Source organism: Brachybacterium nesterenkovii (assembly GCF_900163655.1).
Classification (GTDB): domain Bacteria; phylum Actinomycetota; class Actinomycetes; order Actinomycetales; family Dermabacteraceae; genus Brachybacterium; species Brachybacterium nesterenkovii.
The window spans coordinates 1-49,591 of record NZ_FWFG01000109.1 but is presented as its reverse complement, the minus strand read 5'-3'; the positions used below and the strand labels follow the sequence as shown (position 1 = coordinate 49,591).

The following is a 49,591-nucleotide window of genomic DNA, read 5'->3' as shown; positions in this document are numbered from 1 at the left end:
TGCCAAACAAAACATTTGGCATCAACAAACAGACACGCTATTGAGATCTCAAACAACATACGCACTCGGCTTCCGGATCCGTGTCGGATCTTTCCGTCCGGGGCAACCCTTATAACTTAGGGCCTTCGCTCCTCCATGTCAACTCGACTCGGTGTGACCCGTGTCGCGCCGTCCATCTTCGGAGCTGTTCGTGCTGGTCAGCCGTTGTTTCGAGCTTCGGAGCCTTGGCTCTTCGTTCGTCCCGTTCGGCCGGGCACGAGAAAGAACATTACGCGGATGCGCCGGGCGCGTCAACTCGAGAGGCCCTTTTTCGGGGTGTCCTGCGACACAGGGCGTTCAGGCGCCCTGGCACAGCCGCGAGCCGGCGCCCTCGTCCCGCCCCGTGCCAGCCCCGGAGGTCAGTCCTGCCCAGCGGGTCCTGCCTGACCAGCGGGTCCTGCGGGGACGACACCGCGGTGGAGCGCCACGATCCCGCCGTTCATGTTCCTGTACTGGCAGGTGCGCAGGCCCGTGGCCTCGAACCACGCGCGCAGCTCCGCCTGGTCCGGCCAGGACAGGATCGACTCGGCGAGGTAGTCGTAGGCCTCGGGCGAGGAGGACGCCTTCGAGGCGACAGCCGGGATCGCCCGGAGCAGGTAGCGCTGGTAGAGCGCGCGGAACGCCGCGTTCGTCGGCGTGGAGAACTCGCAGACGACGACCACTCCCCCGGGTCGCACCACGCGGGCCATCTCGGCGATGCCCCGCTTCGGGTCCTGCACATTGCGCAGGCCGAAGGAGACGACCGCCCCGTCGAAGGAGCCGTCCGAGAACGGCAGGTGCTGCGCATCGCCTCCGACGAAGGGGACATCGCGCTGGCGGCGGCGGCCCTCGGTCATCATCCCCAGGGAGAAGTCGCAGGCGACCGCGTCCAGCCCCGCCTCCAGGAGCGCGGCGGTGGAGGTGCCGGTCCCTGCCGCGAGGTCCAGCACGGTCGAGCCGGCCGGCAGATCGAGCGCCTCGACCATCGCACGGCGCCAGCGGCCCACCTGCCCCGGAGCCATCAGGGAATTCATGAGGTCGTACCGCCGGGCGACGGAGTCGAACATCCCCGCGACGTCGTACGGCTTCTTGTCCAGATCTGCTCGGCTCATGCTCCTGATCCTGCCAGATGCATCGGTGAGGTCCGGCCGGGCACCGCTCCGTCGTGCTCCAGCACCGCTCCGTCGTTCCCCGACACCGCTCCGGCCCGCGGACGGCCGCGCACGGCGCAGCACTCGGGGGCGAGGATGGAGCCATGAACGCCGCACAGCTCCCGGACATCACCATCCCTTCCGACCTCCTCCCCGCCGACGGCCGCTTCGGCTCGGGCCCCTCCCGCGTCCGCCCCGCCCAGATGGACGCGCTCCTCGCCGCCAATCCGGGCATCATCGGCACGTCACACCGCCAGGCCCCGGTCAAGGACGTCGTCGGGCGCGTGCGCCGCGGCCTCGCGGAGCTCTTCTCCCCCCCCGAGGGGTACGAGGTGGTGCTCGGCAACGGCGGCTCAACCGCCTTCTGGGACATCGCCGCCCTCGGCCTGGTCCGCCGTCGCTCCCAGCACCTGGTCCTCGGCGAGTTCTCCTCGAAGTTCGCCGTGGAGACCGCTGCGGCTCCGCACCTCGAGGACCCCGAGGTGATCTCGGCCCAGCCCGGCACCCTTCCCGCCCCTGTCGCCTCCGCGGATGTCGATGTCTACGCCTGGCCGCACAACGAGACCTCCACGGGCGTGATGGCCCCCGTCCAGCGCGTCGCCGGCGCCGGGGCGGACCAGCTCGTCCTCGTCGACGCCACCTCGGGCGCCGGCGGCATCGCCGTCGACATGGGCCAGGTCGACGGCTACTACTTCGCGCCGCAGAAGTCCTTCGCCTCGGACGGCGGGCTCTGGATCTCCCTCATGTCCCCCGCCGCGCTCGAGCGGGCCTCCGAGCTGGCGGCCGCGACCGACCGCTGGATCCCCGCGTTCCTGTCCCTGCAGACCGCGATCGACAACTCGCGCAAGGACCAGACCCTCAACACGCCCGCCGTCGCGACGCTGCTGCTGATGGCGGAGCAGATCGACTGGATGCTCGAGCAGGGCGGGCTCGCCTGGGCCGATGCCCGCACCCGCAGCACCAGCGGCATGCTCCACGCCTGGGCCGAGCGGCGCGAGGAGATCACCCCCTTCGTCGCCGATCCCGCGGCCCGCTCGCAGGTGGTCACGACGCTCGACGTCGACGAGCGCATCGACGCCACCGCCGTCACCGCCACGCTGCGCCGCCACGGCGTGGTCGACATCGAGCCCTACCGCAAGCTCGGCCGCAACCAGCTGCGGATCGCGACCTTCCCCGCGGTCCCCGAGAGCGACGTCGCCGCCCTCATCGCCTGCCTCGACCACGTGCTCGACGCCCTCGGCTGAGACCCCCGGACACAAGACGGGGCCCCGGGAGCATCTCATCGCTCCCGGGGCCCCTTCCTGTCTCCGCCGCGCAGCACAGGCAGCGGCGGCGCTCCTGCCTCAGACGATGAGGTGCTCGATCGCGCCGCGCAGGAAGTAGGCGACGAACAGCAGCGCGACCACGTACAGCAGCCAGTGCACCTCGCGGGCCCGGCCGCGCACGATGCGGATGAGCACGTAGGTCACGAAGCCGGCCCCGATGCCCACCGTGATCGAGTAGGCGAAGGGCATGAGGATGATCGTGAGGAAGGCCGGGATCGCCTTCTCGACGTCGGAGAAGTCGATGTCGACGATCTGGGTCATCATCAAGAAGCCCACCATGACCAGCGCCGGGGTCGCGGCCTCGTAGGGGACCATCGCGACCACGGGGGCCAGGAACATCGAGGCGAGGAACGCCATCCCGGTCACGACCGAGGCGAGGCCCGTGCGGGCGCCCTCGCCGACGCCGGTCGCGGATTCCGCGTAGGCGGTCGCGGAGCTCACGCCGCCGATGCCGCCGGCGACCGCCGCGAGGGAGTCGACCAGCAGGATGCGCTGGGTGCCGGGGATGTCTCCGTCCTCCTGCACGAGGTCGCCGGCCTGCGCGACCGCGACCATCGTGCCCATCGTGTCGAAGAAGTCCGCGAGCAGCAGCGAGAAGACGACGACGATGACGCCGATGACGCCGATCGCGGTGACGCCGCCGACGAGGTCGACCGTGAAGAGGGTCGACAGGTCCGGCAGGGCGATCGGCGAGCCGCTCAGGGCCGGCGGGTTCAGGCTCCAGCCGCCCGGGTTGCCGGCGTCCGCATCGGTCGCGGGGGCGAAGGCGCCCAGGTGCTCCACGGCCTCGATCACGACGGCGAGCAGGGTCGCGGCGACGATGGAGATGAGCATGGCCCCGGGGACGCGGCGGACCCACAGGACGATCGTCAGCAGCAGGCCGATGACGAACACGAGCGTGGGCCAGCCGGTCAGCGAGCCGTCATTGCCCAGCTGCACGGGGGTGGCCGCCGCGTGGGTGACGAAGCGCGCGTTGAAAAGGCCGACGAAGGCGATGAACAGACCCAGGCCCACGCCGATCGCCGTTTTCAGGAACGGCGGGACCGCCTCGAAGATGGCTCGGCGCAGACCGGTCATCACGAGCACGAGGATCACCAGGCCCTCGAGGACGACGAGGCCCATCGCCCCGGCCCAGGTCATCCCGGGCAGCGAGACCACCGAGTAGGCGACGTACGCGTTCAGGCCCAGCCCGGTGGCCAGGGCGAGGGGGAAGCGGGCCCACGTGCCCATGAGGATCGACATGATGCCAGCGATGAGGGCGGTGCCCGCCGCCACGGCCGGGAGGTTGGGCGCCGTCCCGCCGCCCAGGTAGTGCCCCGTGGAGTCCGGGACCGTGCCGATGATCAGGGGGTTCAGGACGACGATGTAGCACATCGCGAAGAAGGTGACGAGACCGCCGCGGATCTCGCGGCCGATGGTGGAGCCGCGGCGGCTGATCTCGAAGAAGCGGTCGAGGCCCGAGGCGCTGGGGGACGCCGGGCCGAGGTCGGAGGAGGATGCTGCGCTCATGGGCGCATGCTAGCGAGGCGAGGCCCCGTGCCCCGCGTCCGACCGGGGCGTCGTCCCGCGACCGCGACCAAAGACACACCCCGGCGGCCGAGGTCCGCCGCGAGGGGCCTCTCAGCGCTCCGCGCGCTGCCTCTGCTCCTGCACGAAGCGGTAGTAGTCGGCGAGCTCGAGCCGGGAGGCCGCCGCCTCGTCGACGACGATCGTCGCCGCCGGGTGCATCTGGAGCGCAGTCGCCGTCCAGCGTGCGCTGAGTGGCCCCTCGACCGTCTGCGCGATCGCCTCGGCCTTGGCCTCCCCCGTCGCGGTGAGGACGAGGCGCCGCGCCTCGAGGATCGTGCCCACGCCCTGGGTGAGCACGTGGACGGGGACGTCTGCCGGGCTGTCGAAGAAGCGGGCGTTGTCCGCGACGGTCTGGCGCGTGAGGGTCTTCAGACGGGTGCGCGAGGCCAGGGAGCTGGTCGGCTCATTGAAGGCAATGTGCCCGTCGGTGCCCACACCGAGGATCTGCAGGTCGACGCCTCCGGCCTCTCGGATCGAGGCGTCGTAACGAGCCGCCTCGGCGACCGGGTCGGGCGCGTCCCCGCGCGGGCCGAGCACGCGGTCGTCGGCGAGGTCCACGTGGTCGACGAGGTTCTCGCGGATGAAGCGGTGGTAGCTCTGAGGAAAGTCCGGGCCCAGACCCACGTACTCGTCGAGCATGAAGGCGCGGGAGGCCGCGAACGAGAGCCCCTCCTCGCGGTGACGGCGGATCAGCTCGCGGTAGGCGAGGACCGGGGACGATCCGGTGGCCAGGCCCAGCGTCGCACCGCGCTCGCCGGCTTCGCGCACCGTCTCCTCGACCATGTCCGCGACGATGCGGGCGCCCTCCTCCGGGCTGCCGACGATGACGACCTCCATGGCCCTCCCCCTCCTGGCCGGCACGACCGGCCTCCTATGGCAGTTCGTGACCGTTCACTCCGATAAACGATCAGCTTCTGCCATCAGTGTACGGCGGGAAAGGGCCCAGCGGGGACGACCACCGTGCTGCGCCCCCACACGCCCGACCCGGAGAGGAGCAGCGGACGGAGCCGGGCGGGCAGCCCGCACTCCGACGGGGCCGGGCAGCCCGCACTCCGACGGGGACTCGCGCCCTGGACCCGCAGCCAGGACGCAGGACGGCGCCAGGGGATCCGCAGATCCCCTGGCGCCGTCGACCCGACGTGCGGTGGAGGGGGCCGGGCGGGACAGCCCGTGCAGGCGCCCGCCGGTCAGCCCATGGTCGGCTCAGGCCGCGGTCGGCTCAGCTCGTCGTCGGCTCAGCCCTTCTTCGGCGTGGAGGCCGCGGTCAGCTCGAAGGCCTTGCGGGGCTCGGTCGACTCGGGGATGCCGAGGATGTCCCGTCCACCCACGAGGTTCGCGACCCAGTCGCTGATCACGCCGACCTTCTTCTCCGCGGTCGGCATCGCGTACACGTGGTAGGCGCGCGCCGCGGCCCAAGCCGGGAGGCCCTTGAGCTCGACCTTGCGGTCGCCGAAGAACAGCGTCCCGACGCCCTTGTACATGCCGAGCGTCGCCATGGTGCCGAGGTTCTTGTGGTAGTAGTCCACCAGCGGGCGCCCCTGGATGGTGCGCACGATGTTGTCCGCCAGGCGCTTGCCCTGCCGGGTCGCGTGCTGGGCGTTGGGGACGCAGACCTTGCCCTCGCCGGAGGCGAGGTCGGGGACGGTCGTGCAGTCGCCGGCGGCGAAGACGCCCTCGATCGGGCCGTTCTCGTCCTTGACCCGCAGGTCGGCCAGGCAGTCCAGGCGACCGGTCTGGTTCAGCGGGAGGTCGGACTGCGCGAGGACCGGGTTGGGCTTGATGCCGGCGGTCCAGACGATGAGCTCCGAGGCGAACTCGTCGCCGTCGGACGTCTTGACCACGCCGTTCTCGCACGAGTTCATGAAGGTCTCGAGCTTGACCTCGACGCCGCGCTCGCGCAGCTGGTCGAGCGCGTAGCGGCCCAGCTCCTCGCCCACCTCGGGGAGGATGCGGCCCATGGCCTCGATGAGCACGAAGCGGACGTCGGAGGCGTGCAGGTCCGGGTAGTAGCGCAGGGTGTCGGCCACCATGTCCTGGACCTCGGCGAGCGCCTCGGCGCCGGCGAAGCCGCCGCCGACGAACGTGAAGGTCAGCAGGCGCTTGCGGGTCTCGGCGTCCTTGGTCGACGCGGCCTCGGCGAGGGCGGACAGGACGCGGTCGCGGACCGTGACGGCCTCCTCGACCCACTTGAAGCCGATCGCGTTCTCGGCCAGGCCGGGGATCGGGAGCGTGCGCGGGACCGAGCCGAGCCCGACCACCAGGTGGTCGTAGGTGATCTCGAGGGGCGCGTCGCCCTCGGTCTCGACGACGACAGTGCGGTCCGCGTGGCGGATCTCCGAGACGGAGCCCGTGACGACCTTCGTGCCCGCGAGCACCTTGCGCAGCGGGGCCAGGACGTTGCGGGGGTCGATCGACCCCGCGCCCACCTCGGGGAGGAAGGGCTGGTACGTGAGGTACGGGCGGGAGTCGACGACCGTGATCGCGACGTCGGCGCCCATGGCCTTGCGGAGCTGCGAGGCGACGGTCATGCCGACCGAACCGCCGCCGAGGATCAGGACATGCGGAGTGCCGCCGGTTGTGTTGTTCATTGCCTCAGACTATGACCGCGGGCCCGGACGCTCCAAGCGCAGACCAGGGTCCGGAGGCTGTGAGAGGCGTCTCTGTTCAGGAATCGCGCAGCACGGACAGGGCGATGCCGTCGAGGATGTCGTGCTCGCTCGTGCGGCTCGTCACCACGCCCGCCCGCTCCTGGACGCGGTGCAGGATCCGCGCCCAGATCAGTGCGCCCGCGCCGATCACGTCGATCCGACCGGGATGGATGATCGAGGCGCGCGAGCGCTCCTCGCGGGAGGCGCGCAGCACCCGCTCGCAGGCCTCGAGGAAGCGCTCGGCGGGGATCTCGGCACCGTGCGTCACGTCGGCCCGGTACTCCGTCAGGCCCATCACCAGCGCGGTCATCGTCGTCACCGTGCCCGCGACGCCCACCAGCGTCGTGACGGCGTCGAGCGGGACGTGCTCCTCGGCGCGGTCCAGGTGCGCGTCGACGTCCGCGATCGCGGCGTCGATCTCGTCCTGCGTCGGGGGGTCCGAGAGCAGGTGGCGTTCCGTCATGCGCACGGATCCCATGTCGAGGGAGATGCGGTGCTCGGGGCGCTCGACGCCGAGTACGAGCTCGGTCGATCCGCCGCCGATGTCGACGACCAGCCGCGGCCCCGGTGCGAGGTCCTCGAGCGTGGTGACCGCGCCGGCGAAGGAGAGCTCGGCCTCGACGTCGCCCGAGACGACCTCCGGCTCGACGCCGAGGATGCCGCGGATGCCGTCGATGAAGTCGGCGCGATTGGAGGCGTCGCGCGTTGCGCTGGTCGCGACGAAGCGCAGGCGCTCGGCGCCGTGGCGCTCGATGAGCGTGCGATAGCGGCGGGCGGCGTCGAGGGTGCGCTCAACGGCTGCGGGATCGAAGCGGCCGGTGCGGTCGACGCCGTAGCCCAGGCGCACGATCTCCATGTGCCGCTCGAGGTCGATGAGGCGGCCGCTGCCGTCCTCCGCCTCGCGGGCGATGAGCAGGCGGATCGAGTTGGTGCCGCAGTCGATCGCGGCGACCGGCGCGCTCACGCCTCCTCCCCCGCGGCCGCTCCGGTCTCGCAGCGGCAGACGTCGATCGACGCCGTCTCGGCGAGCTCCGCCAGGACGGCGTCGCCGACCGGGTTCGCGCCCTGCCCCTCCGCGAGGGACTGCCCGATGATCGCGTGCAGGCACTTCACGCGGGTCGGCATCCCGCCCGCGCTGACGTCCGCGACCTCCTCGGCCCGGCCGATCTCGTCGCGACGTGCGATGTACAGCCGGTGCGCCGCGGCGTAGGCGGCGGCGAGCTCCTCGTCCTCGGCCAGGCGCGCCGTCCAGGCGGCGAGGTCTCCGCGGGCCTCGAGGCGGGAGGCGGCCGCGACCATCGACGGCAGCGTGAGGTACAGGCTGGTCGGGAACGGGGTGCCGTCCTCGAGGCGGGGCGCCGTGCGCACGACCGCGGGTGCACCGCAGGCGCAGCGGCGGGCGATGGAGACCACCCCGCGCATGTCGCGGCCGAGCTGGCCGCGCATCGCCTCGAGGTCCTGCGCCGTGGCCGGCGACTCGTACGGGAGGGGAGGCAGTGCGTTCACGCGGCGGGATCCTGATCGGTCGGTGCGGTCTCCCCGAGGGCGTCCGGGGAGGGGGACGGCGAGGCGGAGCCGTCGCCGCCGGGGGTCTGGGAGTCGGGGATGTCCTCGGGGCGCAGTCGGCTCGAGCCCTCGACGCTCGTCCACAGGGAGTCGTACCAGTCCTCCTCGACGGCGGGGGCCTGCTCCTGCTGCGCCTCCGTGGCGGGGACGTCCTTGCCGGAGGAGTCGGTGAGCCGGTACTGGGTCTCCCCGGGCATCGCGAACAGCAGGCGCTCGCGGGCCTGGGAGGCCACGAAGGTGGGATCGTCCCAGCGGGCCACCTCGGCCTCGAGATCCTTCACGTCCTGGCGCTGCTGGGCCACCTGCTGCTCGGCGGCGGCGAGCTGCTGGCGCTGGGTCACGTAGCGGTTGACCGTCGGGACCAGGGTCGCGAGAGCCACCACCACCAGAGCGATCAGCACGAGGGCCCGGCGGGTGATCCCCCAGACGGGGGCCTGCTCCTCCGGCGGCACGGCGGCGGCCGTGCGCCGCTGCCGCGCCGCGCCCGCGGGCCGGGAGGCCGCGGCCGTGCGCTCAGGGCGCGAGGTGCGCGCGGAGGGCTTGCGGGAGCCGCCGCTCGCATGCCCCGAGGACGACGAGACCGGGCGTCCCGCTCGTCGCGGGGCGCCCGGTCGTCGTGCTGTCATGCCTCAGAGGCTACAGGCCTCAGGCTGAGAAGCGGGGGAAGGCGGCGGCGCCCGCGTAGACGGCGGCGTCGCCCAGCTCCTCCTCGATGCGGATCAGCTGGTTGTACTTGTTGACGCGCTCGCCGCGGGCGGGGGCGCCGGACTTGATCTGGCCGCAGCCGACGGCGACGGCGAGATCGGCGATCGTCGTGTCCTCGGTCTCACCGGAGCGGTGGGACATCATGCAGCGGTAGCCGCTGCGGTGGGCCAGGTCGACGGCGTCGAAGGTCTCCGAGAGGGAGCCGATCTGGTTGACCTTGACCAGCAGCGCGTTGGCGGCGCCGGTCTCGATGCCCTTGGCGAGGCGGACGGGGTTGGTGACGAACAGGTCGTCGCCGACGACCTGGACCTTGTCGCCCAGGCGGTCGGTGAAGGCCTTCCAGCCCTCCCAGTCCTCCTCGTCCAGCGGGTCCTCGATGGACACCAGCGGGTAGTCGGCGACGAGGCCGGCGTAGTAGTCGATCATTTCGTCGGAGGACTTCTTGCCGCCCTCGAAGGAGTAGGCGCCGTCCTCGAAGAACTCCGAGGCCGCGACGTCGAGCGCGAGCGCGACGTCCTTGCCCGGGGCGTAGCCGGCCTTGGTGATGGCCTCGAGGATGAGGTCGAGGGCCGCGCGGTTGGAGTCCAGGTTGGGGGCGAAGCCGCCCTCGTCGCCCAGCCCCGTGGACAGGCCGCGGTCCTTGAGCACGGACTTCAGCGCGTGGTACACCTCGGCGCCCATGCGGACGGCCTCGACGAACGACTCGGCGCCGATCGGCGCGATCATGAACTCCTGGATGTCGACGTTGGAGTCGGCATGCGAGCCGCCGTTGAGGATGTTCATCATCGGCACGGGCAGCAGGTGGACGTTCGGGCCGCCCAGGTACTGGTACAGCGGGACGTCGGCCGACAGCGCGGCGGCCTTGGCGACGGCGAGGGACACGCCGAGGATCGCGTTGGCGCCGAGGGTGCCCTTGTTGTCGGTGCCGTCGAGGTCGATCATCGCGCGGTCGATCGCGCGCAGCTCGCGGACGTCCATGTTCACGACCTTGGGCTCGATGTCCTCGATCACGGCGGCGACGGCCTGCTGGACGCCCTTGCCGAGGTAGCGGCCCTTGTCGCCGTCGCGGCGCTCGACGGCCTCGAAGGCGCCGGTCGACGCGCCCGAGGGGACCTCGGCGCGGGCGGTGGTCTCGTCGTCGAGGAGGATCTCGACCTCGACGGTGGGGTTGCCGCGCGAATCGAGGATCTCGCGGGCGTACAGGGCGTCGATGACTGCCATGGGCGTTCTCTCCTTCTGAAGAGGGTTTCGGGTCTCGCCGGTCGGCATTGACCGCCTGCGAGCAGTCTACGGGGCCGGGGCGGGACCAACAGCGCCCGATGGGCCCGGATCGGAGGGATCGGCGTCCCGATCGGGCTGCGGATCGAAAGGGCCACCGGGCTCCGGCGGCTCCGCCGCGCGCAGCAGGAGCGTGCGCAGCGCGGACTCGGGATCGATGTCCTCCGCCTCGGCGGCGACGACGAGATCCAGCAGCGCCCGGGCGTGGCGCCCGCCCTCGATGCCGTCCGTCTCGCCGTCGGCGGCCGCGAGCAGCGCGTCGAGCCGGCCCTGGGACCGCGCCCGGTGGACGGCCATGGCGGCGGTCTGCAGCGCCGGCAGCCGGCGCGGGATCCCGTCGGTGAGCGCGGTGCGGCCGGTGCCCTCGCCCTTCTGCGCCGCCTCGGCGGCCTTGACCCGCTGCCACTGGGCGATGATCGCGTCGACGTCGGCGGGGTCCTCGAGCGCCTGCTCGGCGTCGGCGGCGAACACGTGCGGGTTGCGGCGCAGCATCTTCTCGCAGAACGCGCGCGCGACGTCGGCGATGCCCCAGGCGGGATCGGACTCCTCCCCCAGCCGGGCGTGGAACAGGATCTGGAACCACAGGTCGCCGAGCTCGTCGATCAGCTCGGAGGCCGGGGCGCGGCGCTCGATCGCCTCGATGACCTCGTGGCTCTCCTCGAGGAGGTACCGGGCCAGGGACGCATGGGTCTGCTGGGCGCTCCAGGCGTCGCCGCCGGGCGAGCGCAGCGCGTCCATGATCCGGAGCGAGCGCGCCAGCTCCGCGAGCGCGTCCTCGTGCCCTGCAGGCGGGACGCGGTCCTCGGCGCTCATGCCGTGGCCGCCCGCGCGGGGCCCTGCAGGTCCTCGAGGACCTTCCGCGCCCAGGCGAGCAGCTCGTGGTCGCGCAGCTCGGCGCCGCCGATGCGGGCGGTGGTCGGGCGCGGCACGAGCACCTGGCGCAGGGTCGGCTTGAACATCGTGCCGGGGTACAGGCGCTGCATCCGCAGGGCCGCGGAGTCCGCCGGCTCGATGTGGGCGAAGCGGATCATCTTCCCCTGCGTCTGCACCTCGTCGATGCCGGCGGCGCGGCAGTCCAGGCGGAAGCGCGCGACGTCCAGCAGCACCTCGACGGGCGCCGGGGGCGTGCCGTAGCGGTCCTCGAGCTCGGCCCGCACGGCCTCGATCGTCTCGAGGGTGTCGGCCGCGGACAACTTGGCGTAGGCCTCCAGCCGCAGGCGCTCGGACGCGATGTAGTCGTGGGGCACGTGCGCATCCAGCGGCAGCTCGACCCGGATGTCGCTCGTGGGGGCCTGCGACTCCCCCTTGTACGCGGAGACGGCCTCCCCGACCATGCGCACGTACAGGTCGAAGCCGACGCCGGCGATATGCCCGGACTGCTCGCCGCCCAGCAGGTTCCCGGCGCCGCGGATCTCGAGGTCCTTCATCGCGACCTGCATGCCCGCCCCGAGATCGGTGTGCGCCGCGAGCGTCGTGAGGCGGTCATGCGCCGTCTCGGTCAGCGGCTTGTCGGCGCGGTAGAGGAAGTACGCGTAGGCGCGCTCGCTCGAGCGGCCCACGCGCCCGCGCAGCTGGTGGAGCTGGGACAGGCCGAAGCGGTCGGCGTTCTCGACGATCAGGGTGTTGGCGTTGGAGATGTCCAGCCCGGTCTCGACGATCGTGGTGCACACGAGCACGTCGAAGCGCTTCTCCCAGAAGTCGACGATGACGCGCTCGAGCTGGGTCTCGTTCATCTTCCCGTGCGCGACCTCGACGCGGGCGTCCGGGACCAGGTCCCGGATCCGCTGGGCGGTCCGATCGATGTCCTCGACCCGGTTGTGGATGAAGAACACCTGGCCCTCGCGCAGGAGCTCGCGCCGGATCGCCGCGGCGATCTGCTTGTCGTCCTCCGCGCCGACGTAGGTGAGCACCGGGTGGCGCTCCTCGGGCGGCGTCTGCAGCGTCGACATCTCCCGGATGCCGGTGACGGCCATCTCGAGGGTGCGCGGGATCGGCGTGGCCGACATCGACAGCACGTCGACGTCGGTGCGCAGCGCCTTGAGCGTCTCCTTGTGCTCGACGCCGAAGCGCTGCTCCTCGTCGACGATGATGAGCCCGAGGTCCTTGAAGCGCACCTGGCCCGTGAGCAGGCGGTGGGTGCCGATGACGACGTCGACGCTGCCGTCCCGCAGTCCCCCGATCGTCCGCTCCGAGTCCGCGGCGCTCTGGAAGCGCGAGAGGCCGCGGACGGTCACGGGGAATCCCGTGAAGCGCTCGGTGAAGGTGTCCAGGTGCTGCTGGGACAGGAGCGTGGTGGGCGCGAGCACGGCCACCTGCTTGCCGTCCTGGACCGCCTTGAAGGCCGCGCGGACGGCGATCTCCGTCTTCCCGTAGCCGACGTCGCCGCAGATCAGGCGGTCCATCGGCACCGGCTTCTCCATATCGGCCTTGACCTCGTCGATGGTGGTCAGCTGATCGGGGGTCTCGACGAACTCGAAGGAGTCCTCGAGCTCGCGCTGCCACGGCGTGTCCGGGGAGAACGCGAAGCCCGGGGCGTTCTGGCGCGCCGAGTACAGGCGCACGAGCTCGCCGGCGATCTCGCGGATGGCCTTGCGGGCGCGGGACTTGGTCTTGGCCCAGTCCGAGCCGCCCATCCGGTTGACGGCCGGGTCCTCGCCGCCGACGTACTTGGTGACCTGGTCGAGCTGGTCGCTGGGCACGTACAGGCGATCGCCGGGCTGCCCCTTCTTCGAGGGCGCGTACTCGATGACGAGGTACTCGCGGGTGGCGCGCTTGGCGCCCGCGCCGACCGTGCGGCTGGTCATCTCGACAAACCGGCCCACGCCGTGGTGCTCGTGGACGACGTGGTCGCCGGGGCGGAGCTGGAGCGGGTCGACGACGTTGCGGCGACGGGAGGGGATGCGCCGCTCGCCGCTGCGCCGGGCACCGGACTTGCCGGTCAGATCGCGCTCGGAGACGACGAGGATCCGCGAGGCCTCGTCGACGAAGCCCTCGAGGAAGGGGCCGACCGTCACGAGGGTCTCGCCGGGGACGAGATCGGCGGTGAGCTCGACCTCGGCGCGAGCCGGCACGCCCGCCTCCTGGAGGTTCTCGGCGATGTGCCGCGCCCCGCCCGGGCCGCTCATCGTCACGACGGCGCGCCAGCCCTCGGCGCGGCGGCGCCCCAGATCGCGGGCGGCGTCGGTGGAGCGGCCGCCGTAGCCGGGGTGGGCGACGGCGCCGGCCGTCACGTCCGTGCCCTCCTCGAGGCCGAAGGGCGACAGAGAGACCCAGCGATCGCCGCGGCCGCGCGCGTGCTCGCGCACCTCCGTGAGCGGCACGAAGCTCGCCGCTCCGACGTCGATGGGCAGGCCGCCGCCCGCGGCGGCGCTCGACCACGCGGCCGCGAGGAACTCGTCGGTCGTCGCGACGAGCTCCTCGGCGCGCGAGCGCACGCGCTCGGGGTCGAGCACGAGCACCGCGGCCCCGCGAGGCAGGGTGTCGACCACCTGCTCCATCGCCTCGACGAGCACGGGGCTGAGGGACTCCATGCCGTCGACCGCGATGCCGTCGGCGATCCGCAGCAGCATGTCGCGGACCCCGGGGAGCTCCTCGGCGCGGGCGCGGGCGCGCTCGCGGACGGCGGCGGTCAGGAGGATCTCCCGGCAGGGCGGCGCGTCCAGCCCGTGCTCGACGACCTCGAGGGAGCGCTGGTCGGCGACGGAGAAGTAGCGCACCTCGTCGACCTCGTCGCCGAACAGCTCGACGCGCACGGGGTGGGGCTCGGTGGGCGGGAAGACGTCGAGGATGCCGCCGCGGACGGCGAACTCGCCGCGCCGCTCGACCATGTCGACGCGCACGTAGGCGGCATCGACCAGGCGCTCCGCGAGGGAGTCGAGGGGGTGCTCCTCCCCCACGCGGGCCCGCACGGGCTCGAGATCGCCGAGCCCGGTGGCGACCGGCTGCAGGAGGCTGCGCACCGGCAGGACGAGCACGCGCACCTCGGCGCCGTCCTCGGGGTGCGCGATACGGCGCAGCGTCGCCAGGCGTCGCGCGACGGTGTCCGCGCGCGGGGACAGGCGCTCATGCGGGAGCGTCTCCCAGGCGGGCAGCTGCGCGACGTGCTCGTCCCCGACGAGGGCGGCGAGCGCGGCGACCGCGTCCTCCGCGGCCCGGGTGGTGGCCGTCAGGACGACGAGGGGACGCTCGGCCCGTGCTGAGCGGGCGAGGTCAGCGACGATGAACGGGTGCAGCCCGGACGGGGCGACGACGCCGGGGTCGTCTCCCGCCGCGGCGTCGGCCAGGAGCGACCGGACGGCCGTGAGATCGGGCCCGGCCGCGACCGCGTCGAGGAGGGGGGCGAGCGGCGGGCGGCGCACGGCGGCGGAGGCGCTCGGGGTGCTCGATGCCGCGGCGGTCATCGGACCTCCCGACCGTGGAAGCGCTGCTGCGCGGCCTCGAGCCCCTCGAGGATCAGCATCTCGGCGGCCTCGGCGGCGTCCTCGACGAGGATCGGCAGCACCTTCCGCTCGGTCGCCGAGAAGGAGGAGAGGACATGGTCGGCGGTGTCGCCGCGCCCGGTGGGGCGCCCGACGCCGACGCGGACGCGCAGGTAGTCCTTGGTGCCGAGCGCCTTGGTGACGTCGCGCAGGCCGTTGTGGCCGCCCTCGCCGCCGCCCCGCTTCAGACGGATCGCGTCGAAGGGCAGGTCGACATCGTCGTGGACCACCACGACGTCCTCGGGCGCGATCGAGTAGAAGTCCGCGAGGGCCCGGGTCGGTCCCCCGGACTCGTTCATGTAGCAGGTGGTCCGCGCGAGGATCGTGCGCACGCCCTTCCCCGGCGCACCGAGGTAGCCCTCGATGACCTGCGCCTTGCCGCGACGCGCCGCCTTGAACGCCGATCCCGTCTGCGCGGCGATGGCATCGAGCACCATCTGCCCGATGTTGTGGCGGGTGCTCGCGTACTCGGGGCCGGGGTTGCCCAGTCCGATCAGCAGGCGGGTGGCGCTCATGGATCGATGCTCCTGCTCGTGCTCGACGGCACCGCCTGCTGACGGCACCGCTGGAGAACGCTACCGGGGCGCCGCGCTGCGCGCGACGCCCCGGAGCGGCGATGGTGATCGGACGATCACGGAAACGGGTCCCGCGACCGTCCGGGGAGGGTCACTCCTCGGAGGCGGACTCCTCCGCGCCCTCGGACTCCTCGGCGGAGTCGGCACCGGCCTCGGCGCCCCCGGCCTCGACCTCCTCGATCGCGGCCTCGAGCTCCTCGTCCACGCGGGGAACCTGGACGGCGACCACGAGGGTCTCGGCGTCGGTGACCAGCTCGGCGCCCTCGGGCAGGACGACGTCGCCGGCGAACAGCTGGAAGCCGTCCTCCTTGCCCTCGAGGTCGATCTCGATCTGCTCGGGGACGTTCATGGCGTCCGCGGAGAGCGTGAGGGTGTTGACGTCGAGCACGGCGATCGCCGGGGAGACGACCTCGCCGGTGAGCGTCACGGGGATGTCGACCTCGACCTTCTCGCCGCGGCGGACCGCGATGAGGTCGAGGTGGGTGATGGTGCGGCGCAGCGGGTGGCGCTGCAGATCCTTGATGAGGACGGTGTGCGCGGTGCCGTCGGGAAGGGCCAGCTCGAGCAGCGCGTTGGAGTTGCGGGCCGCCAGAGCGGTCTCGTGGCCGGGCAGCACGAGATGGACGGGGTCCATGCCGTGGCCGTAGACGACGGCGGGGATCTTGTGCTCGGCGCGGATGCGGCGGGCGGCGCCCTTGCCGAACTCCTCGCGGGGCTGGACGTTGAGCTTCTCGGCCATGAGGGCCTCCTGGGTATCGAGCGGGCGGCGGGATCCTCGCACCGCGGTCCCGTCGGCCTGCCGGTCGGCATCGCCCCTGGGGCGTCCCCGGACCGGCGCTGCTCGCGCTCGTCCCGCACCGCGTCGATCACGGGACGCGGCACATGCCGGTCCCCTCGCCGAAGTGACTGCCCGAGGCTAGCACGGGGGACGTCCGTCGCACCCGGGCCACCGGATGTGACCTTGGCCTCCGCCGAGCCTCTGCGCGACCGCTCCGCCGTGCGTGCCGTCCGGCCGTGCGCCCTTCGCCCCCATACCAGTATTCCGCCCCCTGATCAGCGGTGATGGGACCGTGGTCCTGCCCGGCTAGGCGGCGCGGGCCCGTAGGGTGATGACTCCGGAGTACCCCCCTCCGGGTATCACCCCGCTCCTTACGAAAGGCCGTTCCCCACGGCTTCCGGCTCCGCACTCCCCACGACGTCCTCGACCGCGGACCTCCGCGAACGGCCCGCCGCCGATGACGTCCGCTCCGGTCTCGGGCGCTCGCTGCTCGGGGTCGTCCGGATCCTCGTCGGTTTCGAGTTCCTCTGGGCGTTCTTCGACAAGCTGATCGGCCTCGGCTTCTCCACCCCCGCCGAGCGCTCCTGGCTCAACGGCGGCGCCCCGACCGCCGGTTACCTCGGCGGCGTCGTCGATCCGGCGACGGGCAATCCCTTCGCCGGCTTCTTCCGCTTCTGGCTCGAGCTGGGTCCCGTGACCGACTGGCTGTTCATGCTCGGCCTGCTGGGCGTCGGCCTCACCGTCACCTTCGGCTTCCTGCATCGCTTCGGGGCGCTCGCGGGCGCGGCGATGATGCTGCTGATGTGGCTGGCATCCTTCCCGATCGCCCCGAACCCGTTCGTCGACTACCACCTCGTCGACCTGTTCCTGCTGCTGGCCCTCGCCGCGATCGGGGCCGATCGCTTCCTCGGGCTCGGCGGGCTGTGGCGGCGCCTGGTGCGCGGCAACCCCGTCCTCATCTGACCTCCGCGCCCGCCACCACGGCGAAGGGTCCGTCACCCCCGGCGGGGAGACGGACCCTTCGTCGTGAGTCTCTGCGGTCGTGAGGATCTGCGGCGGGGTCTCTCAGACCTCGCCGTCGAAGAGGCTCGTGACCGAGCCGTCGTCGAAGACCGCGCGGATGGCGCGGGCGATGAGGGGTGCGATCGACAGCTGGGTGAGCTGCTCGAACTCCTTCTCCGGCGGGACCGGGAGGGTGTTGGTGCAGATCACCTCGGCCACGCCGCTCGTGCGCAGGCGCTCGGTGGCGGGGTCCGAGAGGATCGGGTGGGTGGTCGCGACGACCACCTTGGTGGCGCCGTGGCTGTGGAGCGCCTCGACGGCCTGGACGATGGTCCCCGCGGTGTCGATCATGTCGTCGACGAGGATGCAGGTCTTGCCGCTGACCTCGCCGATCACGCGCTTGGCGACGGCCTGGTTGGGACGCTTGGGGTCGCGGGACTTGTGCACGAAGGCCAGGCCGATGCCGCCCAGGCGCTTGGCCCACTGCTCGGCCACGCGGATGCGGCCGGCGTCCGGGGACACCACGACGATGTCCTCCTGGCCGTACTTGCCCTCGACGTACTTCGAGAGGATCGGCAGGGCCATCAGGTGGTCGACGGGGCGGTCGAAGTAGCCCTGGACCTGGGGCGCGTGCAGATCCACCGAGATCATGCGGTCGATGCCGGCGGTCTGGTAGAGGTCGGCGACCAGACGGGCCGAGATCGGCTCGCGGCCGCGGTGCTTCTTGTCCTGGCGGGCGTAGGGGAAGGACGGGGCGATCGCCGTGATGCGCTTGGTCGACGCGCGCTTGAGCGCGTCGATCATGATCAGGTGCTCCATCAACCAGGTGTTGATGGAGGCGGGGTGGGACTGGAGGACGAAGGCGTCGGAGCCGCGGACCGACTCCCCGTAGCGCACGTAGATCTCGCCGTTGGCGAAGTCCCACGCGTCCATCGGGAGCACCTCGACGCCGAGCTCCTCGGAGACCTCCTGCGCCAGCACGGGGTGCGCGCGCCCTGAGGCCAGGACCAGCCGCTTCTCACCCGTCGTGACGATTCCGCTCATCGTGTCTCCTGCTCCCCGTGCGTGGTGTCCATCTCCGATGCGTCGGTCGCGTCGCCGGAGGCGGCACGCTCGAGGGCCTCGCGGGCCGCCTCGGCGGCGGCCGTGCCCTCGCGTCGGCGCTGGGTCCATCCTTCCACGTTCCGCTGGCCGCTCGCGTTCACGGCGAGCGCACCAGGCGGGACGTCCTTGCGGACCACGGTGCCCGCGCCCGTGGCGGCGCCGTCGCCGATCTCGACGGGCGCGACGAGGACGCTGTCCGAGCCGACGCGCACGTGGCGGCCGACCTTCGTGCGGTGCTTGTTCACGCCGTCGTAGTTGGCGAAGATCGTCGCCGCGCCGATGTTCGTGCCCTCGCCGATCTCGGCGTCGCCCACGTACGAGAGATGCGGCACCTTCGCGCCGTCGCCGATCTGCGCGTTCTTCGTCTCGCAGAAGCCGCCGATCTTGCCGCGGGCGCCGAGGACGGTGCCCGGGCGCAGGTAGGTGTACGGGCCGACGGTCGCCTCCTCCCCGATCTCGGCGAGCAGCGCCTGGGTGCGCACCACGTGGGCGCCGCGGCCGACGACCGTGTCGCGCAGGGTGGAGTCGGGGCCGATCACGGCCTCCCCGGCGATGTCGGTGGCGCCCTGCAGCTGGACGCCGGGCTCGATGACGGCGTCCTGGCCGATCGTGACGTCGGCGTCGATCCAGGTGGTGTCGGGATCGATGATCGTGACGCCCGCGCGCATGTGGCGCTCGTTGATGCGGCGGCGCATCTCGGCGCCGAGCTGGGCGAGCTGGACGCGGTCGTTGGCGCCCTCGACGAGGACGGGGTCATCCGTGACGAGCGCGCGCACGGATCCGCCGTCCTCGCGGGCGATGGCCAGCACGTCGGTGAGGTACATCTCCCCCTGCGCGTTGTCGGTGCCGATGCGGGAGAGGGCGGAGCGCAGCACGGCGAGGTCGAAGGCGTAGATGCCGGAGTTGACCTCGTCGATCGCGCGCTGGGCCTCGTCGGCGTCCTTGTGCTCGACGATGCCGAGCACCTGCTCGCCCGCCTCGTCGCGCAGGATGCGGCCGTAGCCCGTGGGATCGGGGATGCGCGCGGTCAACACGGTGACGGCGCTGTGCGTGCCCTCGTGCTCGGCGACGAGGCGCTCGAGGGTGGCCGCATCCAGCAGCGGGACGTCGCCGTAGGTGACGACCACGGTGCCGGTCTCGGCGTCTACCTGCTCGAGGCCGCACTGGACGGCGCGGCCGGTGCCGGGGATCTCGTCCTGGTCGGCGACGCGGACGAACGCGGCGTGCTCGGCGAGGTGCTCGACGACCTGATCGCGCTCATGGCGGACCACCACGACGAGGCGCTCCGGGTCGAGCCCGGCGGCCGCGGTGACGGCGTGCATCAGGAGGGAGCGGCCGCAGATCGGGTGCAGGACCTTGGGGACCGCGGACTTCATGCGGGTCCCCGCTCCGGCGGCGAGGACGACGATTGCCTGGGGGGCGTGGGAGTTCACGCAGGTTCTCCTTGCTCGGGGTGGGGCCCAGGGCGACGGCGTTCCGCCATCAGGACTCGAACCTGAAACTTCAGAACCAAAATCTGAGGTGTTGCCGATTACACCATGGCGGATCCGCCCTAGCGGGCGCACCGGGATCCTACCGGCCGTGCGCCGGTCGCCGGTGCGACGTCGTCGGCAGCGGGCAGCAGGACGGGCTGTGGAAGACTGCGCCCATGGGGGAGCCGAGACGGGCCCGGGAGCGGGCGGCGCGGATGACCGGTCGCGAGCGGCGCGAGCAGCTGGTCGCGGTCGGGCGGCGGCTGTTCGCGGAGAAGGGCTTCGAGGCCACGAGCGTCGAGGAGATCGCCGCGCGCGCCAAGGTGTCCAAGCCGATCGTCTACGAGCACTTCGGCGGCAAGGAGGGGCTGTACGCCGTGGTCGTGGATCGCGAGACGTCCACCCTGCTGGGCGCGCTCGAGGCCTCCCTCGACGATCCGCGCCAGCATCCCCGGATCCTCATGGAGCGCGCGGCGCTCGCCTTCCTCACGTACATCGACGACCACGAGGACGGCTTCCGGATCCTCGTGCGCGACTCCCCCACCGCGGCCGGCTCCGGCACCTACTCGTCGCTGCTGGGGGATGTCGCCGCGAAGGTAGAGGCGATCTTGGCGGCGCAGCTGCGGATGCGCAAGTACACGACGAAGGACGCCTCCGGGTACGCGCGGATGCTCGTCGGGATGGTCGCCTACACCGGCCAGTGGTGGCTGGAGACCCGCACTCCCTCGCGCGAGGAGATGGCCGCCCGCATGGTCAACCTCTCCTGGTACGGGCTGGGGGCGCTCGAGAAGAGCCCGCGCCTGCAGCAGCACTGAGACTTGAGACAGCACTGAGACCCGGGCCAGCACGGACCGCGGACGATGGCGCGCGGCAGCCGCCGACGGCCGTCGGCGGCCGGAGGGCGCCTCGGTAGACTGGCCGTCATGCCCGCACCCGACACCGGCCCCGCCGCGACCGGCACCGATCTCGATGACAGCACAGGTCTCGACGATGGCCCTGAGCTCGAGACCAGCACTGAGCTCGAGACCAGCGCTGATCTCGACACCAGCACTGATCTCGACACCAGCACTGATGAGGTCGATCGCATCATCGCGGGCTGGGCCGCGGCACGGCCCGATCTCGACACCTCCCCCATGGCGGTGCTCTCCCGCGTCTCGCGCCTGGCCCGTCATCTGGAGTCCGCCCGCCGCGCGGCCTTCGCGTCCTCGGGCCTGGAGTCCTGGGAGTTCGACGTCCTCTCGGCGCTGCGTCGCGCCGACGGCGAGGGGCTCTCGGCCACCGCGCTCATGCACCAGACGCTCGTGACGAGCGGGACGATGACCACGCGCATCGACAAGATGGCCGCCCGCGGCCTCGTCACGCGCACCCGGGACCCGCGGGACGGGCGCGCCGTCCGCATCGCGCTCGAGCCCGCCGGGGCCGCGGCGGTCGATGAGGCGATGGAGCATCTGCTCGCCTCCGAGCACGAGCTGCTCGCCGCCCTCGATCCCGCCGGAGCCGAGGCCCTCGCCGCCACCCTGCGCTCCCTGCTGCTCCCCTTCGAGTCCTCACCGACCCCGACCCCCGCCGAGGCTTCCTGACCCATGGCTCATCTGCTGGGCGCCCAGGCGCTCCATCTCGCCCTGCCCGATCGCGTCCTGCTGGATGCCGTGACCCTCGGGATCGAGGACGGCGACCGCATCGGCGTCGTCGGCCGCAACGGCGATGGCAAGTCCACCCTCCTGTCCCTCCTCGCGGGGCGCCGCGAGCCCGACTCCGGGCGGGTCACCGTGCGCTCGGGCGTGCGGATCGGGGTGCTCGACCAGCAGGACGACGCGACGCCAGGCACGACGGTGCGCGAGCGCGTCGTCGGCACCGGCCCCGAGCACGAGTGGGCCGCGGACCCGCGGATCCGCGACGTGATGGGTGGCCTGCTCGGGGACATCGACCTCGATGCGGACCTCTCCGTGCTCTCCGGCGGACAGGTCCGCCGCGTGCACCTGGCCGAGCTGCTCGTGGGCGACCACGACGTGCTGCTGCTGGACGAGCCCACCAACCACCTGGACGTCGAGGGCATCGCGTGGCTGGCCGAGCACCTGCGCTCCCACTGGAGCCCCCGCAGCGGCGGGCTGGTGGTCATCACCCACGACCGCTGGTTCCTGGACGCCGTCTGCACCCGCATGTGGGAGGTGCACGACGGTGTGGTCGATCCCTTCGAGGGCGGGTACGCCGCCTATGTGCTCCAGCGCGTCGAGCGCGACCGTCAGGCGCAGGCCGCGGAGGCCAAGCGCCAGAACCTCATGCGCAAGGAGCTCGCCTGGCTGCGCCGCGGGGCTCCCGCCCGGACCTCCAAGCCCAAGTTCCGCATCGACGCCGCGAACGAGCTGATCGCCGACGAGCCGTCGGTGCGCGACACCGTCGAGCTGACGCGCCTGGCCACCTCCCGTCTGGGCCGAGACGTGATCGACCTCGAGGACGTCTCCGCCGGCTATGACGGCGCGGACGTGCTGCGCGATGTCACGCTGCACGTCGGCCCTGCTGACCGCATCGGGATCCTCGGGCCCAACGGCGCCGGCAAGTCCACCCTGCTGGCGCTCATCACCGGCGACCTGGTCGCGCGCACCGGGCGCGTGCGCCGCGGCAAGACCGTCACCGTCCGTCAGGTGTCCCAGCGGATGACCGGGCTCGCGGATCATTTCGACGAGCGCGTCAGCGAGGTCGTGGGCCGGTACCGGACCACGTTCCGCGCGGGGAGCAGAGCGGGCAGCGACGAGGTCTCCCCCGGGCAGCTGCTCGAGCGCCTCGGCTTCACGAGCGCGCACCAGAAGGTGCTCGCCGGACGGCTCTCGGGCGGCCAGCAGCGCAGGCTGGACCTGCTGCTCACGCTCCTGGAGGAGCCCAACGTCCTGGTCCTCGACGAGCCCACCAACGACATGGACACCGACATGCTCGCGGCGATGGAGGACCTCCTGGACACCTGGCCGGGTCCGCTCATCGTGGTCTCCCACGACCGCTACCTGCTCGAGCGCGTGACGGACCTGCAGTACGCCGTGCTGGACGGCACCGTCCGCCACCTGCCCGGCGGCGTCGAGCAGTATCTGGCGCTGCGGGCCGCGCAGGAGGACGCGGCGTCGGCGGCCTCGTCCTCGGCGCCGTCGTCGCCCGTGCCCGCCGGCGGGGCGGACGCGGCGCCCGGCCTGTCCGGGCGCGAGCTGCGGGAGGCCCAGAAGGAGCTGTCGGCCCTCGAGCGGCGCATGGGGAAGCTGGAGTCCGAGATCGCCGCGGCCCGTGCGGGCCTCGGCGACATCGACCCGGGCGACTACACGCGCATGGCCGAGGAGATGACGGCGATCTCCGCGCGCGAGGAGGAGCTCACGGGCGTCGAGGAGTCGTGGATGGAGCTGTCGGAGCGCCTCGAGGGAGTGTGATCCGCGGGCGTCAGGCGCCCCCTCCCCCTGCGCTCTGCTCGCCCTCCATCGTCATGCGCGCGACGTGCAGGGCCAGGTAGGAGACCTCGTCGGCCGTCAGATGCGAGTCCAGGCGCAGCTCGATGATCGTCGCGAGCTGCTCAGCGGCGCGGGTCGCCTCGGGGTAGTTGCGGCGGATGGCCTGGCCGATCGCGGAATCCTGCTCGTCGAGCTGGCGGTGGGAGTGGACGCGCACGAACAGGTAGCGCACGTGGGTGATGAAGCGCGCGGCGCTCATCGAGGTGGAGTCCACGTCGATGCCGAAGCGCTCGGAGACGACGGCGAGGAGCTGCTGGATCACGCCGGTCATCGTGTAGGTGAACGACAGGTCCCCGGAGGCGAAGCCGGCGTTGACCAGGTGCAGGGCCAGGGCCGTGGCCTCGTGCTCGGCCAGCGGCGGGTCGAGGCGCTGGTTGATCTCGGCGAGCAGGTGCACGGCGCGCGCGTACTCGTCGGCGTACAGGGTCTGCACCTCGGCGCGCACCGGGTACTCGAGGCTCTGGCCGCGGCGGGCGCGCTCGAGGGCCGCCTCGATGTGGTCGGCCACGGCGATCGCGAGGGTGGGGCGGGTGGTCGCGCGGCCCTCGACGCCGGAGACGTCCAGGGCGATGACCACGGCCCGCAGGACCTCCTCGTCGATCGCGGCGAGCAGCTCGGCGAGGTGGTCGGGGTCGCGGCCGTCGGCGGGGACGAACTCGCGCACGATGCGGGCGGGGTCGATCTCCTGGCCCGGGGCGGCGCGGAAGCCGAGGCCGCGTCCGGTGAGGATGACCTCCTGCCCGCTCGCGTCGCGCGAGAGGACGATGTTGTTGTTGATGACCCGCAGCACCTTCACGCGACTCGTCCTCCTCGTCTCGGCCGCCAGGGTTCGGCGATCGGTCCATCGTCCCGCATCATCGCGGGATCGGATGCATCGGCCCGCGTCCTCGTGAGCACGGATGCACGTGCGCGCCGCCGCCCGGGCGCGTCCTCGCGCCGCGGCCTGTGCATGGTGACCGGTGCACGGCGGCCGGTGCACGGCGGCCCGGTCCGCCGTCGACGTGCGACGGTGGACCGGGCCTGGTCCTGCAGGGGCTCCGGAGAGCCTCAGCGGCGGACGACGACCACGGTCTCGCCCGCGGCGACGTCGCTGCCCGTGAGCGGCTCGACCGCGGCGAACTGCGCCGTGTTGGTGACCGTCATCAGGATGACGGTCGCGTACCCGGCCTCGCGGACGGCGTCGAGGTCGACGGTCGCCAGCAGGTCGCCGACCGAGACGCGCTGCCCCGGCTGGACCGCGACGTCGAAGCCGCGGCCGTTCATCTGGACGGTGTCGATGCCGATGTGGATGAGCACCTCGACACCGTCGTCGGTGCGGATCCCGAACGCGTGACCGGTGCCGGCCACGGAGATGAGCTCACCGGCGACGGGAGCGACGACGCGGCCGTTCGCGGGCTCGATGCCCACGCCCTCGCCGAGCGCCTTCGAGGAGAACACCGGGTCGGAGACGTCCTCGAGGGCGACGACGCGACCGGCGACCGGCGCCTGGATCTCGATGTCGCCCGCGGGGACGGGGGTCGAGGCGGCGGCGTGCGTCGCACTGGCCTCGGGGGCCAGGACCGACGCCGCACCCCTGCCGGCCGCGCCGGCGCCGACCGCGGTGGCGCCGACGGTCGCGCGCTCGGCGGGAGCGGAGACGATGCCGCGGGCGGCGGCCTCCTCCGCGTCACGACGGGCGTTGGCCTCGGCACGCTCCTCCTTGGACAGGTAGTCCGAGAAGTACACGGCCAGCAGGGCCACGACGAAGGCGACGGTGATCGAGATGATGTACGTGATCATCGGGTCGAAGACCGGGATGGTCAGCAGCGAGGTGAACGCGAAGGCGCTCGTGTTCACGCCGCCGAGCAGGCCGATGGTGACGCCGCCGACGAGGCAGCCGGCGAGCATGCGCGGGTAGATGCGCTTGAAGCGCAGGTGGATGCCGTAGAGCGAGGGCTCGGAGATGCCGCCGAGCAGGCCCGCGGCGAGCGCGCCCGTCGCGGTCTGGCGCATCTCCTTCTCGCGGTGGCGCAGCGACAGCAGCAGAACGCCGGCGGTCGCGCCGAAGCAGGCGAAGTTCCACGTGCCCATCGGGCCCTGGATGAAGTCGTAGCCCAGGGAGTTGATGTTGGCGAGCATGAGCGCGTTGAGCGGCCAGTGCAGGCCCAGTGGCACCAGGAACGGGTAGAGCAGTGGGATGAGGATCGCGAAGACGATCGGGGCGTGGCCGTTGAGCCAGGCCAGGCCCACGCCGATGCCCGAGCCCAGCCACACGCCGAGCGGGCCGATGACGAAGGCGGTGACCGGGATCATCACGAGCATCGACAGGAACGGCACGAAGACGAGCTGCACGTTCTCGGGGAAGATCTTCTGCAGGCCGCGGTAGAGCAGCGCGAGCAGCGGGACCATCAGCAGCGGCACGAACACCTGGCCGCTGTAGTCGTTGAGCTGCATCGGCAGGCCGAAGACGTGGGCGACGGCGCTCGTGGTGCCGAGGGTGTCGTTGGTGACGTACTCGACCCCGGGGATCTTGTTCTCCGGCTTGAGCATGCCGGCGAAGTCCGGGGTCATGAGGGCGGCCATGATCGCCGCTCCGAGCCAGCCGTCGACGTTGAGCTTCTTCGCCGCGTTGTAGGCGACCATGATCGGCAGGAAGTGGAGCACGGAGCGCCACATGGCGTCGACGAAGACCCAGGTCGCGGGCTTGACCTCGGCGTGGAAGTCGATGACCCCGAAGGCGTCGAGCATCGAGGCGATCGCGATGATCAGCGAGGCTCCCAGCAGCACGCCCAGCAGCGGGCGGAACGAGTCCGAGAGGTACTCGAAGAAGTTGTCGATGAAGGAGAAGCGGCCCTTGCCCTTGGCGCGGATCTCGGCCTTGATCTCCGCGTCGGTCTTGGCGCGGGGCGTGCCGCCGTCGGCCATCGAGGGGAGGTTCATGATCGAGGAGAACACGCTCGCGACGGCGCCGCCGATGACGACCTGGAAGCGGTCGCCGCTCTGGGGGACGGTGCCCATGACGCCGCTCAGGGCGTCGAGGAACGAGCGGTCGACCTTGTCGCCGTCGTGGAGCTGGAAGCGCAGTCGGGTCGCGCAGTGGGTGAGGCTCTCGATGTTCTCGGGGCCGCCGACGCCGCGGACGATGTCCTCGGCGAGGCTCCCGGAGCCGGGAGGTGTGGTGGTCATGATGCGCCTTCGCAGGGGAGATGACAGTGATCCGAGGGATCGGGGACCGAGCCGACGCCGTCGGGCGCTCCGGGGTCCTGTCGGCTCCCGGGCATGAAAGAAGACCCGGGACGGTGCGCGGGAGCGCGGTCCCAGGTCTTGCCTCATGCGAGTAACAACCCTGTACGAGCGAAGAGCTCGTCGAGAACCATAGCATCGGCGGAGCCCGCGATCGGGACGGAGGTCCCGGAGCCCGGGCCGGCCCTCATCCGCCGGCCTCCATCCGTCGGCCCTCATCCGCCGGGCCCGCGTGCCGTCAGGAGGCGGCGGCCCCTTCGCTGTAGGCGCGTTCCATCACCGCGACGGCGTCCCGCGAGATCCGCGCGAAGGGGTGCTCGACGGCTCCGTCGGCGACCACGCGCGCGAAGTCCGCGAGCTCGTGGACCATCGACTGCGCGACCGATCGCGGGGCCTGGTCCAGGAGCGTCTCGCGGGTGCCGTCGCGCCGCTCGATCTCGATCCGGCCGGGCTCGGAGACGGAGTCGATGCGCAGCGTCGCGTCCTCCCCCTCGATCGTGGACCCGGTGGTGGTGGCGCTGACCTTGGAGTAGCGGCACAGCACGGACAGCGTCGGGTAGGTCAGCAGGACGGCGCCCGAGGCGTCGAAGCCGGATTCCAGGCTCTGGGACGTCGAGACGCTGCGCTCCGGGGCCCCGAACAGCTGCACGGCCGGCAGCACCGTGTAGATCCCGATGTCCGAGAGGGCGCTGTGTCCGAAGGCGGGGTCGAAGGCGCGGCGGTGCTCGCCGGCGCGGACGGCGTCGTAGCGGCTCGAGTACTGGCACATCTCGAAACGCGCGTGCCAGATGCGCCCGAGGGCCGGCAGGGCCTCGGCGATGAGGGCCCAGGCCGGGTCGTGGACGGCCCGCGCGGCCTCCATCAGCACCAGCCCCTGCTCGCGGGCGCGATCGTGCATGCGGTCGAAGGAGGCGAGCGAGAGGGCCAGCGGCTTCTCGCATAGCACGTGCTTGCCCGCGTCGAGGGCCTCGAGCACATCGGCCTCATGGCACGTGGTGGGCGAGGCGATGTAGACGGCGTCGACCTCCGGGTCCGCGAGGACGGCCGCGCGGTCGCAGCGGGCGGCCATCGTCGTCCCGAGGCTCGCGGCCTCCGCGGCGAAGGCGTCCGCCGTCTCCTGGGCGCGCGAGAGGACGACGGTCGGCGCGATCTGCGGGACGTGCCCGGCGGCCTCGACGAAGCTCCGGGCGATCGCGGAGGTCCCGAGGACGGCGATCCGGACAGGAGCGGCGGCAGGTGCGACGGGCATTCAGCTCTCCTCGAGGATGCGGGCGCCGGGCATGCCGCCCGTGGTGCAGTGGGTCTCGCGCACCAGCCCGGAGGCCTGCACCACGCCCGCGAGCTCGGCGGCGTGCTCGGCGTCGCGGGCCAGGACCGCGATCGTCGGTCCCGAGCCGGAGACGATCGCCCCGCAGGCCCCGGCGCCCTCGGCGAGCGCGATGACGGGCTCGAGACCCGGGTGCAGGGTGAAGGCGGGGCCCTGCAGGTCGTTGTGGAGGGTCTGGCCGAGCAGCTCGACGTCCCCGCAGCGCAGCGCCTGGAGCTGGTCCGCATCGGGCTCGGGGACCTGCCGCACATCGCGCCCGTGCTCGAGCACGAGCTGGTCGAAGCGCCGGTAGACCTCGGGCGTGGACAGCTGTCCGCCCGGCACGGCGAGCACCCAGTGCCACTGGCCCTCGGCGAGCACGCTCGAGAGGTCGCCGCCGTTGCCGCGGCCGAGCGCCGTGCGCCCCAGCATCGCGAAGGGGACGTCCGCCCCGAGCTCGCCGCCCAGGCGCCGCAGCTCCTCCGGCGGGATGCCGAGCCCCCACAGGCGGTTCAGCGCCACGAGGGTCGCGGCGGCGTCGGCGGAGCCTCCGCCCATGCCGCCGGCGACCGGGACGCGCTTGTCGATGCTGATCGCCGCGCCCTCGGACACGCCGCCGCGGGCGCGCAGCAGCTCGGCCGCGCGCAGGGCCAGGTTCCCGCCGTCCAGCGGGACGTCGCCCTCGACGTGCGAGTCGAGCGACAGATGCAGGCCGACGGCGCGCTCGACCGTGATCGTCTCGACGAGACCGACGGCGTGGAAGACGGTCGCGAGCTGGTGGTAGCCGCGGCCGTCGACGCCGCCGACCCCGAGCGAGAGGTTGATCTTGCCGGGGGCGCTGACGACGACGCGCTCGAGGGGCGCGGCCGGGGGCGTCCCGGGGCCGGTCATGCCGGGGCTCCCTGCGCGGCACGGGCGATCGCGAGGAAGTCGGCGACCTCGAGGGTCTCGCCGCGGCGAGTCGGGTCGATGTCCGCGCTGCGCAGGATCTCCTCGGCGCGCGCGGCGCCGCCCGCCCAGGCCGCCAGAGCGGGGCGCAGCATCTTGCGGCGCTGGGCGAAGGCCGCATCGATCACCGCGAACGTCGCCTCGCGCTCGGCGTCCGTGCCCAGCGGCTCCTCGCGCCGGGTGACCTGCACCAGGGAGGAGTCGACGTTGGGGACCGGCCAGAACACCTGGCGCGAGACCGTGCCGGTGCGCTCGGCCCGCCCGTACCAAGCGGTCTTCACGCTCGGGGCTCCGTAGACGCGGGAGCCGGGCGCGGCGACGAGCCGGTCGACGACCTCCGCCTGGACCATGACGAAGGCGGTGCGCAGCCCGGGGAAGCGCCCCAGGAGGGTCAGCAGGATGGGGGTGGCGACGTTGTAGGGCAGGTTCGCGACGAAGCGGTCGGGCGCGCCGCCCGGCAGCGACGGGAGCTCGGTGATCGCGAGGGCGTCGGCGTGGACGAGCGCGAAGCGGTCCTCGGGGATCCCGCGGGCCCGCAGGGTCAGCGGGAGCATCTGCGCGAGCGCCCGGTCGAGCTCGACCGCGGCCACCGAGGCGCCCGCCTCGAGGAGGCCGAGCGTGAGGGAGCCCAGGCCGGGGCCGACCTCGAGCACGCGATCGCCCTGGCCGATGCCGGCGCGCTCGACGATCGCGCGCACCGTGTTGGGGTCCGTGAGGAAGTTCTGCCCGCGATGCTTGGAGGGGTGCACGCCCCCGGCCTCGGCGAGCTCGCGGATGTCGCGGCCGCTCAGGAGCATCGTAGGGGCGTCGGCGGTATCCGGTGCCGGGCGGGGCTCGTCCGCGCTCGTGCTCGCGCTCATGCCGCCGGCCACCCGTACACCTCGCGCGTGGTCGCACGGACCGCGCGGCACGCGGCCTCCAGCTCCGTGCCGGTGGACTCGGCGATCTGGGCCATCGTGAGCGGGATCAGATAGGAGGAATTGGGGCGGCCCCGGTAGGGGGCAGGCGTGAGGAACGGCGCATCGGTCTCGACCATGACGCGCCCGATCCCGACCTCGGCGAGCGCGGCGCGCAGGTTCTCCGCGTTCTTGAACGTCGCCGTGCCGGCGAAGGAGAGGTAGAAGCCGCGGTCCACGCAGGCGCGCGCGAACTCCGCGTCCCCGGAGAAGCAGTGCAGGACGGTGCGCTCGGGGGCGCCGTCGGCATCGAGCACCTCCAGGACGTCGCGGTGGGCGTCGCGGTCGTGGATCTGCAGCGGCAGGCCCGTCTCCTTGGCCAGCGCGATGTGCGCGCGGAAGGCGTCGAGCTGGGCGGTGCGCGCCCGCTCGTCCTTGCGGGAGGTGCGGAACCAGTCGAGCCCCGTCTCTCCCACCACGACCATGCCGGGGCCGCGGACGAGGCGGTCGATCTCGGCGATCGCCTCGTCGAGCGGGATCATCTCCCGCCCCTCGTGGTCGGTGCCGCGGGCGTGCAGGGCCGCCTCGTTGGGATGGACGGCGACGCCGCCGCGCAGGCGCGGCTCACGGGCCAGCAGATCGGCGGTCCAGTGCGCGGCCTCGCGGTCCGAGCCGATCGTGATCATCGCGTCGACGCCGACGGCGCGGGCGCGCTCGATGTGCTCGTCGACGTCGAGGTGCTCATCGCCGTCGGCGAAGTCGAGGTGGCAGTGGTTGTCGATGACGGGGAACGGGAGCGGATCGGGGGCCGGCGGCCACGAGCGGTCTCGCCGCGGGCGCCCGGCATCCGCGGCGGAGCGCTCGTGGACGGGTCGCGGGGCGGCAGCGGCGTCGCGGTCGACGCCGGGGCCGCTGTCGTGCGGGGCGGTCTGACCGGGCATGGCACCATCGTAGGAGCCCCGCGCGTCCGATCCGTCACCGCGTCCGCGACCTCCACCGCACCTCCCCGTTCCGCGGCCCTCGTCCACAGCTCGGCTCGGCGGCTCGTCGGAGCGGCAACCACGGGGGCGGTGGCAGAGGTCACCCCGCCCCGCGGGGACGCCGTGCCCGCGCCTGTGGTTGAATGGTTCCTCGTTGCGCGTCGTTCCGCGCGCCGTCGCACGTCCGGGCACCCGGTCGTCAAGGCCGCTGGCGGGACCGAGCGTCACCCCTCAGTTTCGCCGTCCGTCCCGGACAGTCCACTCAAGGAGCGTTCCCATGGCAGTGCCCAAGTTCAAGATGTCCCGGGCCCGCACCCGTTCGCGCCGCGCCAACTGGAAGGCCGAGAACGCCGACCTGGTGCAGGTGACCGTGCGCGGCCGCACCGCGTCGGTCCCGCGCCGCCTGGCCAAGGCGTACCAGCGCGGCCTGCTGCAGATCGAGGACTGAGCTCCTCTCCCCTGTTCTTCGACGAGAGCCCCGACCGTCCGCGGTCGGGGCTCTCGTCATGCGAGGCTGGAAGAGGCCTCGGCTGTGATCGGCCTCCGGGACGATGGGCCCCAGCCGGGATCCGGCTCAGCGGTGCTCGAGAGCGAGCGCGTAGAGCTCGCGACCGGTGACCCCCTCGTGGGCGGCGGCGACGGCCCGGGCGGCATCCTTCATCCGCTCCCCCGCCGCGGTGCGCTCGAGGACCTCGCCGACGAGGTCGGCGGCGTCGGCCTCCACGGTGCGCGAGCCGCCCACGACGATCACGATCTCCCCCAGCACCTCGCGCTCGCGGGCCCAGGCGGCGAGCTCGCCGAGCGTGCCGCGCCGGACCTCCTCATGCGTCTTGGTGAGCTCGCGCGCGACGGCGGCGGGGCGCTGGGCCCCGAAGCCCTCGGCCATCGCGGCGAGCGTCGCGGCCGTGCGCCGGGGGGATTCGAAGAACACGAGCGTGCGCTCGTCGGCGGCGAGCGCGGCGAACAGGGCGGCGCGGCGCCCGGGCGTGCGGGGCGCGAAGCCCTCGAAGGCGAAGCGGTCCGGCGGCAGCCCCGAGGCGGCGAGCGCGGTGAGCACCGCGGAGGGGCCGGGGATGACGGTGACGGGGAGGTCCGCATCGATCGCGGCGCGCACGGCGCGGTACCCGGGGTCGGAGACGACGGGCATGCCGGCGTCGGTCACGAGCACCACACGTCTGCCGTCGCGCAGGGCGTCCATCAGCCAGGGCGTGCGCTCGGCCTCGGTGTGCTCGTGGTAGGCGATGACCTGCGCGGTGATGCTCGCTCCGAGGTCCCGCGCGAGCCGCCCCAAGCGCCGCGTGTCCTCGGCGGCGATCACATCGGCGGCCTCGAGGACGCGCACGAGGCGGACGGGGGCGTCCAGGGGATTGCCGATCGGCGTGGCCGCGAGCGTGAGCTCGCCGGGGCGCGGGATCGGCACCGGCTCGCCGGGGCGCGGGGTCTGCTCGTCGCTCACGGCCCCATCGTAGGCGTCCGGCCCCTCCCCCGACCGGCGGCTGGACAGGGGCGATGTCCTAGCATGGCCCGGTGAGCACACGGGCCGATCTCGCCGTCCCCGGGTCCGATCCCGTCGAGACCCCCGAGTCGCCCTCCGCGTCTCCTGCCGCGGACGGACGCGTCGAGGAGGCTCTGGAGCGCGACCGGCTCCGACGTCGACTGCGGGTCTTCGACCTGTCCGACCGCGTCGCCGGCTGGTTCTGGTCGCTCGCCGTCTTCGCCCTCGCGCTCGTGCTGCGGCTGCAGGGCCTGGGCGATATCCGCACCCTCGTGTTCGACGAGACCTACTACGTCAAGGACGGATACACGATCTGGCGCCACGGCGCCGAGATGGCCTGGCCCGACGAGCCGAACGCGGCCTTCGAGGCCGGGCGGGTCGACACCTACCTCTCCCAGGGCGAGTACGTGGTGCATCCGCCGGTCGGCAAGTGGGTGATCGGCGCGGGCGAGGCCCTGCTGGGGGCGGACTCCCCCTGGGGATGGCGGATCTCCGTGGCGCTGCTCGGGGCGCTGAGCGTGCTCATGGTCGCGCGCATCGGCCGCCGCCTGTTCCGCTCCACCGCGATCGGTGCGATCGCCGGCCTGCTGCTGGCCGTCGACGGCCTCCACCTCGTCATGAGCCGCACCGGCCTGCTCGACCTCGTGCTGTCGTTCTTCGTGCTCGCGGCCTTCGGGGCCCTGCTGATCGACCGCGACCGGTTCCGGGCGCACCTGGCCGAGGGCGGCGCCCGCATCGCCGCCGCCGGTGTGGCTCTGCCGTCGCTGGGGATCCGCGCGGGGCTGCGGCCGTGGCGGATCACCGCGGGGGTGCTGCTAGGGCTCGCCTGCGGCGTCAAGTGGTCGGGCCTGTACGTGCTGGCCGTCTTCGGGATCATGACCGTGCTGTGGGACTGGTGGGCCAGGCGGCGCCTCGGCGAGCGGCGGTGGCTCGAGAACGGGCTGTTCCGGGACGCGATCCCCGCGTTCTTCGTCATGGTCGGCGGGGCGTTCCTGACGTACCTCGCCTCCTGGAGCGGCTGGTTCGCCACCTCCGACGGCTTCCACCGCCACTGGGCCGAGACCGAGGGCGGCTACGCGGGCGGCAACGGGGTGCTCAACGCCCTGCGCTCCCTGTGGCACTACCACGCCGAGGCGTACGCCTTCCACGTCGGCCTCGACACCCCGCACACCTACCAGGCGTCCCCGCTCGGCTGGCTGCTACAGATCCGCCCGACCAACTTCTACTACCGCCAGTACGACTACGGGCAGATGGGCTGCGAGGTCGCCAAGTGCGCCGCGCAGATCAACTCGGTGGGCAATCCGCTCATCTGGTGGCTCGGGACGGCGGCGATCCTCGTCTGCCTCGTCGCCGGTCTCGTCTGGCGCGACGGGCGGGCGCTCGCTGCGCTGGCCGGCATCGTCGGCGGCTACCTGCCGTGGATGCTGTACCTGCACCGCACGATCTTCACCTTCTACTCGGTGGTCTACGAGCCGTTCCTCGTGCTGTGCCTCGCGTACGCGTTCGGCCTGCTGCTGGGGCCGCGGCACGCGGACCGCGATCGGCGCCTGGCGGGCACCCTGTTCACCGGATCGCTGCTGGTGCTGATCGTGCTGGTCAGCGCGTTCTTCTGGCCCATCTGGACGGGGCAGACGATTCCGCTCGAGCAGTGGCATTGGAGGATGTGGCTGCCCACCTGGCCGTGACGGCGGCACCGCCCCGCGGAGGGGCGCGGAGGGCTCCGTCCCCAGGCGCGGAGGGGCCGCGCTCCCGGATACGATGTGCCCATGGCTCTGGACTCCTCCTCCCTGCGCGACCTCGCCCGCGACCTCGGCGTGGGCACCGACTACTGGGGGTGGGACGGCGTCCAGCGGGACGTCGCCGACGAGACCCTGCTGAAGGTCCTGGCGGCGCTCGGCCACGAGCTCGCCTCCGATGAGGATGTCGCCCGCGTGCGCGCCGAGCGCGAGGACGCCGCCTGGCGCCGCACGCTGCCGCCCGTCGTCGTGGTCCGCGAGGACTCCCCTCGGACGGTCGCCGTCCACGTCGACCACGGGACGTCCGTGGCTCTCGAGGTGCGCCTCGAGGACGGCACCGTCCGCTCCGTGCAGCAGGTCGAGGACTGGACGTCGCCGCGCGAGGTCGACGGGGTGCTGCGCGGCCAGGCCAGCTTCGCCCTCCCCGACGGGCTGCCGCTCGGCTGGCACCGCCTGGTGGCGCGCACCGAGGGCGGCGAGTCCGCGTGCGACCTGGTCGTCACGCCGCGCCGGGTGAGAACCCATGAGCGCCTCGGGGCGCGCCGCGCCTACGGCGTCCAGGCCCAGCTGTACTCGGTGCGCTCGGCCCGCTCCTGGGGCATCGGCGACCTCGCCGACGCCCGCGACCTCGCCGCGATCCTGGGGGTCCGCCACGGCGCGGACTTCCTGCTCGTCAACCCGCTGCACGCCTCCACGCCGACGTCGCCGCTCGAGCCCTCCCCCTACCTGCCTGTCACGCGGCGCTTCACCAGCCCGCTGTACCTGCGCATCGAGGACATCCCCGAGTACGCGCAGCTGCCGGACTTCGCGCGCCAGCGCATCGGCCACGTGCGCGCGGAGGTCGCGCCCTGGAACGACCGCGCGGATGCGCTCGAGCGCGACGAGGTCATGGACGCCAAGAACCGGGCGCTGGACGAGATCTTCGCCGCCCCGCGCACCGCCGGGCGCCAGGCCATGCTCGACGCCTACCGGGCCCGCGAGGGCCAGGGCCTCGAGGACTTCGCCCTGTGGTGCGCGATCTACGAGCGCGCGGACTCCCTGGACCCGGCCCGTCTTGAGGCGCTGCAGGCTCGCGACCCCGAGGCGGTCGCCGCCGCCCGCACCGAGCTCGCCGATCGCGTCGACTTCCACGTGTGGGTGCAGTGGCAGCTGGATCAGCAGATGGGCCAGGCCCAGCGCGCAGCCGTCGAGGCCGGCATGCGGATCGGCCTCATGCACGACCTCGCCGTCGGGGTGACGCAGGACGGTGCGGACAAGTGGGCCCTCGGCGACATCCTCGCCCAGGGCATCGGCGTGGGCGCCCCGGCCGACCAGTACAACCAGCAGGGCCAGAACTGGGACCAGCCGCCGTGGCGCCCCGACGCCCTGGCCGAGGCCGGCTACCGGCCGTGGCGGAACATGCTGCGCTCGCTCATGCGCCACGCGGGCGCGCTGCGGATCGACCACGTGCTGGGCCTGTTCCGCCTGTGGTGGATCCCGGCGGGGAACTCCGCGGCCGACGGCGCCTACGTGTTCTACGACCACGACGCGATGATCGGGATCCTCGCGCTCGAGGCGCAGCGCTCGGGCACCCTCGTGATTGGCGAGGACCTGGGCACCTTCGAGCCGTGGGTGCGCGACTACCTGGCCGACCGCGGGATCATGGGCACGTCGATCCTGTGGTTCGAGAACGACCACGCCGGCAACCCGCTGCGCCCCGAGCACTACCGCGAGCTGTGCCTGGCCAGCGTCAACACGCACGACCTGCCGCCGACCGCCGGCTACCTCGCGGGCGACCACGTGGCGCTGCGCGCGGAGCTGGGCCTGCTCGAGCGGCCCCTCGCCGAGGAGCTCGCGGCCGACGAGGCGGGGCGCCAGAAGGTCCTGGACGTCCTCATCGACGAGGGCCTGCTCGCGCGCGAGCACGACGTCGAGGACGTGGTCCTGGCCCTGCACCGCCACCTGTGCCGGACGCCCTCGCGGCTGATCGGCGTATCCCTCGTGGACTGCGTGGGCGAGCGCCGGATCCAGAACCAGCCCGGCACGGACGAGGAGTACCCGAACTGGCGCATCCCCCTGGCCGACGCCGAGGGCGAGGTGGTCACGATCGACGACATCGCGACGGACGCGCGCACCGCACGCCTCCTGACCGCGGTGCGGGAGGGCCTCGCGCAGGGCTGAGGCGACGGTCAGCGTCGGGCGTCGATATGCACGTCCGGCCACGGCGGGGCGTCGAGGGTCGACGGGCGGTCGGATCCCCGCACGGTGCGGTCGAAGAAGTCGAGGGTCAGGGTCCGCATGATCTCGTGGACGCGGCCTCCCGCCTTCCGGCTCGTCATCCCCAGCAGCGACAGTCCGGGAGCCCCGTACGGGGCGTCGGTGAGGTCGGCGTGGAAGAGCCCGTCGACCGTGACGTACCAGGCGTCGCCGGTGGCGGTGCGGTATGCCGCCCTCTGCGTGCCGTCGACGTGCCGCACCTCCACCGCTGGCCAGCCCTCGGCCGCCATGTCGTCGGCGGACCGGGTCATCCACAGGGTGGGGACCGTGAAGCGGCGGGCGACCGCGTCGACCGTCATGGGGGCGTCGATGATCAGGCACGCCCTCACGCGCGGATCGCCCGTGCACCACTGCGAGGTCGTGTACCCGCCCAGCGACATGCCCATCGCTCCGACGCGCTCGAGGTCCATGCTCGCCCGCAGGGGGTTCGCCGCCGTGGAGAGCCAGTCGAGCACGGCGCGCGGGTCGGCGGCGAGATAGGACGCGAGGCCCTCGGGCATCGGATCCGCGTCCAGGCGCGGCGCGGTCTCCTGGGGCTCGATCGACTGGTCGATGAGCGGCTTCAGCACCGATGCACCGCGGTACGGGATCCGGGTGCCGTCGGCCAGCAGCGCGGAGCCGACGGTGCCGGGCTGGTCGAGGCTCACGACGATGTACCCGTGGGACACGAGTTCCTCGACCTGCACAGACTGCGACTGCCGGTACCCCAGGTTCCCCTGGGAGATGATCACGACAGGGAAGCGGCCCGCGGCGACCGGTGCGTCGACCGTGGCGTGCGAGGGCAACCGCCCCCAGGCGGCGGCGAGGGCCCGGGGCGCGCCGATCCGATCCAGGACGCCGTCGAAGACGTGCGGGTCGCGCACATAGGGCTCGGGCTGCTCGGAGGCGGCAGAGGCCGGGTACCAGATCTGGACAGGAAGGCTCCGGGGGCGATCCCCCGGCGCGAAGATCTCCGGTCGCGAGACGTCGACGACCTCCGCGACGGTCGTGCCGATCAGGCGCGGCCCCGTCGGCTCCGGCAGGAACGGGCGAGGGACCACCGAGGCCGCTCCCCCGGCCGCGAGGAGACCGAGGACGAGAACTGCGATCCACGCGGTGCGCCGGGGATGCCGCTGCACCGCACCGGGACGACGAGGACAGGAGCGGCGCGCTGGGCGGGGAACGGACGAGGCCATGCCCTCATTCCCCCATGCGGGGCTGCCGACTGCCATGGGGATAGCCCCCGTCCTGGCCGGCCGCGGCCGGTCGAGCCCCGCCAGGTCGAGCCCCGCCAGGTCGAGCCCCTCAGGCCTCGACGGTGAGCCACTCCTCGCGGGCGTCGAGGAACGCGCGGGCCGCCGCCTGGGCGCCCTCGAGGCTGTGGTGGGCGCCCCAGCCGCACTGGACCTCGTTGGCGGCGGGGACCTCGGTCGCGGCGAGCACGTCCTCGAGGGTCGCGGCCAGAACGGGCTGGAACTCCTCGGGCGTCAGGTCCCCGGCGAGCAGCACGTAGAAGCCGGTGCGGCAGCCCATCGGGGACACGTCGATCACGGCATCGGTGTGGTTGCGCATGTGCTCCGCCATGAGGTGCTCGAGGGAGTGCACGGTCTCGGACTCGAGGTGGGCGACGTTGGGCTGGGTGAAGCGGACGTCGAACTTCGTGAGGCGGTCCCCGGCGGGCAGCGTCTTGCGGTCGGCCACGCGGAGGTACGGTGCCGCGACCGTGCGGTGATCGAGGTTGAAGCTCTCGACGTTCATCGTGGGCGGGGTCGTCTCGGACATGCTCCGGGGCCTTTCTCGGGGTGGGGCGCGATCGGTGCGGCGGACGGCTCGCGGACGGGCGCCGTCAGGCTCCGTCGGGCCGCGGCCGACGCGACGAGCGTACCGTCCTGCCCCGGACGACCCCGACGAACTCCTGGCGCAGGTCGTCGTCGGACTCCCGCGGCCAGACGAGCGCGATCCGCGTGGGCGCGCCGTCGAGGTGAGGCCGGTGGACGGCGTCCTTGCGGTGGTGCAGGCGCGCCAGCGACAGCGGCATGCACGCGAAGCCGGCCCCGGACGCGGCGACGGCCACCCGGTCGGCCGCGTCATCGGGGTGCTGCTCACCGATCTCCGTCTCGCCGACGAGGTCGGCATCGCGGATCTCGTCGAGGACGCTCAGGACGTGCTCGTCGCCGACGACGATCGCGGGGCGTTCCTCCCACAGCTCGACGATGTGGCAGGAGGCACCCAGCGCCGCGGACAGCGGCAGGCGCATGAAGCACATGTCGCAGGTCCCGTCGGTCAGCGCGGTCTCCTGGGCGGAGAGGGCGACGGGCCGGAGGTCCAGGAGGTCGCGGCGCTCCCCCGCGCTCCAGCGGCGCGCGAAGCGGTCGGGCTCGACGCCGGGCACGAAGCCGACGCGCAGCGTGCGGGGCTCGGGCGGTGTCGGGGCGTCGACGCGCACGGCCTCGCGCGTCGCGCCGGTGCGGCCGCGCCGCGTCGTCGATGCTCCGTCCTGGGCGGTGCGGTCCCTGCCGGTGGGGCGGCCGACGCTTCCCGCGGCGCCCTTCGCGGGCCCGGGGGCGCGTCCCGACCCCCGTCCGGCGGCTGCTCCGCGTCCGCCGCGGCCGCCCGTCCGCCCCGCCATCGTCAGGTCTCCTGCTCGGGTGCGGGCCGGCCGAGGCGCTCGACGGCCAGGCGCACGAGCGCTCCCATCCGCTCGCGCTCGGGCCACAGCACCGGGATGCCGGCGTCCTGGAGGGGCTGGGCGGTCACGTGCCCGACGGCGAGCGCCGCGCAGCGCCCGTCGCGCAGGGCCTCCTGCAGCGCATCGAAGCGGCCTGCTTCGCGGGCTGTCCGCCACAGCGCCTCGACGGCGGGCCCGGCAGTGAAGGTGATCGCGTCGACCTCGCCGGCGATGGTCCGCTCGATCAGGTCGCGCACGGCGTCCTGGTCGGGGCCGGGTCGCCAGCGGTACGGGGCGACGACGTGGACGGTGCAGCCGGCCTCCTCGAGGCGCGCGAGCTGGCGGTCGTCGGGATAGCCGTGGCGCTGCAGGCCGATCGCGGTGTCGCGGATCCCGGCGTCGAGGACCACGTCGACGAGCGAGGCGGTGGTCTCCTCGGGCGCCGTGGGGGCGTCGGGGAAGCCGCGGCCGCGGACGGCGCCGCGGGCCTTGGGGCCGCGGCAGAAGATCCGGGAGCGGTGCACCCAGGCCTCGGTGCGCTCGCGCAGCGTCGGCTCGAGGGAGTCGAGCCAGGTGGTGAAGCCCTGGCCCGTGCTCACGAGGAGGACGGGCGGGTCGGCGGCGAGCAGGCGCTCGGTCTCGGCCACCAGCTCGGGGTCCTCGCCGACGGGCACGATGCGCATGGTGGCCGCGCGGACGGTGCGCGCGCCCTGCCGCTCGAGGGCCTCGGCGAGGTCCTCGGCGCGGCGGTGGCTCGTGACGGCGATGGTGCGGCCGGCGAGAGGGCCGGGGCCGTCGAGGATGGGGTGCTCGCTCATGCGCCCATCATCGCAGGCCCGCGGCCCCGAGACTCCCGTCGGCCCCGTCAGCCCGGCCCGTCAGGACAGCAGCGGGAGCGTCGCCGGGTAGCTGTACTGCTCGTAGCGGGAGGCCGCGAGGGCGGCGAGGATCGGGAACAGGATGCCCATGACGAACATCGCTGCCCAGATCAGCCAGCCGACCGGGGCCAGGATGATCGTGAACTGCAGGGCCGTGGCGACGGCGCTCGCGATCACCAGCGTCACCGCGAAGTTGAAGGAGCCGGCGGCGGCGTTGCGGATCAGCGCGTCCTTGTCCTTGTACAGGAACCAGAACACGAGCGGGCCGACGAACGCCAGATAGCCGGCGCTCAGCACGGCGGCGATGAGCAGGGACAGGTGGCACAGGATCGCCCACGTCCGGGCGGTCTCACGGGTGGGGACGGGTACGTTCGTCATGCCCCCATCCTCCCAGAGCCGCCCAGCCGAGGGCAGGGGGCTTTCCCCCCGGAACGAGGCGGTGGCCCGCCCGCCGCGCACGGCAGGGAGCGCTGCGGCGACGCGCGACGCAGCACCCGCCGGATCGGCCTCAGCCCTCCTGCAGCCAGACGGTCGTGTCCGGCGGGATCCGCGCCGGGTCGGACAGCACGCGGCTGGCGAGCAGCACGGGGGCGTCGGGCATCTCGTAGGGACGCCGCCCCGTGTTCAGGATCGCCGCCCAGCCGTTGGGGCGCCGGATGTGCAGCACGTCGTCGCGCCCGGTGTCGACCCACTCGAGGGACTCGTCGGTCCGCAGGAACTGGCGCAGGGCGAGCGCGGCGCGGTACAGGGTGAGGGTCGAGGTGGCGTCGGAGGACTCCGCCTCGACCGTCATCTCGTCGAACCACTCGGGCTGGGGCAGGTGGGGGGCGGCGTCGCCGAAGCCGAACGACGGGCCCTCGGCGCTCCAGGGCAGCGGCACGCGGCAGCCGTCGCGTCCGACGTCGACCCCGGGGTTGCGGAGGAACGACGGGTCCTGGCGCTGCGCGGCGGGGATGTCGCCGACCTCCTGCAGCCCGAGCTCCTCGCCCTGGTACAGGTAGACGCTGCCGGGCATGGCCAGCATGAACAGGGTCGCGGCATGGGCGCGGGCGAGCCCCAGCTCGACGGGCACCTCCTCGATGTCCCCGCCGTCGAGCAGCCACTGGGCGCCGGCCTTCTGGGTCGAGTCCCCGCGCGGCGGCAGGGAGTAGCGCGTGGCGTGGCGGACCACGTCGTGGTTGGACAGCACCCAGGTGGTCGACGAGCCGGTCTCGGCGGCGATCGCGAGGTTCTTCTCGATGATGCGGCGGAACTGGGCGGCGTCGAAGTCGGCCTCGAGGAGGTCGAAGTTGAAGGCCTGCCCCAGGCCCTCGGGGCTCGCGAAGCGGGCGCGCTGCGCGGGCGTGGTCACCCAGGCCTCGGCGACGGCGGTGCGCGGCGGATCGTAGCTGTCGAACACCTCGCGCCAGGCGGCGTAGATCTCGTGGACCTCGGGGCGCTCCTCGAAGGGGTGGCGGCCCGTGGTGCGGTCGATCGCGTCGGCCGTCGCCTTGTCGGGCATATCGGCGGCGTCGAGCGGGATGTCCTTGGCGAGCAGCTGGGCGACGTCCACGCGGAAGCCGTCCACGCCGCGGTCGGACCAGAAGCGCAGCGTCGTCAGGAACTCCTCGCGCACCTCCGGGTGCTCCCAGTTCAGGTCCGGCTGCTCCTTGGCGAACAGGTGCAGGTACCACTGGCCGTCCCCGACGGGCTCCCACGCGCTGCCGCCGAAGTAGCTGATCCAGTCGGTCGGCGGCTGCTCCCCGTTCTCGCCGCGGCCGTCGCGGAAGATGTAGCGCTCACGGGCGGGCGAGCCCTTCGGGGAGGCGAGGGCCTCGCGGAAGAACCGGTGCCCGCTGCCGGTGTGGTTGGGGACGATGTCGACGATCACCTTGATGCGCGCCGCATGCAGCGCGGCCACCATCTCGTCGAAGTCCTCGAGCGTCCCCAGGCGCGGATCCACGTCGCGGTAGTCGTCGACGTCGTAGCCGCCGTCGGCAAGCGCCGAGGGGTAGAACGGGGACAGCCAGACGGCCTCGATGCCGAGGTCGCGCAGGTAGGGCACGCGCGAGGTGATGCCGCGGAGGTCGCCGATGCCGTCGCCGTTCGCGTCCGCGAAGGAGCGCGGGTAGATCTGGTAGACGGCGGCCTGGCGCCACCACGACGGATCGCTCATGCGGCCGGTCTCGGGGAGCGGCATCGTCGCGAGCTCGACGGGGTCGGTGGAGGGGGCGAGGGGGGTGTCGGACACGGGATGCTCCGGGGGATCGACGGGCTCCGACCGCGCGGCCGGAGTGATGCACCCGACCAGTCTGCCTCCTCCTGCCCGCGCAGGACGGGACCAACGCCAGGGCCGCCCCGAGCTCCAGGGCGACCAGGAGGGGCCGCGTCAGCTCTCGGCGCCATGGCGGCCCCGGGCGCCGCGCGGGATGAGGACGGGAGTGCGCGCCTTGTACTCCTCGTAGTCGCCTCGGCCGCCCCAGCGGGCGTCGGCGCGGGCCTCCACGAGCGGGACGCCGCTCACCCGGAGCAGCCCCAGCGTCACGAACACGGGCGAGACGAGCGTGGCCAGCTGCCACCCCTGCAGGGCGGGCAGCGCCATCAGCGCCACCCCGATCCACAGGATGATCTCGCCCAGGTAGTTCGGGTGCCGGGAGAGGGACCACAGGCCGGTCGTGATGAACTCGCCCGCGTTCGCCGGGTCCGCCCGGAAGCGGTGCTTCTGCGCATCGGCCACGACCTCGATCCCGAATCCGAGCAGCCACAGCGCCAGACCGATGACCAGCACCGGACCGGTCGCCGGCCGATCCGGCGTCGTGATGGCCGCCCACGCGGCCCCCGCCGTCACCGTGATCCACAGGCCCTGCAGGGTCCAGACGCCGAGCAGCCGGGGCCAGGACGGCAGGATCGCCTCGAAGCGGCCGTCTCCCCCGGTGCGGACGGCACGCGCCAGCAGGAAGCTCCCCAGTCGCAGGGCCCAGATCATCACGACGGCGCCGAGCAGCAGCGCGGTCGCATCGAGCCGGGGCGCCACGGCCAGAGCGAGCGCACTGGCGCAGATATAGGTCGCCGACCCGGTGGCGTCGAAGAAGCGGTCGCTCTGGAAGAGCCAGGAGGGCACGAAGGCCGCCCATTGGACGACGAAGACGGCGGCGACCACGAGCACGAGCAGCGGAACCCCGCCGAGGCGTGCGCTCCCCTGGGACCCGGCGAGCGCCAGCAGCGCCGCGATGCTCAGCGATACGGCGATGATCGCCACGGCGCGGGCTCTCCCCCGCGCCGACGGGCTCGCCGCCTCGGCCTGTCCGCTCTGCTTCTCGTCTCGGCTCTTCGGCATCGGAGTCGGGCTCCTCCGGGTCGTCGTCGGTCTGGGCCACTTTATTCAATCGTATTTGAATATCAAGCGGAGCGCAGTATGTTGGGCTGGACGACGAACTGCCGCAGGAACGAGGACCCCATGCCCCTGCACGATCTGGATGCGGAGCACTCGGACACGGGCCATGACCGCATCGGCTACCACCCGGCATCCCATGCGATCCAGGGCCTCATCCAGCAGTCCACCGAGATCGAGCGCGAGCTCGCCCGGCTTCTGGGTGTGCACCCCAGCGACCTGCGCGCCGTCTCCGAACTGGTTAGCGGGGGCCCTCGGACCGTCAGCGAGCTCGGCGGTGCTCTGGGCGCTTCGACGGCGACCGCCTCGGCGATCGCCGACCGCCTGGAGGCGCACGGCTTCGCCCGCCGTGAGCGCGACAGCGCGGACCGGCGTCGAGTGACGGTCGCGGCGACTCCCGCCGCCGGCCGACGGATCCTGGAGCACATGGGCCCCCTCATGGACGAGGCCGACGCCCTCATCCGGGCGCTCCCTCCGACGGAGCAGGAGATCATCGCCTCGTTCCTCGCGCAGCTCGTCGTCCTCATGGGGGAGCACCGCCGGGCGCTGTCCGCACAGACCGCCTCCCCCGTTCCCGACGCGGAAGGACCCGCATGAGCACCCGCTCCCCCGTCCCCGACCGGCGCACGATCACCGATCTGCTCGCCGACCGCACCCGGTCTCACCCCGGGCACGTCGCCTTCGACGTCCAGCAGGAGGACGGCACCTGGCGCCCCATCACCACGCGCGCCTTCGAGCAGGAGGTGCGCGACCTCGCTCGCGGTCTCGTCGCCATCGGCATCGAGCCGGGCGACAGGATCGCCATCGCAGCAGCGACCCGGTACGCGTGGACGCTCACGGACTTCGCCGCCTGGTGCGCCGGGGCCGTCACGGTGCCGATCTACCCGACTTCGGCTCCGGTCCAGGCCGGCGCGCAGCTGCGCGACGCCCGCGCGAGCCTCGCCGTCGGCGGCACCGCCGCGGACGCGGAGATGCTCGAGGCGGCCGCCCTGTCAGGCGGCCTCGCCGGGCTTCCCGTGCGGACGATGGATCCCGGACCAGCCGACCTGGAGCGCCTCGTCGTGCTCGGGGCCGAGGTCGACCCGGCCAAGATCGACCGCCGGCGCCGCCTCGCCTCCCCGGACGATCCGGCCACGATCGTGCACACCTCGGGGACGACGGGCGAGCCCCGAGGCGCCCGCATCACCCACCGGAACCTCCTCGGCACGGTCGACGCGGTCGCGGGAACGTACTCCGAGATCGTCCACGACGGCGGTCGGACCGTGATCGCCCTGCCGCTGGCCCACATCCTCGCCCGCGGCCTGCAGCTCATCTGCATCGCCCGCGGCATGCGCATCGCGCACGTCCCGCGGCGAGAGGACCTGCTGGCGGCGTTCGCGCAACTGCGCCCGACATTCCTCGTCGTCGTGCCCCGCCTCCTCGATAAGATCCTGGAGGAGGCCGCCGATCGGGCCTCGCAGGCTCGCCTGACTCCCCTGTGGAAGGTCGCGCGGCGCGATGCCATCGCCCGCGGCCGCGCTCTCGAAGCCGCGGATCTCGGCACGCCCGGCCGCATGCCGCTCGGTGCGCGCTTCCGGCGTCCCGTCCTCGACCGCCTGCTCCACCGTCGCCTGCGGGCCGTCCTCGGCGGGTCCGTCGAGCACCTGCTGTGCGGCGCCGCACCGCTGGACCCCGAGGTCTCGCTCTTCTTCCGGGGGATCGGCATCCCGGTCATCGAGGGATACGGGCTCACGGAGACCACGGGGCCGATCGTCGCGAATCCCCCGGACCGCATCCGCTCGGGCACTGCGGGACTGCCCCTGCCCGGCGGAGAGGTCCGCATCGCAGACGGCGGCGAAGTCCTGGTCCGCGGCCCCGGGGTGATCACCGGGTACGACGATCCGTCGCACGACGCCGCGGCGTTCGACGATGGCTGGCTGCGCACCGGGGACCTCGGACGCCTGGAGCAGGACGGCTCCCTGGTGCTGACCGGCCGCCTCAAGGACATCATCGTCACCGCGAACGGCAAGAACGTGAATCCCGGACCCTGGGAGGCCGCCGTCGAGTCCGACGCCCTCATCGAGCACGCCGTGATGGTCGGGGACCACCGTCCCTACCTCGCGGCGGTCATCGTCCTCGACCCGACGCACGCCCAGGTCGCCGCATCGCCGCAGCTGAGCGGCACGAGCAGGGGGACCGGACCGCGCCCTGACAACGGCCGCCTGCGCCGGATCGATGATCCGCATCTGCGCGCAGCCGTCTCGGCGCGGATCGACGCGGCCAATGCGCAGCGGTCCCGGCCCGAGCAGGTCAGGCGCTTCGTCCTGACGACCGCTGGCACGGAGCTCGCCGCGCAGCTGAGGACTCCGACGCTCAAGCTGCGGCGGCATCGCCTGACGGAGGCGGCCGCCGATCTCATCGAGGAGATGTATGCGGCGCACGGCCAGCAGCGCGCCACCTCCTCAGCCCCTCGGCCCCGATACGGAGGAGACTCATGACCACCCCCACCCGCACATGTCGCACCTGGACCCGAGCGATCGCCGGCACTGCGCTGTGCGCGCTCTCCGGATCGATCGCGACGGATCCGGACTCCCCGTGGTACCGGAGTCTCGACAAGCCGTCCTGGCAGCCGCCGCCCGTCGCCTTCCCCCTGGTCTGGACCGGGCTGTACTGCTCTCTCGCCGCGACGTGCGCGCGAGCGATCACGGCGCTCGACGCCGAGGACCGTGGCGCTGAAGCCCGCGGTCTCGAGCGGGCGCTGCTGGCCAATCTCGTCCTCAACCAGGCCTGGAGCTGGACGTTCTTCCGCTCTCACCGGTTGACCGCGGCCACGCTCAACGCCGCCGCCCTCGCCGCGAGCTCGGCCGACCTGGCTCGTCGCGCCGGCCGCGCCGACCGGCGTCGTGCTCTGGAGCTGGTGCCCTACACCGCATGGTGCTCCTTCGCGACCGCCCTCACCGCGGCGATCGCGCGCCGCAATCGCAGATGACCTAGGGGGTGGAGCAGCCGCCGGGCGGTCACGGGTGATGACCGGGCCGTCACGGGCGCGCCGGTCCGCGGACGGACCGCTCAGATGCTTGCGCTCTCGGCACCCGTCTGCCGCGGGCACAGAGCCACGGCCTCGCCGGTGGCCGCGAGCAGGCTCTCGGCGGCGCCCAGGAGGAGGCGCGTGAGCTCGGGCTCGGCGAGCGAGTAGTGCGTCGCGCGGCCCCGCACGCGCGCGGAGAGCAGACCGCAGTCGCGCAAGCAGGCGATGTGCGCGGAGACCGTGGACTGCGCGAGGCCGAGGTGCTCGACGAGGTCCGCCACGCGATGCTCGCCGAGCAGCAGGTGCCGGGTGATGACGAGGCGGCTGGGGTCGGCGAAGGACTTGAAGAGCGCAGCGGCCGTCGTGAGGTCCGGGCCGCCATCGGCGGACGGTTCGTCTGCTTCGCGCGCGGCATTCATCGTCATGCGGCGATGTTAGCGCTCAGGGGTGGGGGCGCGGGCCGCGTCCGCCCCGTCCACGCGGAGGGGCCTCGGCGGTTCGAAGGAGCCGGATCGCGAGGGTCCTCGGGCCACTGACCGAGGTCGCTCCGAAAGGACTCAGCGAACTGTGAAGGCGCCCGCGGTCCACGAGACGACAGCGGCCGCGGGAGCGCATCGGGCCGCGCGGCGACATCGCGCCAGAGGTTTCCCATGTGACCGGCATCGGGGCAGAGGTCCCTGCCGCGACGCCATCCGAGGGTGTGGAATGAAACCATTCATTCAACACCCCACGAGGAGTCCCCATGGCGCAGCGCATGATCTGGAACCAGACCGCCTACTTCGGAGCCGGCTGCGTCTCCGTCGTCCCCGACGAGCTGGCGCGCCGCGGCTTCGCCAAGGCCCTCGTCGTCACCGACCAGGTGCTCCTGGACACCGGGGTGACCACGCGCGTGACCGACCTGCTGGACGCCGCGGGCTTCCCCTACGAGGTGTTCTCCGACGTCGCCCCCAACCCGCCGATCGCCAATGTGCTCGCGGGCCGGGAGGCGTTCCGCTCCGCGGGCGCCGACGTGCTCGTCGCCGTCGGCGGCGGCTCGCCCCAGGACACGTGCAACGCCGTGGGCATCATCGCCGCCAACCCGGAGTTCGCCGACGTGCGCTCCCGTGAGGGCGTCGCCTAGACGAAGAACCCCGCCGTCCCGATCACCGCGATCCCGACCACCGCGGGCACGGCCTCGGAGACCACGATCACCTACGTCATCACCGACACCGAGCGCCAGCGCAAGTTCGTGTGCGTGGACCCCCATGGCATCCCGGTCATGGCGGTCGTGGACTCCGAGATGATGGCCAGCGCCCCGCGCTCCCTCAAGGTCGCCACCGGTCTGGACGCCCTGACCCACGCGATCGAGGGATACACGACGGCGGGCGCCTGGAAGCTGTCGGACCTGTTCCACCTCAAGGCGATCCAGACGATCGCCGCGTCGCTGCGCCATGCAGCCGAGGGCGATGCCGAGGCCATGGAGCGCATGGCGCTGGCCCAGTACGTGGCCGGCATGGGCTACTCGAACGTCGGGCTCGGCCTCGTGCACGCGATGGCCCACCCCCTCGGCGCCTTCTACGGCGCCCCGCACGGCGTGGCCAACGGGATCCTGCTCGCCGCGGTCATGGCGTACAACGCACCGAGCACGGGAGAGCGCTTCCGCGATATCGCCGCCGCCTTCGGCGTCGAGGACGCGATGACCATGCCGCTCGAGGACGCCCGCGCCGCCGCGGTCGAGGCCGTCGCGGCTCTCGCCCGCGACCTGGGCAATCCGGCGACGCTGCGCGAGGTTGGGGCGAGCGAGGCGGACCTTCCCGCGCTTGCGCAGGCCGCCTTCGATGACGTGTGCGCGGGCGGGAACCCGCGTCCCGCGGCCGTCGCCGAGATCGAGGAGCTGTACCGCTCGGTGCTGTGAGCGGGCGCTGACGGGCGGCGCCCGTGCGACCACCCCGCCGATCCCCTGGTCCGCGGGACGATGGACGAACACGCCCGCCGCCGTCGAGGAGCGCGGGGGCGACCTGCTGGTGACCGCGGCCGCGGAGAGCGACGCCTGGCGCCACACGTCCTACGGCTTCGTCCACGACACGGAGAACGCGCTCATCGCGCCGTTTAGTCCGGGGTGGGCGATGGAGGTCGAGTACACGGCCGCGTTCTCCGAGCTGTTCGACCAGGCGGGGCTGTTCATCCGCGCCAGGGACGACGTCTGGGTGAAGGCGGCGACGGAGTTCTCCGACGGGCAGCTGAGCGCCGGAGCGGTCGTGACGCACGGCCGCTCCGACTGGTCCCTCTCCCCCGCCTCGGACTGGCTGGGGAAGCGGGTGCTGATCCGCGCGAGCTGGTCCGGCGGTGCGATCACCATCCGCGGCGGCATCGCCGGCGAGCCCCTGCGCCTGTTGCGCGTCCTGCCCTTCGAGGACGCAGACAGCGTCGAGGCCGGTCCGCTCGTCTGCGCGCCGACCCGGGCGGGACTCGTCGTCCCCTTCCACGCCTGGCGGGTGACGGCTGCGGACGCGTCGCTGCACGGACAGTGAGCACCACCGACAGGCGGGCGCTGCCCGGCTACGGCAGCGGTCGCGCGCGGAGCCACGTCCTCGGGCGGCACACGAGCGACAGCGCGCGGAGCGTCGTGAGCGCCTATCTCGGCACTCTCGTCGACCCCGGGCGGCCATGAGAGCCCACCGGGCACTCCGGTCAGTCGGCAGGGTGACGACATGTTCGTCCGATGCATGTGTCTGGAGTTCTTCTCGGGAGCGTCAGCGCTTGGGATTGCGGACGCTCCCTCGCAGCAGTGAAGCAGTCACGCCTCACCAGGTCACCATGGACGACCGAGGGCCGCTCCATCGTTCACGGGCGGATAATGCGCCCATGTCCGCACTGCCCCCTTCCGGGGAGACCGCCCCCGCCCGGGCACGCCCCCCGACCCTCCGCGCGGCTCTGTCGAGCTCAGACAACGCGCTCAACACCGTTCGTCTCGTCCTCGCGACGCTCGTGATCTTCGGTCATGTATTCCCCCTCGGTGGCTTCGACGCCGTCGTCGCGGGACCGTTCATCTACGCCGGGTGGCACGGCGCAGCCGTCGAGGGCTTCTTCGTGATCTCCGGCTACCTGATCCTCGCCTCCGCACACCGGCTCGCCCTGCGCGCGTTCCTCTGGCGGCGCTTCCTGCGCATCTACCCGGGATATGCCGTCGCCCTAATCGTCACTGCCTTCGTCACCGCCCCGCTCGGAACGATCTGAATCGCCTGTAAGTGTTCGTGGTGGCCGGCCCGGGGCTGGCTGGCAGGGTTGGTGCTGGTAGCCCGGCGCCCGTCGTGACTCCTGAATCGGCTGACCCCTGCGGGGTGTCATTCCCGGGATCTGTCCGGCGGGGGCCGGGTGCCGGCGCCAGCCTTGGCCCACCACGATGGCTTGATCAGAAGCATGTCCACCGCCGGGAGCTCGATCTCGGCGGCGTGGCTCATTACAGGCCCGCCTCGTAGTGACTCTCATCCTGGGCCGACGCCGGCAACGACGTCCCGTCCCAGCGATTCGAGAGGAACATCGTCATGAACAGTCTGCCTGCCACCGTAGGGGACTTCTACCGATACGTCGTCGGAGTCGACACCCACGCCGCAACCCACTCCTACGCGATCATCGAGGCTCCGAACGGCGGCCTCATCGATCAGAATGTCTTCCCGACCAGCCCTGCAGGGCTGCGGCGCGCACGAGAATGGATCG

General features: G+C 72.7%; 43 protein-coding genes, 1 tRNA gene and 1 pseudogene. 15 read left to right on the top strand and 30 right to left on the bottom strand.

From position 1 onward, the window contains the following. Positions 1–398: 398 nt before the first annotated feature. Entirely contained in the window at positions 399–1,130 is a 732-nt protein-coding gene (locus tag FM110_RS12745; RefSeq protein ID WP_087105125.1) for a ubiquinone/menaquinone biosynthesis methyltransferase, read from the bottom strand. A gap of 143 nt (positions 1,131–1,273) precedes the next feature. Here FM110_RS12745 and serC point away from each other — a divergent pair, with 143 nt between their 5' ends. Continuing rightward, the gene (gene serC / locus FM110_RS12740) at positions 1,274–2,413 is read left to right on the top strand and encodes a phosphoserine transaminase (RefSeq protein ID WP_087105124.1); all 1,140 of its coding nucleotides are present in this window, start codon (positions 1,274–1,276) and stop codon (positions 2,411–2,413) included. A 99-nt stretch (positions 2,414–2,512) separates the two neighbouring features. Here the strand turns inward: serC and FM110_RS12735 are convergent, their stop codons facing one another. The 11 genes from FM110_RS12735 to FM110_RS12685 form a co-directional block, all read right to left on the bottom strand. Continuing rightward, positions 2,513–4,003 carry an NCS2 family permease gene (locus FM110_RS12735; RefSeq protein WP_087105123.1) on the bottom strand — a complete coding sequence of 497 codons (1,491 nt, stop codon included), beginning with the start codon at positions 4,001–4,003 and terminating at the stop codon, positions 2,513–2,515. A gap of 111 nt (positions 4,004–4,114) precedes the next feature. Then, positions 4,115–4,900 (bottom strand): glucosamine-6-phosphate deaminase, encoded by a 786-nt coding sequence (gene nagB / locus FM110_RS12730; protein ID WP_087105122.1) that lies wholly within the window; start codon positions 4,898–4,900, stop codon positions 4,115–4,117. A 398-nt stretch (positions 4,901–5,298) separates the two neighbouring features. Beyond that, entirely contained in the window at positions 5,299–6,651 is a 1,353-nt protein-coding gene (locus FM110_RS12725) for an NAD(P)/FAD-dependent oxidoreductase (RefSeq protein ID WP_087105121.1), read from the bottom strand. A gap of 76 nt (positions 6,652–6,727) precedes the next feature. After that, positions 6,728–7,675, bottom strand: coding sequence for a Ppx/GppA phosphatase family protein (locus FM110_RS12720; protein WP_087105120.1), 948 nt, complete (start codon positions 7,673–7,675; stop codon positions 6,728–6,730). Continuing rightward, entirely contained in the window at positions 7,672–8,217 is a 546-nt protein-coding gene (locus FM110_RS12715; protein ID WP_087105119.1) for a DUF501 domain-containing protein, read from the bottom strand. The genes FM110_RS12720 and FM110_RS12715 overlap by 4 nt, the downstream gene beginning before the upstream one ends. After that, positions 8,214–8,903, bottom strand: coding sequence for an FtsB family cell division protein (locus FM110_RS12710; protein WP_087105118.1), 690 nt, complete (start codon positions 8,901–8,903; stop codon positions 8,214–8,216). The genes FM110_RS12715 and FM110_RS12710 overlap by 4 nt, the downstream gene beginning before the upstream one ends. A 19-nt stretch (positions 8,904–8,922) precedes the next feature. After that, a complete protein-coding gene (eno, locus tag FM110_RS12705; protein ID WP_087105117.1) occupies positions 8,923–10,203 on the bottom strand; it encodes a phosphopyruvate hydratase in 1,281 nt (426 codons plus the stop codon). A 66-nt stretch (positions 10,204–10,269) separates the two neighbouring features. Beyond that, complete coding sequence (locus FM110_RS12700; RefSeq protein ID WP_234992461.1) at positions 10,270–11,073, bottom strand: MazG nucleotide pyrophosphohydrolase domain-containing protein; 804 nt, start codon at positions 11,071–11,073, stop codon at positions 10,270–10,272. Then, positions 11,070–14,660, bottom strand: coding sequence for a transcription-repair coupling factor (gene mfd, locus FM110_RS12695; protein ID WP_087105116.1), 3,591 nt, complete (start codon positions 14,658–14,660; stop codon positions 11,070–11,072). Before mfd ends, FM110_RS12700 begins: the two co-directional genes overlap by 4 nt. Continuing rightward, positions 14,657–15,253 carry an aminoacyl-tRNA hydrolase gene (gene pth, locus FM110_RS12690; RefSeq protein WP_087105115.1) on the bottom strand — a complete coding sequence of 199 codons (597 nt, stop codon included), beginning with the start codon at positions 15,251–15,253 and terminating at the stop codon, positions 14,657–14,659. Before pth ends, mfd begins: the two co-directional genes overlap by 4 nt. A gap of 151 nt (positions 15,254–15,404) precedes the next feature. Further along, complete coding sequence (locus tag FM110_RS12685) at positions 15,405–16,052, bottom strand: 50S ribosomal protein L25/general stress protein Ctc (protein WP_087105114.1); 648 nt, start codon at positions 16,050–16,052, stop codon at positions 15,405–15,407. A gap of 732 nt (positions 16,053–16,784) precedes the next feature. Between FM110_RS12685 and FM110_RS14340 the strand changes: the two genes are divergently transcribed. Beyond that, complete coding sequence (locus FM110_RS14340; RefSeq protein WP_200810249.1) at positions 16,785–17,054, top strand: hypothetical protein; 270 nt, start codon at positions 16,785–16,787, stop codon at positions 17,052–17,054. Positions 17,055–17,156: 102 nt separating this feature from the next. On the opposite strand, the gene FM110_RS12675 is transcribed toward FM110_RS14340, so the two are convergent. From FM110_RS12675 to FM110_RS12665, 3 genes are all read right to left on the bottom strand, one after another. Next, the gene (locus FM110_RS12675; RefSeq protein WP_087105113.1) at positions 17,157–18,137 is read right to left on the bottom strand and encodes a ribose-phosphate diphosphokinase; all 981 of its coding nucleotides are present in this window, start codon (positions 18,135–18,137) and stop codon (positions 17,157–17,159) included. After that, positions 18,134–19,630 (bottom strand): bifunctional UDP-N-acetylglucosamine diphosphorylase/glucosamine-1-phosphate N-acetyltransferase GlmU, encoded by a 1,497-nt coding sequence (gene glmU, locus FM110_RS12670; RefSeq protein WP_087105112.1) that lies wholly within the window; start codon positions 19,628–19,630, stop codon positions 18,134–18,136. The genes FM110_RS12675 and glmU overlap by 4 nt, the downstream gene beginning before the upstream one ends. A 41-nt stretch (positions 19,631–19,671) precedes the next feature. Further along, positions 19,672–19,743 (bottom strand) — tRNA-Gln (locus tag FM110_RS12665). Between the two features lie 102 nt (positions 19,744–19,845). On the opposite strand from FM110_RS12665, the gene FM110_RS12660 reads away from it, so the two are divergent. From FM110_RS12660 to FM110_RS12650, 3 genes are all read left to right on the top strand, one after another. Next, the gene (locus FM110_RS12660) at positions 19,846–20,484 is read left to right on the top strand and encodes a TetR/AcrR family transcriptional regulator (RefSeq protein WP_234992460.1); all 639 of its coding nucleotides are present in this window, start codon (positions 19,846–19,848) and stop codon (positions 20,482–20,484) included. A 108-nt stretch (positions 20,485–20,592) separates the two neighbouring features. Next, on the top strand, positions 20,593–21,249 hold the full coding sequence (locus FM110_RS12655) for a MarR family winged helix-turn-helix transcriptional regulator (protein WP_087105110.1): 657 nt from the start codon (positions 20,593–20,595) through the stop codon (positions 21,247–21,249). A 3-nt stretch (positions 21,250–21,252) separates the two neighbouring features. After that, positions 21,253–23,076: an ABC-F family ATP-binding cassette domain-containing protein gene (locus FM110_RS12650; protein WP_087105109.1), complete on the top strand. Its 1,824-nt coding sequence runs from the start codon at positions 21,253–21,255 to the stop codon at positions 23,074–23,076. Between the two features lie 10 nt (positions 23,077–23,086). Here FM110_RS12650 and FM110_RS12645 read toward each other — a convergent pair whose 3' ends face one another. The 6 genes from FM110_RS12645 to FM110_RS12620 all read right to left on the bottom strand — a co-directional run bounded on the left by FM110_RS12645 (position 23,087) and on the right by FM110_RS12620 (position 30,467). Next, entirely contained in the window at positions 23,087–23,950 is an 864-nt protein-coding gene (locus FM110_RS12645; protein WP_087105108.1) for a PRD domain-containing protein, read from the bottom strand. Between the two features lie 251 nt (positions 23,951–24,201). Then, positions 24,202–26,319, bottom strand: coding sequence for a glucose PTS transporter subunit IIA (locus tag FM110_RS12640; protein ID WP_087105107.1), 2,118 nt, complete (start codon positions 26,317–26,319; stop codon positions 24,202–24,204). A gap of 295 nt (positions 26,320–26,614) precedes the next feature. Further along, positions 26,615–27,625, bottom strand: coding sequence for a Gfo/Idh/MocA family protein (locus tag FM110_RS12635; RefSeq protein WP_087105106.1), 1,011 nt, complete (start codon positions 27,623–27,625; stop codon positions 26,615–26,617). Further along, positions 27,626–28,573, bottom strand: a complete 948-nt coding sequence (locus FM110_RS12630; protein ID WP_087105105.1) for a 4-(cytidine 5'-diphospho)-2-C-methyl-D-erythritol kinase — start codon at positions 28,571–28,573, stop codon at positions 27,626–27,628. Beyond that, positions 28,570–29,490, bottom strand: a complete 921-nt coding sequence (gene rsmA / locus FM110_RS12625; RefSeq protein ID WP_087105130.1) for a 16S rRNA (adenine(1518)-N(6)/adenine(1519)-N(6))-dimethyltransferase RsmA — start codon at positions 29,488–29,490, stop codon at positions 28,570–28,572. The genes FM110_RS12630 and rsmA overlap by 4 nt, the downstream gene beginning before the upstream one ends. After that, a complete protein-coding gene (locus FM110_RS12620; RefSeq protein ID WP_087105104.1) occupies positions 29,487–30,467 on the bottom strand; it encodes a TatD family hydrolase in 981 nt (326 codons plus the stop codon). The genes rsmA and FM110_RS12620 overlap by 4 nt, the downstream gene beginning before the upstream one ends. A 316-nt stretch (positions 30,468–30,783) precedes the next feature. Between FM110_RS12620 and rpmF the strand changes: the two genes are divergently transcribed. Next, positions 30,784–30,954 (top strand): 50S ribosomal protein L32, encoded by a 171-nt coding sequence (gene rpmF / locus FM110_RS12615; RefSeq protein WP_087105103.1) that lies wholly within the window; start codon positions 30,784–30,786, stop codon positions 30,952–30,954. A gap of 126 nt (positions 30,955–31,080) precedes the next feature. Here rpmF and rsmI read toward each other — a convergent pair whose 3' ends face one another. Next, positions 31,081–31,962, bottom strand: a complete 882-nt coding sequence (gene rsmI / locus FM110_RS12610; protein ID WP_234992459.1) for a 16S rRNA (cytidine(1402)-2'-O)-methyltransferase — start codon at positions 31,960–31,962, stop codon at positions 31,081–31,083. A 71-nt stretch (positions 31,963–32,033) separates the two neighbouring features. On the opposite strand from rsmI, the gene FM110_RS12605 reads away from it, so the two are divergent. Together FM110_RS12605 and malQ are read left to right on the top strand one after the other, a co-directional pair. Further along, a complete protein-coding gene (locus tag FM110_RS12605; protein ID WP_234992458.1) occupies positions 32,034–33,686 on the top strand; it encodes a dolichyl-phosphate-mannose--protein mannosyltransferase in 1,653 nt (550 codons plus the stop codon). An 81-nt stretch (positions 33,687–33,767) separates the two neighbouring features. After that, entirely contained in the window at positions 33,768–35,897 is a 2,130-nt protein-coding gene (gene malQ / locus FM110_RS12600; RefSeq protein ID WP_087105102.1) for a 4-alpha-glucanotransferase, read from the top strand. A gap of 8 nt (positions 35,898–35,905) precedes the next feature. Here malQ and FM110_RS12595 read toward each other — a convergent pair whose 3' ends face one another. The 7 genes from FM110_RS12595 to FM110_RS12565 all read right to left on the bottom strand — a co-directional run bounded on the left by FM110_RS12595 (position 35,906) and on the right by FM110_RS12565 (position 42,834). Further along, positions 35,906–37,033 carry an alpha/beta hydrolase family protein gene (locus FM110_RS12595; protein WP_087105101.1) on the bottom strand — a complete coding sequence of 376 codons (1,128 nt, stop codon included), beginning with the start codon at positions 37,031–37,033 and terminating at the stop codon, positions 35,906–35,908. 244 nt (positions 37,034–37,277) lie between these two features. Then, positions 37,278–37,754, bottom strand: a complete 477-nt coding sequence (locus tag FM110_RS12590) for an S-ribosylhomocysteine lyase (RefSeq protein WP_087105100.1) — start codon at positions 37,752–37,754, stop codon at positions 37,278–37,280. A 64-nt stretch (positions 37,755–37,818) separates the two neighbouring features. Continuing rightward, positions 37,819–38,601, bottom strand: a complete 783-nt coding sequence (locus FM110_RS12585; RefSeq protein WP_234992457.1) for a type 2 periplasmic-binding domain-containing protein — start codon at positions 38,599–38,601, stop codon at positions 37,819–37,821. A gap of 2 nt (positions 38,602–38,603) precedes the next feature. Next, a complete protein-coding gene (locus FM110_RS12580; protein WP_087105099.1) occupies positions 38,604–39,458 on the bottom strand; it encodes a uroporphyrinogen-III synthase in 855 nt (284 codons plus the stop codon). A gap of 60 nt (positions 39,459–39,518) precedes the next feature. Next, positions 39,519–39,896, bottom strand: coding sequence for a DUF4870 domain-containing protein (locus FM110_RS12575; protein ID WP_087105098.1), 378 nt, complete (start codon positions 39,894–39,896; stop codon positions 39,519–39,521). Between the two features lie 130 nt (positions 39,897–40,026). Next, entirely contained in the window at positions 40,027–41,697 is a 1,671-nt protein-coding gene (locus FM110_RS12570) for a glycoside hydrolase family 13 protein (protein WP_087105126.1), read from the bottom strand. Between the two features lie 189 nt (positions 41,698–41,886). Next, positions 41,887–42,834: a DUF1295 domain-containing protein gene (locus FM110_RS12565; RefSeq protein WP_087105097.1), complete on the bottom strand. Its 948-nt coding sequence runs from the start codon at positions 42,832–42,834 to the stop codon at positions 41,887–41,889. Between the two features lie 120 nt (positions 42,835–42,954). On the opposite strand from FM110_RS12565, the gene FM110_RS12560 reads away from it, so the two are divergent. The 3 genes from FM110_RS12560 to FM110_RS12550 are packed head-to-tail and all read left to right on the top strand — an operon-like array spanning position 42,955 to position 45,856. Next, complete coding sequence (locus FM110_RS12560) at positions 42,955–43,485, top strand: MarR family winged helix-turn-helix transcriptional regulator (RefSeq protein WP_159458087.1); 531 nt, start codon at positions 42,955–42,957, stop codon at positions 43,483–43,485. Next, a complete protein-coding gene (locus FM110_RS12555) occupies positions 43,482–45,365 on the top strand; it encodes an AMP-dependent synthetase/ligase (RefSeq protein ID WP_087105095.1) in 1,884 nt (627 codons plus the stop codon). The genes FM110_RS12560 and FM110_RS12555 overlap by 4 nt, the downstream gene beginning before the upstream one ends. After that, positions 45,362–45,856 (top strand): TspO/MBR family protein, encoded by a 495-nt coding sequence (locus FM110_RS12550; protein ID WP_087105094.1) that lies wholly within the window; start codon positions 45,362–45,364, stop codon positions 45,854–45,856. The genes FM110_RS12555 and FM110_RS12550 overlap by 4 nt, the downstream gene beginning before the upstream one ends. A gap of 80 nt (positions 45,857–45,936) precedes the next feature. Here FM110_RS12550 and FM110_RS12545 read toward each other — a convergent pair whose 3' ends face one another. After that, positions 45,937–46,320, bottom strand: coding sequence for an ArsR/SmtB family transcription factor (locus FM110_RS12545; RefSeq protein ID WP_087105093.1), 384 nt, complete (start codon positions 46,318–46,320; stop codon positions 45,937–45,939). A 317-nt stretch (positions 46,321–46,637) separates the two neighbouring features. Here FM110_RS12545 and FM110_RS15000 point away from each other — a divergent pair. The 4 genes and pseudogenes from FM110_RS15000 to FM110_RS12530 form a co-directional block, all read left to right on the top strand. Beyond that, positions 46,638–47,156: pseudogene (locus FM110_RS15000) on the top strand (iron-containing alcohol dehydrogenase); the annotation flags it as partial. Then, positions 47,154–47,789, top strand: a complete 636-nt coding sequence (locus FM110_RS14995; RefSeq protein ID WP_456151130.1) for a hypothetical protein — start codon at positions 47,154–47,156, stop codon at positions 47,787–47,789. The pseudogene FM110_RS15000 and the gene FM110_RS14995, both read left to right, overlap by 3 nt. 7 nt (positions 47,790–47,796) lie before the next feature. Further along, a complete protein-coding gene (locus tag FM110_RS12535) occupies positions 47,797–48,405 on the top strand; it encodes a DUF1349 domain-containing protein (RefSeq protein ID WP_407641047.1) in 609 nt (202 codons plus the stop codon). Positions 48,406–48,739: 334 nt separating this feature from the next. Next, complete coding sequence (locus tag FM110_RS12530; protein ID WP_159458086.1) at positions 48,740–49,111, top strand: acyltransferase family protein; 372 nt, start codon at positions 48,740–48,742, stop codon at positions 49,109–49,111. Positions 49,112–49,591: the final 480 nt, after the last annotated feature.

Coding starts and splice junctions, on each gene's coding strand:
- FM110_RS12745 (WP_087105125.1), bottom strand. CDS start 1,130: ATGAGCCGAGCAGATCTGGACAAGAAGCCGTACGACGTCGCGGGGATG.
- serC (WP_087105124.1), top strand. CDS start 1,274: ATGAACGCCGCACAGCTCCCGGACATCACCATCCCTTCCGACCTCCTC.
- FM110_RS12735 (WP_087105123.1), bottom strand. CDS start 4,003: ATGAGCGCAGCATCCTCCTCCGACCTCGGCCCGGCGTCCCCCAGCGCC.
- nagB (WP_087105122.1), bottom strand. CDS start 4,900: ATGGAGGTCGTCATCGTCGGCAGCCCGGAGGAGGGCGCCCGCATCGTC.
- FM110_RS12725 (WP_087105121.1), bottom strand. CDS start 6,651: ATGAACAACACAACCGGCGGCACTCCGCATGTCCTGATCCTCGGCGGC.
- FM110_RS12710 (WP_087105118.1), bottom strand. CDS start 8,903: ATGACAGCACGACGACCGGGCGCCCCGCGACGAGCGGGACGCCCGGTC.
- eno (WP_087105117.1), bottom strand. CDS start 10,203: ATGGCAGTCATCGACGCCCTGTACGCCCGCGAGATCCTCGATTCGCGC.
- FM110_RS12700 (WP_234992461.1), bottom strand. CDS start 11,073: ATGAGCGCCGAGGACCGCGTCCCGCCTGCAGGGCACGAGGACGCGCTC.
- mfd (WP_087105116.1), bottom strand. CDS start 14,660: ATGACCGCCGCGGCATCGAGCACCCCGAGCGCCTCCGCCGCCGTGCGC.
- pth (WP_087105115.1), bottom strand. CDS start 15,253: ATGAGCGCCACCCGCCTGCTGATCGGACTGGGCAACCCCGGCCCCGAG.
- FM110_RS12685 (WP_087105114.1), bottom strand. CDS start 16,052: ATGGCCGAGAAGCTCAACGTCCAGCCCCGCGAGGAGTTCGGCAAGGGC.
- FM110_RS12675 (WP_087105113.1), bottom strand. CDS start 18,137: ATGAGCGGAATCGTCACGACGGGTGAGAAGCGGCTGGTCCTGGCCTCA.
- FM110_RS12660 (WP_234992460.1), top strand. CDS start 19,846: ATGGGGGAGCCGAGACGGGCCCGGGAGCGGGCGGCGCGGATGACCGGT.
- FM110_RS12655 (WP_087105110.1), top strand. CDS start 20,593: ATGCCCGCACCCGACACCGGCCCCGCCGCGACCGGCACCGATCTCGAT.
- FM110_RS12650 (WP_087105109.1), top strand. CDS start 21,253: ATGGCTCATCTGCTGGGCGCCCAGGCGCTCCATCTCGCCCTGCCCGAT.
- FM110_RS12640 (WP_087105107.1), bottom strand. CDS start 26,319: ATGACCACCACACCTCCCGGCTCCGGGAGCCTCGCCGAGGACATCGTC.
- FM110_RS12635 (WP_087105106.1), bottom strand. CDS start 27,625: ATGCCCGTCGCACCTGCCGCCGCTCCTGTCCGGATCGCCGTCCTCGGG.
- FM110_RS12630 (WP_087105105.1), bottom strand. CDS start 28,573: ATGACCGGCCCCGGGACGCCCCCGGCCGCGCCCCTCGAGCGCGTCGTC.
- rsmA (WP_087105130.1), bottom strand. CDS start 29,490: ATGAGCGCGAGCACGAGCGCGGACGAGCCCCGCCCGGCACCGGATACC.
- FM110_RS12620 (WP_087105104.1), bottom strand. CDS start 30,467: ATGCCCGGTCAGACCGCCCCGCACGACAGCGGCCCCGGCGTCGACCGC.
- rpmF (WP_087105103.1), top strand. CDS start 30,784: ATGGCAGTGCCCAAGTTCAAGATGTCCCGGGCCCGCACCCGTTCGCGC.
- malQ (WP_087105102.1), top strand. CDS start 33,768: ATGGCTCTGGACTCCTCCTCCCTGCGCGACCTCGCCCGCGACCTCGGC.
- FM110_RS12590 (WP_087105100.1), bottom strand. CDS start 37,754: ATGTCCGAGACGACCCCGCCCACGATGAACGTCGAGAGCTTCAACCTC.
- FM110_RS12585 (WP_234992457.1), bottom strand. CDS start 38,601: ATGGCGGGGCGGACGGGCGGCCGCGGCGGACGCGGAGCAGCCGCCGGA.
- FM110_RS12580 (WP_087105099.1), bottom strand. CDS start 39,458: ATGAGCGAGCACCCCATCCTCGACGGCCCCGGCCCTCTCGCCGGCCGC.
- FM110_RS12575 (WP_087105098.1), bottom strand. CDS start 39,896: ATGACGAACGTACCCGTCCCCACCCGTGAGACCGCCCGGACGTGGGCG.
- FM110_RS12570 (WP_087105126.1), bottom strand. CDS start 41,697: ATGCCGCTCCCCGAGACCGGCCGCATGAGCGATCCGTCGTGGTGGCGC.
- FM110_RS12565 (WP_087105097.1), bottom strand. CDS start 42,834: ATGCCGAAGAGCCGAGACGAGAAGCAGAGCGGACAGGCCGAGGCGGCG.
- FM110_RS12560 (WP_159458087.1), top strand. CDS start 42,955: ATGCCCCTGCACGATCTGGATGCGGAGCACTCGGACACGGGCCATGAC.
- FM110_RS12555 (WP_087105095.1), top strand. CDS start 43,482: ATGAGCACCCGCTCCCCCGTCCCCGACCGGCGCACGATCACCGATCTG.
- FM110_RS12550 (WP_087105094.1), top strand. CDS start 45,362: ATGACCACCCCCACCCGCACATGTCGCACCTGGACCCGAGCGATCGCC.
- FM110_RS12545 (WP_087105093.1), bottom strand. CDS start 46,320: ATGACGATGAATGCCGCGCGCGAAGCAGACGAACCGTCCGCCGATGGC.
- FM110_RS14995 (WP_456151130.1), top strand. CDS start 47,154: ATGGCGGTCGTGGACTCCGAGATGATGGCCAGCGCCCCGCGCTCCCTC.
- FM110_RS12530 (WP_159458086.1), top strand. CDS start 48,740: ATGTCCGCACTGCCCCCTTCCGGGGAGACCGCCCCCGCCCGGGCACGC.